At 55.6% G+C, this 56976-nt stretch carries 53 protein-coding genes (1 of these 53 running past the window's edge); 18 read left to right on the forward strand and 35 right to left on the reverse strand.

Annotation, left to right across the window (positions count from 1 at the left end; genetic code table 11):
* Positions 1 to 160: 160 nt before the first annotated feature.
* From MWC30_RS00295 to MWC30_RS00350, 12 genes are all read right to left on the reverse strand, one after another.
* Entirely contained in the window at positions 161 to 1144 is a 984-nt protein-coding gene (locus MWC30_RS00295) for a malate dehydrogenase (RefSeq protein ID WP_244082143.1), read from the reverse strand.
* A 45-nt stretch (positions 1145 to 1189) separates the two neighbouring features.
* Positions 1190 to 3163 (reverse strand): pyruvate carboxylase subunit B, encoded by a 1974-nt coding sequence (locus MWC30_RS00300; RefSeq protein WP_244082144.1) that lies wholly within the window; start codon positions 3161 to 3163, stop codon positions 1190 to 1192.
* A gap of 223 nt (positions 3164 to 3386) precedes the next feature.
* Entirely contained in the window at positions 3387 to 3593 is a 207-nt protein-coding gene (locus MWC30_RS00305) for a hypothetical protein (protein WP_244082145.1), read from the reverse strand.
* 51 nt (positions 3594 to 3644) lie between these two features.
* Entirely contained in the window at positions 3645 to 4199 is a 555-nt protein-coding gene (locus MWC30_RS00310; RefSeq protein ID WP_244082146.1) for an HD domain-containing protein, read from the reverse strand.
* A 355-nt stretch (positions 4200 to 4554) separates the two neighbouring features.
* Positions 4555 to 4887, reverse strand: coding sequence for a Rho termination factor N-terminal domain-containing protein (locus MWC30_RS00315; RefSeq protein WP_244082147.1), 333 nt, complete (start codon positions 4885 to 4887; stop codon positions 4555 to 4557).
* The gene (locus tag MWC30_RS00320) at positions 4880 to 5668 is read right to left on the reverse strand and encodes a slipin family protein (RefSeq protein WP_244082148.1); all 789 of its coding nucleotides are present in this window, start codon (positions 5666 to 5668) and stop codon (positions 4880 to 4882) included. Before MWC30_RS00320 ends, MWC30_RS00315 begins: the two co-directional genes overlap by 8 nt.
* A 55-nt stretch (positions 5669 to 5723) precedes the next feature.
* The gene (locus tag MWC30_RS00325) at positions 5724 to 7037 is read right to left on the reverse strand and encodes a nodulation protein NfeD (protein ID WP_244082149.1); all 1314 of its coding nucleotides are present in this window, start codon (positions 7035 to 7037) and stop codon (positions 5724 to 5726) included.
* A 12-nt stretch (positions 7038 to 7049) separates the two neighbouring features.
* Positions 7050 to 7772, reverse strand: coding sequence for a uracil-DNA glycosylase family protein (locus MWC30_RS00330; RefSeq protein ID WP_244082150.1), 723 nt, complete (start codon positions 7770 to 7772; stop codon positions 7050 to 7052).
* Positions 7759 to 8979 (reverse strand): bifunctional phosphopantothenoylcysteine decarboxylase/phosphopantothenate--cysteine ligase CoaBC, encoded by a 1221-nt coding sequence (gene coaBC / locus MWC30_RS00335; protein ID WP_244082151.1) that lies wholly within the window; start codon positions 8977 to 8979, stop codon positions 7759 to 7761. Before coaBC ends, MWC30_RS00330 begins: the two co-directional genes overlap by 14 nt.
* A 41-nt stretch (positions 8980 to 9020) precedes the next feature.
* On the reverse strand, positions 9021 to 9539 hold the full coding sequence (locus MWC30_RS00340; protein ID WP_244082152.1) for a hypothetical protein: 519 nt from the start codon (positions 9537 to 9539) through the stop codon (positions 9021 to 9023).
* 71 nt (positions 9540 to 9610) lie between these two features.
* Entirely contained in the window at positions 9611 to 10243 is a 633-nt protein-coding gene (locus MWC30_RS00345; RefSeq protein ID WP_244082153.1) for an MBL fold metallo-hydrolase, read from the reverse strand.
* 29 nt (positions 10244 to 10272) lie between these two features.
* Positions 10273 to 10797, reverse strand: a complete 525-nt coding sequence (locus MWC30_RS00350) for a nitroreductase family protein (protein ID WP_244082154.1) — start codon at positions 10795 to 10797, stop codon at positions 10273 to 10275.
* A 370-nt stretch (positions 10798 to 11167) separates the two neighbouring features.
* Between MWC30_RS00350 and MWC30_RS00355 the strand changes: the two genes are divergently transcribed.
* From MWC30_RS00355 to mlaD, 4 genes are read left to right on the forward strand one after another with little or no spacing between them, the layout of a single operon-like run.
* The gene (locus tag MWC30_RS00355; RefSeq protein ID WP_244082155.1) at positions 11168 to 11473 is read left to right on the forward strand and encodes an STAS domain-containing protein; all 306 of its coding nucleotides are present in this window, start codon (positions 11168 to 11170) and stop codon (positions 11471 to 11473) included.
* Positions 11474 to 11505: 32 nt separating this feature from the next.
* Positions 11506 to 12330, forward strand: a complete 825-nt coding sequence (locus MWC30_RS00360; RefSeq protein ID WP_244082156.1) for an ABC transporter ATP-binding protein — start codon at positions 11506 to 11508, stop codon at positions 12328 to 12330.
* Between the two features lie 17 nt (positions 12331 to 12347).
* Positions 12348 to 13133, forward strand: coding sequence for an ABC transporter permease (locus MWC30_RS00365; RefSeq protein ID WP_244082157.1), 786 nt, complete (start codon positions 12348 to 12350; stop codon positions 13131 to 13133).
* A gap of 17 nt (positions 13134 to 13150) precedes the next feature.
* Positions 13151 to 13639, forward strand: coding sequence for an outer membrane lipid asymmetry maintenance protein MlaD (gene mlaD, locus MWC30_RS00370; RefSeq protein WP_244082158.1), 489 nt, complete (start codon positions 13151 to 13153; stop codon positions 13637 to 13639).
* 307 nt (positions 13640 to 13946) lie between these two features.
* Here mlaD and MWC30_RS00375 read toward each other — a convergent pair whose 3' ends face one another.
* The 4 genes from MWC30_RS00375 to MWC30_RS00390 all read right to left on the reverse strand — a co-directional run bounded on the left by MWC30_RS00375 (position 13947) and on the right by MWC30_RS00390 (position 16652).
* Entirely contained in the window at positions 13947 to 14207 is a 261-nt protein-coding gene (locus tag MWC30_RS00375) for a hypothetical protein (RefSeq protein ID WP_244082159.1), read from the reverse strand.
* A 382-nt stretch (positions 14208 to 14589) separates the two neighbouring features.
* A complete protein-coding gene (locus tag MWC30_RS00380; RefSeq protein ID WP_244082160.1) occupies positions 14590 to 15543 on the reverse strand; it encodes a L,D-transpeptidase family protein in 954 nt (317 codons plus the stop codon).
* Between the two features lie 131 nt (positions 15544 to 15674).
* Positions 15675 to 16406, reverse strand: a complete 732-nt coding sequence (locus MWC30_RS00385; RefSeq protein WP_244082161.1) for a 5-formyltetrahydrofolate cyclo-ligase — start codon at positions 16404 to 16406, stop codon at positions 15675 to 15677.
* A gap of 78 nt (positions 16407 to 16484) precedes the next feature.
* Positions 16485 to 16652 carry a hypothetical protein gene (locus tag MWC30_RS00390; RefSeq protein ID WP_244082162.1) on the reverse strand — a complete coding sequence of 56 codons (168 nt, stop codon included), beginning with the start codon at positions 16650 to 16652 and terminating at the stop codon, positions 16485 to 16487.
* 248 nt (positions 16653 to 16900) lie between these two features.
* Here MWC30_RS00390 and MWC30_RS00395 point away from each other — a divergent pair, with 248 nt between their 5' ends.
* Positions 16901 to 18034 (forward strand): class II fructose-bisphosphate aldolase, encoded by a 1134-nt coding sequence (locus MWC30_RS00395; RefSeq protein WP_244082163.1) that lies wholly within the window; start codon positions 16901 to 16903, stop codon positions 18032 to 18034.
* Between the two features lie 135 nt (positions 18035 to 18169).
* Here MWC30_RS00395 and MWC30_RS00400 read toward each other — a convergent pair whose 3' ends face one another.
* Complete coding sequence (locus tag MWC30_RS00400) at positions 18170 to 20494, reverse strand: cysteine synthase (RefSeq protein ID WP_244082164.1); 2325 nt, start codon at positions 20492 to 20494, stop codon at positions 18170 to 18172.
* Between the two features lie 269 nt (positions 20495 to 20763).
* On the opposite strand from MWC30_RS00400, the gene MWC30_RS00405 reads away from it, so the two are divergent.
* The 7 genes from MWC30_RS00405 (at position 20764) to MWC30_RS00435 (ending at position 28731) form a co-directional block, all read left to right on the forward strand.
* Positions 20764 to 23508: a PD-(D/E)XK nuclease family protein gene (locus MWC30_RS00405; protein ID WP_244082165.1), complete on the forward strand. Its 2745-nt coding sequence runs from the start codon at positions 20764 to 20766 to the stop codon at positions 23506 to 23508.
* 211 nt (positions 23509 to 23719) lie between these two features.
* Positions 23720 to 24673: a ketopantoate reductase family protein gene (locus MWC30_RS00410; RefSeq protein WP_244082166.1), complete on the forward strand. Its 954-nt coding sequence runs from the start codon at positions 23720 to 23722 to the stop codon at positions 24671 to 24673.
* 17 nt (positions 24674 to 24690) lie between these two features.
* The gene (locus MWC30_RS00415; protein WP_244082167.1) at positions 24691 to 25248 is read left to right on the forward strand and encodes an NUDIX hydrolase; all 558 of its coding nucleotides are present in this window, start codon (positions 24691 to 24693) and stop codon (positions 25246 to 25248) included.
* Positions 25249 to 25616: 368 nt separating this feature from the next.
* On the forward strand, positions 25617 to 25778 hold the full coding sequence (locus tag MWC30_RS00420) for a hypothetical protein (RefSeq protein ID WP_244082168.1): 162 nt from the start codon (positions 25617 to 25619) through the stop codon (positions 25776 to 25778).
* A gap of 256 nt (positions 25779 to 26034) precedes the next feature.
* Positions 26035 to 26241, forward strand: coding sequence for a hypothetical protein (locus MWC30_RS00425; protein ID WP_244082169.1), 207 nt, complete (start codon positions 26035 to 26037; stop codon positions 26239 to 26241).
* Positions 26242 to 26392: 151 nt separating this feature from the next.
* Positions 26393 to 27751, forward strand: a complete 1359-nt coding sequence (locus tag MWC30_RS00430; protein WP_244082170.1) for a phosphomannomutase/phosphoglucomutase — start codon at positions 26393 to 26395, stop codon at positions 27749 to 27751.
* Positions 27748 to 28731 (forward strand): NAD-dependent epimerase/dehydratase family protein, encoded by a 984-nt coding sequence (locus tag MWC30_RS00435; protein WP_244082171.1) that lies wholly within the window; start codon positions 27748 to 27750, stop codon positions 28729 to 28731. The genes MWC30_RS00430 and MWC30_RS00435 overlap by 4 nt, the downstream gene beginning before the upstream one ends.
* Positions 28732 to 28835: 104 nt before the next feature.
* Here the strand turns inward: MWC30_RS00435 and hisF are convergent, their stop codons facing one another.
* Both hisF and hisH read right to left on the reverse strand, forming a co-directional pair.
* Complete coding sequence (gene hisF, locus MWC30_RS00440; protein ID WP_244082172.1) at positions 28836 to 29612, reverse strand: imidazole glycerol phosphate synthase subunit HisF; 777 nt, start codon at positions 29610 to 29612, stop codon at positions 28836 to 28838.
* Positions 29613 to 29644: 32 nt separating this feature from the next.
* A complete protein-coding gene (gene hisH / locus MWC30_RS00445) occupies positions 29645 to 30283 on the reverse strand; it encodes an imidazole glycerol phosphate synthase subunit HisH (protein ID WP_244082173.1) in 639 nt (212 codons plus the stop codon).
* Positions 30284 to 30588: 305 nt separating this feature from the next.
* Between hisH and MWC30_RS00450 the strand changes: the two genes are divergently transcribed.
* Positions 30589 to 33180 carry an HD domain-containing protein gene (locus MWC30_RS00450; RefSeq protein WP_244082174.1) on the forward strand — a complete coding sequence of 864 codons (2592 nt, stop codon included), beginning with the start codon at positions 30589 to 30591 and terminating at the stop codon, positions 33178 to 33180.
* A 137-nt stretch (positions 33181 to 33317) separates the two neighbouring features.
* Positions 33318 to 34094, forward strand: a complete 777-nt coding sequence (locus MWC30_RS00455; protein ID WP_244082175.1) for an enoyl-CoA hydratase — start codon at positions 33318 to 33320, stop codon at positions 34092 to 34094.
* A 102-nt stretch (positions 34095 to 34196) separates the two neighbouring features.
* Here the strand turns inward: MWC30_RS00455 and MWC30_RS00460 are convergent, their stop codons facing one another.
* The 3 genes from MWC30_RS00460 to MWC30_RS00470 all read right to left on the reverse strand — a co-directional run bounded on the left by MWC30_RS00460 (position 34197) and on the right by MWC30_RS00470 (position 37186).
* The gene (locus MWC30_RS00460) at positions 34197 to 35219 is read right to left on the reverse strand and encodes a lytic transglycosylase domain-containing protein (protein WP_244082176.1); all 1023 of its coding nucleotides are present in this window, start codon (positions 35217 to 35219) and stop codon (positions 34197 to 34199) included.
* 73 nt (positions 35220 to 35292) lie between these two features.
* Positions 35293 to 35784, reverse strand: coding sequence for a PTS sugar transporter subunit IIA (locus MWC30_RS00465; protein WP_244082177.1), 492 nt, complete (start codon positions 35782 to 35784; stop codon positions 35293 to 35295).
* A 34-nt stretch (positions 35785 to 35818) separates the two neighbouring features.
* Positions 35819 to 37186, reverse strand: coding sequence for an MATE family efflux transporter (locus MWC30_RS00470; protein WP_244082178.1), 1368 nt, complete (start codon positions 37184 to 37186; stop codon positions 35819 to 35821).
* A gap of 439 nt (positions 37187 to 37625) precedes the next feature.
* Here MWC30_RS00470 and MWC30_RS00475 point away from each other — a divergent pair, with 439 nt between their 5' ends.
* Both MWC30_RS00475 and MWC30_RS00480 read left to right on the forward strand, forming a co-directional pair.
* Complete coding sequence (locus tag MWC30_RS00475; protein ID WP_244082179.1) at positions 37626 to 38258, forward strand: YceI family protein; 633 nt, start codon at positions 37626 to 37628, stop codon at positions 38256 to 38258.
* Between the two features lie 19 nt (positions 38259 to 38277).
* Positions 38278 to 38676: a phage holin family protein gene (locus MWC30_RS00480; RefSeq protein ID WP_244082180.1), complete on the forward strand. Its 399-nt coding sequence runs from the start codon at positions 38278 to 38280 to the stop codon at positions 38674 to 38676.
* 23 nt (positions 38677 to 38699) lie between these two features.
* Here the strand turns inward: MWC30_RS00480 and xth are convergent, their stop codons facing one another.
* On the reverse strand, positions 38700 to 39500 hold the full coding sequence (gene xth / locus MWC30_RS00485) for an exodeoxyribonuclease III (RefSeq protein ID WP_244082181.1): 801 nt from the start codon (positions 39498 to 39500) through the stop codon (positions 38700 to 38702).
* 80 nt (positions 39501 to 39580) lie between these two features.
* On the reverse strand, positions 39581 to 42220 hold the full coding sequence (locus MWC30_RS00490; RefSeq protein ID WP_244082182.1) for a response regulator: 2640 nt from the start codon (positions 42218 to 42220) through the stop codon (positions 39581 to 39583).
* Between the two features lie 411 nt (positions 42221 to 42631).
* Here MWC30_RS00490 and MWC30_RS00495 point away from each other — a divergent pair, with 411 nt between their 5' ends.
* Positions 42632 to 43297 carry an MBL fold metallo-hydrolase gene (locus MWC30_RS00495; protein ID WP_244082183.1) on the forward strand — a complete coding sequence of 222 codons (666 nt, stop codon included), beginning with the start codon at positions 42632 to 42634 and terminating at the stop codon, positions 43295 to 43297.
* A 127-nt stretch (positions 43298 to 43424) separates the two neighbouring features.
* On the opposite strand, the gene MWC30_RS00500 is transcribed toward MWC30_RS00495, so the two are convergent.
* The 11 genes from MWC30_RS00500 to trxA form a co-directional block, all read right to left on the reverse strand.
* Positions 43425 to 43844, reverse strand: coding sequence for a hypothetical protein (locus MWC30_RS00500; protein WP_244082184.1), 420 nt, complete (start codon positions 43842 to 43844; stop codon positions 43425 to 43427).
* A 229-nt stretch (positions 43845 to 44073) separates the two neighbouring features.
* On the reverse strand, positions 44074 to 44229 hold the full coding sequence (locus MWC30_RS00505; RefSeq protein WP_244082185.1) for a hypothetical protein: 156 nt from the start codon (positions 44227 to 44229) through the stop codon (positions 44074 to 44076).
* A 622-nt stretch (positions 44230 to 44851) separates the two neighbouring features.
* Entirely contained in the window at positions 44852 to 45268 is a 417-nt protein-coding gene (locus tag MWC30_RS00510) for a hypothetical protein (protein WP_244082186.1), read from the reverse strand.
* Positions 45269 to 45779: 511 nt separating this feature from the next.
* Entirely contained in the window at positions 45780 to 48359 is a 2580-nt protein-coding gene (locus tag MWC30_RS00515; protein ID WP_244082187.1) for a DNA internalization-related competence protein ComEC/Rec2, read from the reverse strand.
* A 6-nt stretch (positions 48360 to 48365) separates the two neighbouring features.
* Positions 48366 to 49616 (reverse strand): UDP-N-acetylglucosamine 1-carboxyvinyltransferase, encoded by a 1251-nt coding sequence (gene murA / locus MWC30_RS00520; RefSeq protein ID WP_244082188.1) that lies wholly within the window; start codon positions 49614 to 49616, stop codon positions 48366 to 48368.
* Between the two features lie 4 nt (positions 49617 to 49620).
* The gene (prmC, locus tag MWC30_RS00525; RefSeq protein WP_244082189.1) at positions 49621 to 50526 is read right to left on the reverse strand and encodes a peptide chain release factor N(5)-glutamine methyltransferase; all 906 of its coding nucleotides are present in this window, start codon (positions 50524 to 50526) and stop codon (positions 49621 to 49623) included.
* Between the two features lie 83 nt (positions 50527 to 50609).
* Complete coding sequence (gene prfA / locus MWC30_RS00530) at positions 50610 to 51677, reverse strand: peptide chain release factor 1 (protein WP_306423188.1); 1068 nt, start codon at positions 51675 to 51677, stop codon at positions 50610 to 50612.
* A gap of 217 nt (positions 51678 to 51894) precedes the next feature.
* Positions 51895 to 52107 (reverse strand): 50S ribosomal protein L31, encoded by a 213-nt coding sequence (gene rpmE, locus MWC30_RS00535; protein ID WP_244082191.1) that lies wholly within the window; start codon positions 52105 to 52107, stop codon positions 51895 to 51897.
* A gap of 108 nt (positions 52108 to 52215) precedes the next feature.
* Positions 52216 to 53463, reverse strand: coding sequence for a transcription termination factor Rho (gene rho, locus MWC30_RS00540; RefSeq protein ID WP_244082342.1), 1248 nt, complete (start codon positions 53461 to 53463; stop codon positions 52216 to 52218).
* 419 nt (positions 53464 to 53882) lie between these two features.
* Positions 53883 to 54656: an outer membrane protein assembly factor BamD gene (locus MWC30_RS00545; protein ID WP_244082192.1), complete on the reverse strand. Its 774-nt coding sequence runs from the start codon at positions 54654 to 54656 to the stop codon at positions 53883 to 53885.
* Between the two features lie 500 nt (positions 54657 to 55156).
* The gene (gene trxA, locus MWC30_RS00550; RefSeq protein ID WP_244082193.1) at positions 55157 to 55489 is read right to left on the reverse strand and encodes a thioredoxin; all 333 of its coding nucleotides are present in this window, start codon (positions 55487 to 55489) and stop codon (positions 55157 to 55159) included.
* Between the two features lie 334 nt (positions 55490 to 55823).
* Here trxA and radA point away from each other — a divergent pair, with 334 nt between their 5' ends.
* Positions 55824 to 56976, forward strand: the 5' portion of a protein-coding gene (gene radA / locus MWC30_RS00555) for a DNA repair protein RadA (protein WP_244082194.1). It continues 203 nt past the right edge of the window; only the first 1153 of its 1356 coding nucleotides appear in the window; the start codon lies at positions 55824 to 55826; the stop codon falls past the right edge of the window.

Here is a 56976-nt window from a genome sequence, read left to right on the forward strand (position 1 = left end):
GCCAAGTGAGTCACCCAGTGTCTCGATACTAAAGTGCCAGCAATAAAAAAGGCGGCAGGAAGCCGCCTTTTTTATTGCTGGCCGTCAAACGTCCATCGGATGGTTATGAGCCGCAAAACGGGCACCTCATCCTGTACGCCTCACGGACAGGATGGGGAGGTTAGAGCATGCTTTTCACCGCAGCCTGCTCCGCCAGGAGCTCATTGAGCGTATTATCCATCTTTTCCCGAGAAAATGCATCGATCTCGAGGCCTTTCACACGTTCATACTTGCCGGGCGTGCAGATGACGGGAACCCCATACATGATCCCCTCGGGGATTCCATAGGAACCGTCCGAGCAAATGCTCATGGTGACCCATTTGCCGTCGGTGCCGAGGGCCCAGTCTCTCATGTGGCAGATGGCTGCGTTGGCTGCGGATGCCGCGGACGAAAGGCCGCGCGCCTCGATGACGGCGGCGCCGCGCTTGCCGATCATGGGAATGTACTCATTGCGATACCACGCCTCATCCACCAGCCGGGAAGCGGGCTGCCCGTCGATGGTGGCAAAGCGGATATCGGGATACATGGTGGGGGAATGGTTTCCCCAAACCACCATTTTTTCCACGGATTGAAGAGGCTTGCCGGTCTTCAGGGCCAGCTGGGATACCGCACGGTTGTGGTCCAGGCGCATCATGGACGTGAAATTTTCACGCGGCAGATCGGGGGCGGAGTTCATGGCGATGTAAGCGTTCGTGTTGGCCGGGTTGCCCACCACGATGACACGAACGTCTCGGGAGGCGACTTCATTCAACACTCTGCCCTGAGCGATGAAAATCTTGGCGTTCTCAGCCAGGAGCTCACTCCGCTCCATGCCCGGTCCACGCGGTCTTGAACCCACGAGCAGTGCGTAATCGGCATCCTTGAAAGCCACCTTGGGGTCACCGGTGCCGATCATGTCCACCAGCAGGGGAAATGCACAGTCCTCCAGCTCCATCATGCAGCCCTTGAGGGCCTGTAAGGGCTTTTCCAGGGGCAGTTCCAACATCTGTAGAATGATGGGCTGATCCTTGCCCAGCATTTCACCACTGGCAATACGATACAGCAGGGCGTAGCCGATTTGACCGGCAGCGCCTGTGACGGCAACTCGAACGGGGGATTTGGCCATTTTCGTTACTCCTCTTAAGGATCCTGCCTGACGTTGAACGATGCCTCAGCCGATGATGGCAAGCACGTCGTCTTTCTGGACGCTGTCGCCATCTTTGTAGTTGATTTTCTTTACAGTCCCCCCGCAGGGTGCAGGAATGGAATTTTCCATCTTCATGGCTTCGAGTATCAGGACCACATCGCCTTCACTGACAGTGGCGCCTTCGGATACTTCGTAACGAATGATCATGCCGGGCATGGGGGCGGCAACCGCCGTGCCTGCGGCAGCGGGAGCCGGCGCTGCGGCGGGAGCTGCAGCGGGTGCCGGGGCAGGTGCCGCAGCCGCGGGTGCAGGCGGCGCTGCGACCGGAGCTGCAGGTGTAATGGAGGTGATGGTGGGAGCTGCACCGCCGATTTGTTCCACTTCAACCTGGAAATATTCCCCATCCACGAAAACATTGAACTTACGCACACCGGGTCCTTTGGCGGGAGCCGTTTTCTCGGACTTTTCCACGAGCAGCCCGGCTTTGGCTTTCTTGATCAACTCTTGCTCACTCATTACATCCTCCATGCTCTTTGGTTTCACTTCATCGGGGATTTCTTCCAATCCATACTTCCACTTGAGGAACCGTTTGCCGGTGGTGGGGTAGATGGCGTAGATCAATACGTCGTCAAGGTCCTTGGCCAAACCTTCCACATCTTTTTCGGCCTTGGGCAGCTCAGGATCCAGATAGTCGGCAGGGCGGCCGGTGATGGGAGTCTCGCCCCGCGGATAACCCTTGAGAGCCTTCTTTTGCACTTCGGGATCGATGGGGACGGCGGTCTTCCCGTACAGCCCGTAGCAGAGATCCTTCACCTGTGCCGTGGTCATTTTGTAGCGCTCGTTGGGAGTGTCGAACAGAACATTGTTGACCGTCTGGATGCCCACGATCTGGCTGGTAGGAGTAACCAGGGGAACCTGCCCCAGTTCGCGGCGTACGATGGGAAGCTGTCTGAACACTTCGTCAAGCTTGTCGGATGCGTTCATGTCGCGCAGCTGGTTGACCAGGTTGGAAAGCATGCCGCCAGGGGTCTGGTGCAGCAGCACGTTGATGTCGATGATGGACATTCTGTCATCCAGAAGATGACGATACTTGGGGGAGATCTTCTCGAAGTAATCGCTGCATTTGGCGAGTTGCTTCAGATCAAAGCCCGTGTCCCTGTTGGTGCCGCGCAACGTTGCCACGAGGGGCTCGACTCCGGGGTGGGACGTGCGATATGCCCAGGGGGACAGGCAGGTGTCGACAATATCGACCCCCGCTTCAATCGCCTTCATGAGTGACATATCCGCCATACCCGACGTAAAGTGGCTGTGCAGGTGAATGGGGACCTTGACGGTCTCTTTCAAGGCTTTGATCAGGACGTATGCGTCGTAGGGGTTGATGAGACCGGCCATGTCTTTGATGCAGATGGTATCGGCCCCCATGTTCTCCAGATCTTTGGCCTTCTGGACGTAATAATCCAGATTGTACACGGGACCGCCCATGCGGGATTCCGTCAGGGAGTAGCACATACAGCCCTGAAAGTGCTTGTTGCACTTCTTGATGACCTTGACGGCGGTTTCGAAGTTGCGGTAGTCGTTGAGGGCGTCGAAAACGCGGAAGATGTCCATTCCGTTGACGGCGGCTCGTTCCACAAAGGCTTCGGCCACATCGTCGGGGTAATTGCGGTATCCCACAAGGTTCTGACCGCGTAAGAGCATGGAGAACGGTGTATTTTTAATGACGGTTTTGAGTTTTCGAAGAGATTCCCACGGGTCTTCACCGAGAAACCGGTGCATGGTGTCGAAGGTTGCTCCACCCCAGACTTCCATGGAGTAAAAGCCGACCTTGTCCATCTCTTCGGCGATGGCCATAAAGTCTTCGTTCCTACCGCGCGTGGCAAAGAGTGACTGGTGGCCGTCCCGGAAGGTCAGATCCTGAATTTTCAGGGGATGGGTGACCGGAACTTTTTCATCATCAAGTTGCCCCGAAGTAAGCACGCCATGCTGAACTTTGTCCATCCTTACATCTCCTTTTTCCGTTGGAAATTTTGTACCAAACCCACTCCAGAGCCAGGTTCCGTATCTTCAATCCATGAATAGAATTTGAATGCCTTCGAAGCTCATCCGGATCATCAGGCCGTTGGGAACGAGATTATCCCCTGAACCGTTAAGAAATCATCCCTTCAATGCACTGAGTCTCTCAGCCTTGCCTGGAACACTGCGGGCAGGGCTCATGAGGTTTTCACCGAGCCAGCCGCAACTGCCAGGCCCGCCTCAGGTCCATGGAAGCAGCTCGGCCTGCCATCGTCCAGGGACTGAAGGACTGGACGGGTGGATGAGGGATCTGCTGCTGTTGAAGAGACATCATTGCAAGTGCAGCTTCATCGTCCTGGATGTATGCATTGACTGCAGCCGCAACGGCGGCTGCCACGGTTTTCTTGATTGGCATATCTTCTCCTCCTCAGGTACCACTGCCGTCGCCATCCACCCGCCGCTTCATTCAAAGGCCCATGGAATCGCTGATGGTATTCATTGCGGTAAGACTCAGCTCGATAAAATCCATCAATGGGATATCTATTTGCTCACACAGAGTGATATGGTCGCGATGGACATTTCTTGCAAAATCCTTGCTCTTCATGCGCTTACGCACGGACTTGGGATTCAAGCTCCTGAGCTGCCTGTCGGGGTGCACAAGGGCTGCTGCAACAATCAACCCCGTGATGGTTTCAGCGCAAGTCAAGGCATAGTCAAACGCCGTCTTCCGTTCCAGACCGAGGCTCTCGGCATTATGCCTCAGGATGGCGTCGAGAGCATCCTGGGGCAGTTCGAAACCTGCCAGTATTTCAACCGTTTTGCGGCCATGCTCCTCGGGATTGTCGCGGGTGTATTCGAAGTCGAGGTCATGCAGCAATCCGGTGATTCCCCACAATTCTGCATCCTGGTTCATCCGAAGGGCTAAACTGCGCATGATGGCTTCGGTAGCCAGGCTGTGTTTTTTTAAAGTTTCTGTTTGGATATGATCGTCTAAAAGCTGCAGTGCATCGTTTCTTGTCATGGGGTGGTCCATGGAATGAACAGGCGGTCTCTTGTGTGACCCTCGGTCTAAGCTCGCTTTGTATGAAGGATTCCCGGCCATTTCAAAAATGCCTGATACAAGATGCCGGCTGCTGGATCAGGCCGGGGGCACCCGCTTCATCATCGCGCATCCGGTATCGCGCATCCAGCATTTCCAAACAGGCGACGCCCATTAAGGCAACTCCTATGCAATAACCCCCCAAAGGGTAGCTTGCCTTGTAGGAGCGGCTTCCAGCCGCGACCAAGCGCATGGTGGCTTCACCGATGTCGCGGCTGGAAGCCGCTCCTACAGTTTTGGTACCCTATTATTTGTGAGCTGCCTAAGTCCTGCGGGACTAGGCTACGGCCCGGCGGGTTTTCTTCTTCAGGTTGCTGATTTTTCGGCGGAGCGCATCGACCCTTTTGGGGTTTCCGGCGGCCTTGGCCTGAACTCTCTTCTCTTTGAGCTCTCGGATTTTGGCTTTCATCTGGCGCACATCCACGTCCGTCTTTTTGGACTTCTCATCCACGATGCCCTTGACTTCTTTGATGGCCGCAATGAGCTCGTTCTTGTTCATGGCATGAACGCCGTGAATGACCTCCAAAGTGAGGGCGAGCTCACGAAGCTCCTTGGCGGTCATTCGATCTAAAGGCTTTTCCTTGGCAACTTTCTCTTTCTTCTTACCCATTACTTCGCTCCTTTGTTGAATTCTGCTGAGACGCCTCAGCCAGTGTGGCAAATGGCTTAAAAAGATCGATGGGAACAGGGAAAATAGTCGTGGAATTGTTTTCCGCCGCTATTTCTCTGAGGGTCTGCAGGTAGCGCAGCTGAATGGCCACGGGATTTTCCTGCAGAATATGAGCCGCATCGGACAGTTTGGCGGCGGCCTGGTATTCCCCTTCGGCGCCGATGACCTTGGCCCGTCGCTCACGCTCGGCTTCGGCCTGCTTGGCCATGGCCCGCTGCATCTCCTGAGGCAGGTCGATGTATTTGAGCTCCACCACCGTCACCTTGATTCCCCAGGGATCTGTGTGCCGATCGAGAATCTCCTGAATGTGTGCATTGATCTTGTCCCGCTCGGAGAGCAGGTCATCCAGCTCCGCCTGACCACAGACACTGCGCAGCGTCGTCTGGGCGAGCTGACTTGTGGCATAGAGATAATTCTCGACGGTGATGATGGCCTTCACGGGATCGATCACCCTGAAATAAATGACGGCGTTGACCTTGACCGAAACGTTATCGCGCGTGATCACGTCCTGGGAAGGAACATCCGTTGCGACAAGGCGCAGACTGACCTTCTGCATGCGGTCGATGAGGGGGATCAAAAGGATCAAGCCGGGCCCTTTGGCATCGATGATTCGCCCGAGGCGGAAAATCACGCCTCTTTCGTATTCATTGAGTACACGTATGGCATTGGCCAAAAACATGATCCCCAGTGTGACGATGGCAACAATCGCGTAAAAAGGCATTTTCCCCCCTTAAGTCTTTTCGCCTTGATTGCCCAAAGCAAAGCAACAATTCGCCCTATCTAACACTGATCCTCTTGACTTTCAACTTTAAATTAACCACCGATACCACAACGATTTTTTCCCCTGCAGGGATGTCTTCATCGCTGAAGGCATTCCACAATTCCCCGCTGACGAAGACTTTACCCTCGGGGCAAATCGGCTGGATGACTTCCCCCACCTGTCCCTCCAGGGCCTCGACGCCTGTCTGAGGTCTGGACTGTTGTGCGCGAAAGGCCAGAGCCGCCACCCCCGCAAAAAAGGCGGAGACGGTCAGGACCGTCGGAATCCACACCGAGAGGGCAAGGCTGCCGGAGAGGTCGGGAGTGCGGAACAGCATCAGGGTCCCCAGCACCAGGCACACGATCCCCGCCACGCTGAGCATTCCATAGGAGACCACCTTGATTTCCAGGATGAAAAAGACGACGGCAAGGAGGATGAAAAGAAATCCCGCGTAGTTGACGGGTAAGGTTTGCATGGCGTACAGAGCAAGCACCAGGGCAATGCCTCCGATGACTCCGGGAAGAACGGCGCCAGGTTGGGAGACCTCAAAATACAGACCCGCCAGTCCGATCATGAGCAGGATGTAAGCGATATTGGGATTGCTGATGGTACGCAGAATTTTGTGCTGCCATCCTGCATGAAGGGTCCGCTGCTCCAGTGCCGCCGTGCGGAGCGTTTTCACCGATCCGTGCTTATGGATTTCCCACCCATCCAGCTTGCGGATGAGGTCGGGTATGTCCTCGGCCACCAGGTCGATGACATTTTCCTTGAACGCCTCTTCCGCCGTTATGGATACACTCCTGCGGACAGCATCCTGCAGCCATTCTTCATTCCGGCCTTTCTCCGCGGCAATGCTGCGGGCAAGGGCCAGCATGTCGTTCACCACCTTTTCATTCATGGCGCCTGGAACGTCTTCGCCCGTCGAGCTGACGGGATGGGCTGCCCCGATGTTGCTCCCGGGGGTCATGGCCGCCACGTCCGCTGCAGCGGTCACGAAAACCCCTGCCGATGCCGCCTGTGCCCCGCGTGGATAGACATAAACCACGATGGGAAGGGGGGCGTTCATGATGGATTGCACGATACCCCGCATGGACGTCATGAGTCCTCCGGGAGTATCGAGGAGCATGACGAGGCATTCGGCGTTTTCTTCCCGGGAGCGTTCGATGGCGTATTGAATGAAGTCCTCGACGCCGGGGTTGATGGTGTCTTTGATCTCGACAATGTTGAGATGCGCCGCTTCCAAAGAGGCGGCAGGGCAGGGCAGGAAGGGCAGCAGGAGCAGCAGAGCCAGTGCTGAGGTCTTGAACATTTTGAACCGGAGGAGAGGCATGTGGCGATCCTTTCATGTGGGATGAAGGATTCGATGTACGAGCAGCAGATCCTGCCAGGTGCCGCTCTTTTGAGACGGGTTGCGCAGAAGATATGCCGGGTGAAAGGTCACTATGAGAGGAATCCCCCGCCACGAATGCACTTTTCCCCTCAAGCGGGAAACAGCGCTGCCGGTCCCGAGAAGCGTCTGGGCGGCGCAGGCGCCGAGAGCACAAATGACCCTCGGCTGCAGCGCTGCCAGCTGCTGCAGGAGGAAAGGGGAACAGGTTTGGATCTCATCCGCTTCGGGGGTGCGATTGTCGGGAGGACGGCATTTGACCACGTTGCAGATGTACACCTGATCACGCTCCAAACCGATGGACCGTATCATTTTGTCCAGAAGCTTCCCTGCCCGTCCCACGAAGGGGCGGCCCAGGCGGTCTTCATCAAAGCCCGGCCCCTCCCCCACGAAAACCAGCCCCGGGGCGGCGGAGCCCTCTCCGAAAACCAGGTGGGTGCGTCCCTGATGCAGGCGGCACCGCCGGCAGTCTCCCAGCTCCCTGCGAATGGCGTCGAGCGAAAGTCTTTCGGATGCCCCGGTGCAGACAGTCTCTCCAGCAGCCGGGGTGGGGGCGCACCCCGCACGAAAGCGGGTGGGCCATCCCTCGATGCCCTTCATGTGGAGACTCGAAAGGATCCATTTCAGCTGGTGCAGCTCCTGCGCCAATGCTGACGGAATGTCGTCAGAATGCTTCATGCCCGGCCGCTGTCATCAAGTGCTCCACCCGATCCAGGATCTGTTCCGCCACCTCTTCCTTGCTCATGAAAGGCAGATCTTCCCGCATCCCCTCCCGAGTGTAGATTCGCACTTGATTCGTGTCGACGCCAAATCCTGAACCGGCCTGGGTCAGGTTGTTAGCCACGATGAAATCAAGGTTCTTGCGGGCAAGCTTTTCCGTCGCATTCTGATCCAGATTTTCCGTTTCGGCCGCAAACCCCACCAGAATGGGAAATCGCGCTGAAGATTTGGCTCGGCCCAGTGCCCGAAGAATATCCGGGTTCTTCTGGAGCCGCACGGTCATTTCACTTTCTTCCTTCTTGATCTTTTGAGGGGCCACCTGCTCGGGGCGGTAGTCCCCCACCGCGGCGGCCATGATGACGGCATCCATGTCCTGAGCCAGTTTCAAGATGGCGTCCTGCATTTCCAGGGCTGTCGTGACGCGATGGAAATGGACCCCCGCCGGAGCCGGGAGAGAGGTGGGGCCTGAGACGAGGTGCACCTCGGCCGAACGCCTCGCCGCCACCGCCGCCAGGGCATACCCCATCCTCCCGCTGGAAGGATTGGCAATGTAGCGGACGGGGTCGAAGGGCTCCCAGGTGGGACCGGCACTGACAAGGATGCGCTTTCCCTTCAGGCTCGGGAGGGTCAAAAGTCTTTGAACGGTTTCCACAATGAGAGGAAGGTCCGCCAGGCGGCCGGCCCCCTCCTCTTTACACGCCAGATAGCCTGTTCCGGGCTCCAGGACATGGACGCCGATATCTCTCAGGGTATTGAGGTTCCTCACCGTGAGGGGATGCTCGTACATTTTCACGTTCATGGCGGGGCAGACGAGCACCGGCGCCGTGGTGGCAAGGAGCACCGTCGTGAGGTAATCGTCCGCGATGCCGGCGGCCATTTTGGCGATGACATTGGCGGTGGCGGGAGCCACGACCACCAGGTGAGCCGCCCGTGCCACATGGATGTGCCCGATTTCCGATTCCAGATCCAGGTTGAAAATGTCCGTGCAGACAGGCTGCCCGGAGAGTACCTGCAGGGTCAGGGGCGTGATGAATTGCTGGGCTCCGGCCGTCATGACCACCTGCACACTCGCTCCCAGCTTTCCGAAGCAGCGCACCAGCTCCGCAGCCTTATAGGCGGCGATACCTCCCGTCACTCCCAGGAGAATGGCTTTTCCGTTCAACATGTATTGGCCCTCAGTTCCTTGGACTGTCGATTCTCCTGCTTCTAAATCTGCCCATTGGCGGGAGCGACATAAATTTCCACGTAGCTGTAGTACAGCTTCTCATAAATGTTGATGACGCACGTCTTGTCGGGCTTATCGAAAATGAGGACCGACCGGCGGTAGCGAAATCCACCCTTGGGGTGCCAGTTTTCCCGGGGCATGGCCATCTGAAAGAAATTGATGAGGGAGCCCAAATCCACTCTGCCCCTCAGTGTGAGGAGCCCTGCTTTGAACTGGCCCGACTGGAAGACATAGGATTCGTCCGCCAGAAGGGTCAGTTCATTGGGGATGGGAATGTCCTGAAAATCGTAAAACATGGGGCGGGGCGAGGTTGAACTGGAAGAAGAGGTTGAACTGGACGGAGACCCTGAACTAGACGGGAGACTGGATTGCTGGGTGACGGGATTGGGAGGAGACGATTTCTGTCCCCACCCCATATTGGCGCAGCCTGGGAGAGCCAAAAGAAAAGACAGTACCAGGATGGCTCCCGTCGAGGCATATGAATGCTTCCTATGTTTCATTCCCTGTTCCTCCCTGTTCGAATCTCGGTGCATTGCACGGAAAAGCCCATTCCGTCCCCACTGACCGAGCACTAAGTGAAAAAAGGATTTGTATTCTTCTCGATGCGGACAGTGGTTCGCGGCCCATGCCCCGGATAGACGACGGTGTTCTCGTCGAGAGTAAAAATCTTTTCACGTACGGACTGAATCAATTGATCGTATGATCCTCCAGGAAAATCCGTCCTGCCGATGGAGCCGGCAAAAAGGGTGTCGCCTACGAAAATGACTCCGGCATCGGCAAAGAGCAGAGACACATGGCCGGGGGTGTGGCCGGGCGTTTCGAGCACTTTGAACCGGATAGCCCCGAACGTCAGCTCGTCTCCTTCCTGGATGGGCTGGTCGATTTTGATCTTGGGGAGGTCTTCAGCCGAGCGCAAGACGGCCGCCATGCCCACCATGGGGTGCTGAAGGAGAGGCTCATCCTTCGGATGCATGTAAATTTGTCCCCCCATTTTTGCTTTCAGCGACCAGGCATCCATGACATGATCATAGTGAGCATGCGTGTTGATGATGGCTGCCAGGCTCAAGCCGCGCCCCTGGATGCGCTGAGCGATACGGTCGCCGTCGCCGCCCGGGTCGATGACCACCGCGAGACCCGAAGCTTCATCGCCGAGAAGATAGCAGTTGGTCTGCAACATGCCCACTGTGAAGTGCTCCAAAATCATACAGTATCCTTTCCAGAACTGAGAGGGTCTTATTTGTCCAGTACGATGAGCTCCTCCACCGGCCGACGGTGAGAGCTCTGATTACGGTGGGCCGGTTCACCGACGATGACGATGGCCATCAATTCGAGCCGTTCGGGCAAACCCAGGAGCTCGACGACCTTTTCCTTGTTTTTGAGGATTTCCCCCACCCAGGTGGCCCCGAGCCCTTGAGTGTGCAACGCGAGCAGAAGATTCTCTATGCAGGCTCCAATGGCCTGGCAGTCTTTAACGTAATCGTAGGAGCTTTCCTTGTCCATAAACACAGCCACCAGGAGGGCGGCACCGCGGAGGCTGCTCGCGTAACGCGTGAGGCCGGCGAGGTCGTCCTTCAGCTTCGGGTCCGAGATGAGGGCGAACCGCCATGGTTGATTGTTGAGACCGGAAGGTGCCCACGATGCTGCCCTCACGGCTTCCATCACTCGCTTTCGGTCCACAGGGGCATCTGTAAATTGTCGAACACTCCGTCTTTCAAAAATGGCAGTCAATACAGGCGATTGCTCCGATTGTGAAGACATGGCGACTCCTTTTGCTCAAGATCGATTGACACAATGTCGGGTGAAAGGTATTGATCTTTCTATTTGCATCGTAATGCCCAAACTCTATATAAGATCGAAAGACTCAAAAACAAAAACGAACGTACCACTATAGTGGCATTATAAGTGCACGGTCAAGCTGCGATCTCGGCGGTTGACTGCGAAATTCCTTTTGACCGGAGCAAAACCGTGTTACGAGAGGATGAAAACCCGGTTTTTGCGGCAGGGCGCGATCCTGGCTCCAGCTCCATAGCCGAATTTTCAGCATCCGGGATTTTCTCATGAAACAGGCCCCTGCGCGAAATCTTTCGGGCTTCCCCAGGAAGCCCCCTTAACCCCTGGAGGCAATACAGTGCCACTCAGATTCTACCAAACTGAACCGCATCAAGCACTCGTCAAGCTGGAAGGAAATTTCGATTCCGATACCGCTCCTGAAATCCGCAAGAGCCTCATCAAGATTGTCAAGAACAAGGGGTCCGAATCGTTGAAAATTGATTTTTCTGAGGTGCCCAACCTTGGGACGGCAGGTGTTGCGGTGCTTGTGGAAGTCCTTCGGGCCATGACTCGCAAGGGCGGGGCGCTCGAATTGGTGGGACTGAATGACAACGCACGGCAGATGATCCGCCTGGCGCGCCTGGGTGAAATATTTCAAACGTAGAAACAAGGCTACAGGGAATGTCTTCTCATAACATGATCGAAATTCGAGGGCTCGACAGCCACTACAAAGGGCGGCAGGTCCTCTTCAATATCGGCTTCGCCATCCCACACAAGAAGGTCACCGTCATCATGGGGCGGAGCGGGTGTGGAAAAACCACACTGCTGCGTCACCTCATTGGTCTGAAGCCGTCCGAATCCGGCCGAGTTTTCGTGGAAGGACAGGACATGGGGTCTTTCGACGAAAAGGGGATGGCAAATTACCGACGGCGCATCGGCGTGCTTTTTCAAAGCGGCGCGCTTTTCAACTCATTGACAGTGAGCCAGAACATCGCCGTTCCCCTGAAGGTCCATACCCGACTGTCCGACGAGACAATCCGTATCATGTCCCTCATCAAGCTCCATCTCGTGGGGTTGGCTGATTTTCTGGATTACATGCCCTCCCAGCTCAGTGGAGGCATGCGCAAGAGGGCCGGTCTCGCGCGGGCTCTCGCCATGGATCCTGAAATCCTCTTTGTGGACGAGCCTTCTTCGGGTTTGGACCCCATCACGGCAGCCGGCCTGGACGATTTGATTCTCGAGCTGCGCGAGACACTGGGAATGACCATTATTGTCGTAACGCACGAACTGGAAAGCGCCGTCAAAATCGCGGATCAGATGGTGGTCATGGATCGGGGGAATCTCCTTGCTGTTGGCACCCCGGATGAGATTCGAAGCTCGCAGGATGAGACGGTGCTGAGGTTTCTCAGGAGAGAAGCAGAAGAGCAGCAGGTCAATACGGAATCTTACCTGTCCCGTCTTCTTGGCCGGCAGTACAAGGCTGGGGAAAATTCAACCCGTCGGCAGGGGGGAGTGCGATGAGGGCGAGGAGAGGCTGAATGATATATTTGGTGCGAAAATTGGGGGCGATAGCGCTGGATCTGATCGAGGGTCTGGGCCGCATGGGGATGTTCTTTTTCAGGGTGATCCGTGGAGTTGGACGTCCTCCCGGTAAATATTTGTCGACCCTCAAGCAGGTACAGTTCATCGGGACAAAGTCCTTTTTTGTCATAGGGTTCACGGCCGCATTTACGGGCATGGTCCTGGGCCTTCAGGGCTACTATACCTTGTCGAAATTTGGGTCGGAAGGCTTGCTGGGATCCGCCGTGGGCCTGAGTCTCATTCGTGAATTGGGGCCGGTGCTCACAGCCTTGATGGTCACGGGGCGTGCAGGCTCGGCCATGTGTGCCGAAATTGGTATCATGAGGATTGAAGAGCAGATCGATGCCCTGGAATGCATGGCTGTCGATCCGCATTCCTACCTCATTACTCCCAAACTCATCGCCGGGCTCATCGCGCTGCCCCTTCTCACGGCATTTTGCGACGTTCTCGGGATTTTCGGAGGATATCTCATCGGTGTTCAGCTTCTGGGGGTGAGTGGAGGAGCTTTCATGGATGGTCTCACATCGAGTGTCGTGTGGGACGACGTTTACATGGGAATCGTCAAGTCCTTTTGCTTCGCGGTCCTCATGATCTGGATCTGTACGTACAAAGGGTATTATGCCGGGTTGGACGAGGGAAATTTCGGGCCGGAGGAAGTGAGCTGGGCCACGACCCAGGCTGTGGTGTATGCGTCGATTTCCATTCTGGTGAGTGATTACATAATCACATCGATTTTACTATGATTTTGAGGACGGAAGTCATGGATCGAAAAGGGTTGGAGCTGAGTGTGGGGGTTTTTCTGCTGATTGGTCTTCTCTGTCTGGCATACCTTTCCATCAGGTTGGGCGATCTGCAGCTGTTCGGGGGGGCGGATTACCGTGTGGAAGCCGTATTTTCCAACGTAGCCGGCCTGAAGGAAAAGGCGGCGGTCACCATGGCGGGGGTCAATATCGGCCAGGTGGAAAGAATTGGACTGCAGGACGGACGGGCTCGAGTCGAAATGCGCATCAATAATGGAGTCAAGCTCGAACAGGACGTCATTGCAAGCATCAAGACCATGGGTATCATCGGGGACAAGTATATCTCCATCAGCCCCGGGGCAGATGATGAATACATCCCCTCCGGCGGAGCCATACAAGACACTCAGCCTCCCCTGGATATCGAAAACCTCCTGGGCAAGTTTGTCTTCGGATCGGTAGATAACAATAAATCCTCCGGCCAGAAGGAGTCAGGCGGGGACAAGAAGTAAAATAAAATTGAAGGACAGGAGATCGCGTCCATTGGTAACTGTCTGAAAACTCCTTTGCTCGTCATTCCGGCAGTCTCTAAGCCGGAATCGAGCCGAGCGAAAAACCTGGATTCCGGCTAGAGACTGCCGGAATGACGAAACAAGGTGCATGCTTAGGGTGATTGACTCATTTTTCAGTCTGCTCTCAGGAAAGATGGCCGAGGAGGGAGGGGTTCTCACAGTTGCGGAAAAGAGACCAGAAACAAAGAGGCCGGCTGAAAGATATTCAGCCGGCCTCTTTGTTTCTAAAATAAGCTTGAAAGTAAAATTACTTCTTCATGTGCTTCATGAAAATGGATTCTGCTTTGTCGGCAGCGGCTTCGGCCCTGCGAGCAGCAGCTTCGGCTTTTTGTGCAGCGGCTTCAGCAGCCCTGGCACTGGCGGAGCACTGTTGTTCGATAGCTTGTGCCTTATCCATGGCGGTCGCGCACATTTCCGTGCACTTCTTCGCGTCCTTGGAGCATGCACAACCGGAAACCATGGTGAAAGCCAAAGCCACTACACACAGAATCGCTAATATTCTCTTCATCACTCTCTCCTCCTCAAATAGAAAATAACTTAACTTCAATCAACAACTTAGCCTCTTTTTAAACTATTTGTCTCAGACAATCCTCCTCTGAATCAGTGCCCCTCTCACCCCCTCTCGTTTCAAATATGATTGCGTACCGACTATCCTTGTGGTCCCAAGTGAACGCGCTCTGCCATAAAACATATGAGCACGCTACTCCACAAAGCTTATAAAATCAAGAGATTTTTTGAACAATGAAGGACGGGAGGCTGCTAAGCAATCGCCCCCACGGAGTAAAACCCACCCTATGAAGGAGGATGCGGGCGCTTCCTGTCCTTCCGTGCCGCTTCAAGGCGCTCCAGCATGGGAGATCCATGAGGACAGCAGGCCGGCAGCCTGAAGGCTAATCCTTTGAAAATTCAACCAGTTTTGGGGACCTGTTCCCGGTGGAAATTCGAGTGACGTTGGTGGGCACGCCGTTTTGCAGCATAATGGCCATATGGAACTTGTTCATGTCCACTTGATCAGCCAGCGGATGTTTGGACAGCTTGTCGGTAGCGTATTGTTCGAGGTCAGGGATCTTCCGGTAGACATCTGGATGTACTTCCACGTAGATCTGACCATCCTTCTGTCCGATTTTCACCGGTTCATAAATGATTTCAAGCTTTGTGCCCACGGGAACCTGGGGGTAGAGGATGCGGATATGCTCGGGGTAACAGCGGATGCATCCATGGCTCACCAATCGCCCGACGCCCCATGGCATTGCTGTGCCGTGGATGCCATAAGCTCCTGCGGAAAACTTCATGACAAATTCCCCGAGAGGGTTTTCCGGACCGGGCGGCATGGATGCCATGCCGTATTTGGCCTGAAGGGACAGGGGGATGTACCAGGTGGGATTGGGTCGTTTCTCCGTAATGCTAAAGGTTCCCAAGGGTGTTTCCCAGCCCTCGTCGCCGATGCCGATGGGGTTCGTTTGAACGGTGGATGTGGCTTTGTCGAAGAAGTACAGCCTCAGCTCCGCCACATTGATGACAAGCTGCTCATGTTGTGTGGGGGGCAGTACCCAGAAGGTGGGAACGGTGATGCGCTTGCCGTTGGGGGGGACCCAGGCGTCCATGCGCGGATAGAGCAGTTCCACTTCATTGTACCCCAGTCCGTTGCGCCTCGCGATGTCGAGTAGGGTATCCTTGTCGTGGATGGTATACCAGCTGGGAGATCCTATGACGGTCAGGTCCTGGATGCGGTAGGGATAGCGTTTGATCGTAGCGGAAAATTCCTCTTCGGCGGAGGATGGCGCAGGAAGGACAAACGATACCGTGGACATGAAAAGAAGCAGGAGCAATGTGCGAATCTTCATGGGTGATGTTTCCCGTTTCTAAATTAAGCAAAAACGACAGTGGAGATGAAAAAAGTGTGCGGTACAATAGATATTTCCGACCTGCAGAGCAAGGAATTTCTGCTGAGCCCTGTCCAAACGATTCGATTTCTTCACTGTGGGGCGTCGGAAAGGGCCTGCTGCTGTCGGCTGAGGTAGAATAATGCCTCATTCCTGCGCACCTGCTTTCGATCCAACGCTTCCCAGATGATCCCGCATCGGGGCAGGTGGGTGCAGCCGGTTCGGAGCACCTGGTGCGGGGTTACGATGCAATGAACCCCTACGTCTGTCGGTCCAGCGGGCACGGATGGAAGAATTTGCTCGTCATCCACCAGTGCAATGACCTGAGGTGCAGCAGCCAGCCACCCCAGAGTTGACAGAATGGCGCATTGCAAATCCAGGTGGCCGTCTCCGTCTCCCAGCCGCGTTCCGTCCGCACCTATAAATAGCGCTTCACAAATGAGCAAGTCAATGGGGGGCACCAGGGATTCCTGGTAGGACAATTTCGTGCCGAAGGGATTCCGGAGTAGAGGACGAACGGCCATAGGTCGTTTCGGCGGAGAAACAGTGACGGGATCAATGAGAACGAAGCCTTTCTGAAGCCCGGGGGTGGGCAGGACCAGCTTCTTGCGGTCTGCCAAAACGTTCAACCCCGCCTGGCGAACGCTTGGGTGCAGGGAGACCAATACCATGGAAGCGTCGCGATATTCAGGGATGCTTCGAAGCCTCTCCGCAGTCCTCCCGGCATCGTTTGCGGACAGAAACGGCAGCCTGCTGTCATAAATTTTATCCATGCTCTGTCGGAAACGCGTCTTTTCATCCGAGACACTCGATTCTCTGTTCACCTGATCGATTTCCTCCTTCGGCAGTCCCCAGTTTTCGCTCGCAGGCAATTCGCCAGACTTCCCCAATCCAGTGAGGATTCAGGAGCCACAGGCTTCATCATTTGCGTTGTCTTGAAGATCTATCTTAACCGAAGCGACCCGGATGGCAAAATCGATGGAGCCAAACGGAATAAAATCTGCTGAACAAACACCACTTGGGGCGCAGGTGGACCTGGTATTCCATTCTTTTGTTTCTTGAACTTTCATGGCGAATAACCTATATGATGAAATATTAAGGTATCTTTGACTTTCTGAGAGGAGCACTCCTGCCCTGGGCCAGGTTGAATCCCACGGCGGCAGAACCATTACAAAATGCCGCAGCACAGTCAGGATTATAAACTTCGGCCAAAGGTTGATGCCTGTGACAGTGTTGGGGCCCCTGGGCATTCAACCGGATGCGTACAGGGGGTTCCTTTCCATTTGTATCCATTCAATGACTAACGTGAGGTGATAAGATGTCGAAGCAAAAAATGGAATTGCGTCCCGAAAATGTCAAGCAGCGTTTCCCCAGCAGTCTGGTGCCGCTGGTCAATGGCAAAGCGCTCATCGCCGCTGCCAAGAAGCACAATGCCATGATCATGGCGACGAACATCCGGTGCCGTTTGCCTGTCGCCGGCATCGTTCTGGCTTCAATGGCCGCCAAGGCCCCGGTCATGTATGAGATTGCCAAATCCGAGATGAGCTACACCGAGTTTTCCCCCCAGAGTTTTGTGGATTTCATTGTCGCTGAAAACGAGCGCCTGGGAAACACGGATGTCCCTTTCGCCATCCACGCGGATCATCTGACGGTCAAAAAAATGGAGGATGTGGAAGGCGTCAGGAGTCTCATGGCTCAGCAGCTGGAAGCGGGTTTTACCTCGTTTGCCATCGATGCCTCCCACATGGAAAATGAAAAAAATCTTGCGGCCACGGTGGACCTGGCCCGGCCCATCATCCAGGCAGGGCTGAACCTGGAAGTGGAACTGGGGGAAATCGGCGCCAAGAGCGGCAATGCCGAAGGCTTCACTCAGCCCGAAGAAGCGAAATGGTTTGTGGGAGAGCTCGACAAGCAGGGAATTCGGCCCAACCTCCTTGCCATCAACAACGGCTCCATCCACGGCACCTATTTCGGGACAGCCCATGAAGGCATCCAGCTCGATCTGACGCGCAGGATCTGGGATGCAATCCAGCCCTGGGGGGTGGATATCGCTCAGCACGGGATCACCGGAACCTCCCTGGACAAGATTTCTTCATTCATCGAGTACGGGATTCGCAAAGGCAACGTGGGGACCTTCTGGCAAAACATCGCATTTGGTCTGGCCATGAACCAAAACGGGAATGCCGTCACCACGGAAAAGCGCGAATACATCAAACGCCCATACCGTGGAATTTCTGATGCCCTGTGGCAGGAGATGTGGGCCTGGGCCGTCGAAACGGGCAATACGGGCGGTGAGATCAAGAAGGCCAACAAGCCGTTTGCCGCTCAATTCAACGCCCTGCCCATGGCTTGCAAGGAGCGCACTACAGCCCAGACCTACGAAGAAGCCATTCGGCTTTTCGAGGCCACCCATTCCATTGGCCTGGCGGACAGTGTGTGGGAAATGCTGTAACAGCGTAAGCCTCTCTCCTGCAGGCACCTGACCCCATCTCTGGTACTCGCTTGAAAAGGAGGCTCCCTTTCCCGTCACTCATCCGGCGGGGAAGGGAGCCTCTTGTTGTTTCCCCCTCTGCGAGGGGAACCGCTGCTATTTTCTTTCCATGCGCTCCCACTGAGTACCCGTGGGGGTATCGAGGATCTGGATTCCCCTTTCCAGGAGCTCTTCTCTCAGAGCGTCGGCCTTCGCCCAGTTGCGCTCCTTTCTCGCTGCTTCGCGCTCCAGCATGAGTTTTTTCTCTTCCTCGCCCAAGGGCTTCAGGTCTTCATCCAGGACGCCGAGGATGACGTTCAGGTTTTGAAAGACATCCAGAATTTGTTTACGCTGGGGCTCGGTAAACAGGGACTGATCCAGGATGGGGTTCATCTGGCGGATAAAGGAAAAAATGCCGGCCAGGGCGTTGGGTAGATTCAAGTCATCCGCCAGGGCATCAGAAAAATTGTGCTCGAGGGCGTACACCATCTCTGAGATCAGTTTGTGCTCCTCGACGCCGCTCTGAGCGTGCCGGACGCGGCGAATGAATTCTTTCAGGCGGTGGTAGCCGCGAACGGCATTTTCGAGGTTTTCCTCGTTGGCGTGTATGGGCTTGCGGTAATGGGTGCTCAGCAGCCAGTAGCGGATCTCGAGGGGAGTAACCCCCCGGGCCGTGAGCTCTCGGAGGGAAAGCGTTTCATCGATGCCGTTTTGAACCTTTTCGTCCTTGTTGGACCACATGCGCTCCGTCACCATCCACACATTGGCAAAGGATTTTCCCGTCAAGGACTCGCCGATTTCCTTCACGTTTTCCAGGTGTGGAAACAGGAAATCCACACTGCTCACCTGGATATCGATGGGAGCGCCCAGATCGTGGAGCGCTACAGCGACGCTGGCGATATGCCAGGTGGGGAGCACGTTGCCCCAGTCCGTTTTCATGCACATGCCCCGTTTCAGCTCGGCCAGGGTGGCACGCTTGAGCAGGGCAAAATCCCGCGGGTTCAGCTTTTCATAGGCGTCCAGGTCCACCGTGGATCCCAGGCGGATCTTTTTCAGATTGACGCGCGAGAGCGCGCCGTAGTCCTTGCTCTTGGAAAGATCGAAGTAGACGGAGCGGAGCTTGTCGTACGCCAGGCCTTTTTCCATCAGGGATCGAGTCAGGTCCGCAATGGTGTCCACATGCTCCGAGGATCGCGGATAGCGGTAGGCGCGTTGTACCCTGAGGGTGTCGAGATCCGTCAGGAACTGGTCCACCTGCTTCTGAGTATAGGCCGCCAGCTCCATGTTGGCGGCCAGGGCTCCCTGAATGGTGCGGCTGTCCAGGTCCGGAACCAGCATCACCTGGTGGACGGAAAACCCCTTGGAGAGCAGGAACCGCATCAGGAGATCGGCCAGAACAAATCTTCGGGATTCCTGGAGGGTGAGGAGTTGATCCAGGGGCGGTCCGGTGACGAGCAGCCTTATTTTCCCTTCCTGAACGGGTTTGAAATCCACCTTTTTCCTGTCGAGGAGATTGTAAAACCGAAAATCGGGCTCCAGCAGCGTGGTGAAGAGGTTCGTGCTGAGATAGCGGTCTCCTCCGTCGGGCAGGATCGTGACGATGATTCCCTCCGACGACTCGGCGGCAATCTGGACGGCAGCAGCCATGGCAGCGCCGGAGCTCATGCCGACGAAAATCCCCTCCTCCCTGGCCAGCCGCCGGGCCATTTCAAAGGCTTCCTCATCCTTGACGGGCACGATGCGGTCCAGGGCGTGACGGTCAAAGATCCCAGGTACGTAAGACTCCTTCATATTTTTCAGCCCCTGGACCTTGTGACCCGGGTAGGGCTCCACGCCAATGACCTGGATGTCCGGGTTGCGTTCCTTCATGGCCTCCAGGATGCCCATGGCTGTTCCTGTCGTGCCCAGGGTGACCACTACCTTGTTGACCTTTCCGTCGGTTTGGTCGTAGATTTCCGGTCCGGTCCCGAAGCGGTGGGCGGCAGGGTTGGCGGGGTTGTTGAACTGGTCGGGCATGAAATAGCGCTCGGGGTTTTCTCTCACCAGGTTGTAGACTTCTTCGATGGCGCCGTCTGTCCCCATTGCCCCGGGAGTCAGGAGCAATTGGGCTCCAAGGGCTTTGAGGATTTTCTGTCGTTCCATGCTGGCTGTTTCGGGCATGGCGAGCATGATGCGATAGCCCTTGACGGCTGCCACCATGGTGAGCCCTATACCGGTGTTGCCACTGGTGGCCTCTATGATGATTTTATCGGGGGTCAACAGCCCTTCGCGCTCTGCGCTTTCGATCAAATAGAGCGCCGTACGGTCCTTGATGGACCCCCCGGGATTCTTCGCCTCCAGCTTGGCGTAGAGGGTCACCCTCGGATTGGGGTTCAGACGGTTGATGCGGATCAGCGGAGTATTGCCGATACATTCCAAAATGTTGGAAAAAACATTTTTCATGGTCGTTAGTTTTCCCGTAAACGCCCTGTATGAGCGTCCTGGAGGGTCCAGAGAATGTCAAAGCTTTCTGTGAGATGCGTATCTCTTGCGGCCGGCTGATCGCATGAAGCTCGGGCCGGTCTCCGGCACTTTTTATATAGGCAGTCTCTTGAATCTTTGTCAAAATGTTTCCTCCAATTCACGGAGGCCTTCCTTCCCTGTTGGAGGGTGGGGCATCCTCCCTTTGCGATCCATGACCGCCGTTTTCTTTTTCTCGGAATGACCACGGTATGAATAATCTCGAATTCCAACAAAATCTCCTGGACCTGGCAGAAAAGGGCTTTCTCCTTTTGACGGAAAGTGAACGCTTTGCCCACCAGCTGCTCTGGCGATTCAGGAAAGAGTGCCGTCTGGGAGGAAGGATGGGGTGGGAAACGCCGGCCATCACCACCCTGAATCAATGGATGGAGCGGCTCTGGATGGAGTTATGGCCCGATACCTGGCCGGCTTCGCAGTACAAGCGCTGGCATATTCTGCAGCAATGCATCGAAGCCATCCCACCGCCGAACCCCCTGCAGAGGGATATCCCGCTCATTCTTGCCCTGGACGAGAGCTTTGAGCACTGTCTGAGGTATGGACTGGACCCTGGTGAGGGCGATCCGGCAAACGGGCTGGTGGAATGGCGCCGCACCCTCTGGAATTCCTTTCATGAACTGCTCGCCCGGGATGGACTGTTCCATCCGGCGGCATTGCCTCAGAAGCTTCATGCCGTGCTCTCCCGCTTTCCTGAAGGGATTCCCACGAAGCTTGCTGCCGTGGGCTTCGAGTTTGCCGGGTTTTGGGAGAAGAAGCTTTTTGATCTCCTTCATGCAGGATCCTGCTGCAGGGTTTTGCCTCTCCCCCCGGGAGAGGGGGCCGTTGAGGCGCACATCTATGCAGATCCTGAGCAGGAGCTTTATGCGCTCATGGAGATGCTGGTTGCCGACAGCCGGTGCTATCCGCTCCACGAGCTTGCCGTGGTGGTGCTGGATTCCATGGCGTACGCCCCTCCATTGGCCCAATTCCTCCAGGATATCCTGGGGGCGCCCCTTGCGGGGGGGCAGAGCGCCTACAACCTGCTTCCTGACAGGTCCCTGCTTCAACAGCCGCTTTTTCAAGCGGCTCTACTCCCCCTCCAGTTTGCCGATGCCGGCCAGCCTCGTTCCTTGTTTTTCAGCCTTCTGCGCTCACCTTATTATGAACGCCTGGCCCGGTGGAATCGCGTTTCCAGCCAGTGGGATTGGGTGTGGAGAGAGGCGGGAATCGAGAAGGGCCTGGATGCTCTGGCTGCTGCCATTGAACCTTCTCAGAAGGCCATTCTCCCCCAGGACGGAAAGGCGTTCATGGACCGATTGTCCGGGTTCCTGGGGAGTCGGCCTCGCCGGGCAGTCCATTGGCTGCAGGATATGAAGCAATTTTGGGAGATCTGCGGCTTTCCGGTCCTTGCCAACGAAAGAGACGAGATGGCTTGGCAAAGGCTTTGCCAGTTGATTTCCACCCTGGAAGCGGAACTGGGCAGCTGTGCAATGGAGAGGGTGGAGCTGAAAGCCTGGCTGGAGGCTGCCGCGCGGAGGATCGTGATCCAGGAGACGGGATATGAAGACGCGGGAATTCAGATCATCGGGAGTCTGGAAGCGCGCGGACTGGCTTTCCAGCGTCTCTTCGTTCCCGGGGTCGTGGCCGGCGCTCTGCCGCAGCCGGCCCGCACGCTTCCCTTCCTGAGCATTGGGGAGCGCGCCGCAGTGCAGGGGGGAACCGTGGAGAGCCAGTTTGAATTCGGACGACACCTCTTCAGTGCTTTCCATGCCGTGGCGCCCGGTCTTATCCTGAGCCGCCCCATGATGAGTGCCAGTGGCGAGCCCCGGCTGCCGTCCCCCTTTTGGCCGGAGAACCAGGGAGAGAGCAGTCTTCCCGTGATTCCCTGGCGTCATGCGTTGCCGGCGCTGCAGCGTGCGCAATGGGTGCGGGACGGGATTCGCGGGATGGCAGGGCCCAGTCGGGGGGATGGCGGCATTCCCCTGTCTCCGTCCAATCTGCAAGAGGACGTTGTGGAGGGGCAGAGCCCCCAGCCTGGTTCCCCCGAGGTGAAGCCGGATTTTCTCCATGCGCCGGATCGTTTTCAGGCTCACACGGTGGTTATGCCATCCCAAATCTCTGTCAGTGAGCTGGAAATCCTTCTGGCCTGCTCCAGTCGCTTTTTTTTCCAGTGCCTCCTGGGTTTGAAACCGCTGCCCCTCGCTGAGATGGGGGTGGTTCCCTCTGAGCGTGGAGAGAAGGTACACCGGTTGCTCGCCTCCTTTGCAAGAGGTGTGCAGAGGGAAAGCTCTCGAAAGGAAGTCTCGCTCGAAGACCTGTCCCATCGGCTCCGGGAAGCTGTCCTGGCTCAAATCGCACCTCCGGGCTCCCATCCTCTCTGGAATGTGGAAGCCAGGAGGCTTCTGGGGACGGAGAGCGATGAAGGGGGACTCCTTTCTCAATGGCTCCAGGAAGAATGGAAGCAACTGCAGGCAGGATGGCGCTGGGCGGGAGTGGAATTGGATTTTTCCGGTCTGCGGTTGGGCAGGGCCTCCATTACTCTGAAGGGACGTCTGGATCGTCTGGATGTTCATGGAGAGGAAGGACTCATCTGCTGGGACTACAAGACCGGAAGGGTTCCATCCGCGAGGGAGGTTTGCGAAACCCTCGTTGCACCGCAGCTACCCGCCTATCTTCTGGCCCTGCGGCAGGGGTTGGTGCGGGAGGCTTTGAAGCTGGAGGGCCTGCCCCTGGCGGCGGGGTATATCGACCTGCGCTCTGTGCGCTATTTGCGGCATTTTCTGTGCCTTAAGGCCTCGATGGATGAATTGATCGGCTTCCTGGAACGATGGGAGGAACATGCGGCGGCAGCTCTCGATCTGGTGTCCAGGGGGGATCTGGCGCCATGCTGGATGCGAACCGACTGTTCATCCCCGTGCGCCTTCCAGTGTCTTTGCGGCAAGGCCCTGTGCGGGGCCTGAGGCTTTCCCCCGGGGGCTGCCCAACGGCTCGTGGTGGAACGGCTGGTGAAACAAGGCCGCCCACGGACGAGAGCCCGGCAGATGCCCCTTTTTCCCCGCCATACTTTAATTTGACGTGAAGGTGTCGTGACGGTATAAAGGTCGGAGTTTCTGCCTGTCTTGTAGCATTTGTTTGGCAATTGAAACTAATAACATGCGGGAGGAGCAGTCCATGAAAATCGGGGTCATGGGTACGGGAGGTGTTGGGGGATATTTTGGGGGTCTCCTGGTCCGAGCAGGTTTCGATACTCATTTTGTCGCCCGTGGCAAGCATCTTCGTACCATTCAGGAGGAAGGCCTGCAGGTGATTTCCGACCAGGGGAATTTTCGGGTACGAATTCACGCCACTGCGGAGCCCGATGAAATTGGTCCCGTGGATCTGCTCCTCTTTTGTGTCAAATCCTATGATACGAAGGATGCCGCGCGATTGGTCTCCGCGATGGTCGAAGAAGAAACCGTCATCATGAGCCTCCAGAACGGCATCGACAACATTGAAAAGCTCATCGAGCGCTACGGTGACGATCGAGTGATTGGCGGAACTTCTTTCATTGAAGCGTCGTTGGCCTCACCCGGCATGATTGCCCAGACGGGAAAACCGGGCCGCATCGCTTTCGGTGAGCTTTCCGGCGAGCGGACGGATCGGACTGAAGCCATTTTGCGTGTTTTCCAGGAGGCGGGCATCGATGCGGAGCTCAGCCCGGACATTTCGCGGGTGCTGTGGTCGAAGTTTCTCTTCATCTGTGGAGTCCATGGTGTCTGCACCGTTTCCCGGTCTCCTCTCGGGATGGCCCTGAGCTTCCCCGAAACCCGCGAGCTCCTGGAAGGGGTCATGCGAGAGGTGGAAGTCCTGGCGCGTGCCCGTGGGATCGCCATGGCCGAGGGGGTCGTCGAGGATTCCATTGCCCTTGCGGAATCCTACAACAAGAAATTCAAGCCTTCCATGCTCAGGGATCTCGAATGGCGACGATCCATGGAAATCGAAGCTCTCAACGGAAAAGTCGTGGCCCTGGGAAAACAAACCGGAGTGCCGACGCCCCTGAACCAGGCCATAGCTGCCTGCCTGAAATTAGAGAATCATAAGATCTTGAATCCACTGTGGGCCTGCCAACTTGACGATTTTGCTTGAGTCTCTGTGAGTGTCCAATGGCATTTCGTTTTTGTCCTCACTGCGGCTCCGCCCTGCAACGGGGGGAGCATGGGGATAGCACCGGCTTGTATTGCCCCGCCTGCAGGAGACTGCATCACAGAAATCCTACGGTGGGAGTAGCGGTCATCGTCTTGGAGGAAGGAAAGCTCCTGCTGGTTCAAAGGCTTGGAACTTATGAAGGACTCTGGTGTATTCCCTGCGGTCATGTGGAGTGGGATGAGGATGTGCGGGACGCAGCGCGCCGGGAGTTGCTGGAGGAAACAGGGCTGGTGGTGGCTCTCGGGCCGGTCTTTGCCGTGCATTCCAACTTTCACGACGTGAGGCGTCAAACCGTTGGAATCTGGTTCTGGGGGAAGCGAATGGCCGGGGACGTTTCAGCCGGTTCCGACGCTGCCGCTGCCGCTTTCTTCCCTCTTCACGGATTGCCCGCATTGGCCTTTCCCACTGACCGACTGGTATGCAGGGATCTGCAGAATGGTTTGAAAGAGGCGGCAGGAGGGAACCGCCTGCCCCAGACTCCAGACTCGGATGGATGCTGGACACGTCTCCCCTGAACACAGCCCCTCCTGGTTTTTGCCAGATCCCGATCTTTCAGATCTCCGAGTGCCTCTTTCAACAAGAAATCGCTTGACTCTCCCTTTGTCCCATATTAAAAAAGACAAGTTGTTGTTCCGGCCGTTGTACGGCATTGTGTTGCATCATTTAGAACGAAAGAGAAGATCAGAAGTAATGGACGACCCTGGCCCTAGTCACGAGCGTTGCTTGAAAACTGAAGGAAGCTTTTTGAGGCGTGGGATTCTTTCGCCGCCGGGGGAGGTGTGATCACCCTCCTTTAATTGCGGCGAATAGATGTTCTGAGTTGGAATCCCGGGCCTTGGCCCGGTTTTTTTTTTGCCGCAGCAATGAGAAGGAGGTGATTCCTATGAAGCTAGTGCTCATTCGTGGACGGAATCGAATGGAAGCCCGCAAGAAAACTCTGGATTTCTGGTTTGCCCATCGGGATCAATTCAACTGCACCATGCAGGATTTCCTTAGAAAATGTTCGACGGATCCGACGGGCAAAATCATCATGTACAAGGGGTAGATTTATGGACAGCGACGATCCGAGTCCCAGTTGCCGGCAACTGAGCACTCAAGGCTGAAAGTGACACACTTTCAGCCTTTCTGGTTTTTAACCCCTGACACACTCTGCTTTTACCTCCTCCCGACCTTGCCTGCCTCTTGATATCCATTGACTTTGACATTGACCGTCCTCAAAAACCCTGGTATTCGTTCTTCCAAATTCAATATCGCTTTGTCAAGGAATTCTATTTCCTGGAGTCATACATCGGAGGATGCCAATGCTGGAATTCGGACAGTTTTTGTGTGTCGAGCTCAGTCGCAGTGTAGCCAGTATGTTGCCCTGGGATATCCCGTGGTATGATCCAAGTCACAGGGTGTTTTTCGCGGCACTCTACAGTGCATTGGGCGTCATCGGGTTTGGAATCCTGGCAGCGGTTTTCCTGACGATCAAGCGCCTGAACAAAGGCGACGATGTACATCATTGACCTGAAACTTTTGCTCCATTTCCGCCGATAATTCCCATATGACCGTGTAATCCAATGGTTGTTGGCCCTATGCTTTCAGGCGATGGGCTTTGTTTTGGGCTTACCTCTCGCAAAATCGTCGAGCCGTGCCGTAATTCAGGGAGAAATATTTTTGGATCGAAACGTCTTTCGGGAATACGATATTCGTGGTTTGGTGGACAAAGAAATCCGGGATGCGGATGTGGTCCTGGTGGGCAAGACCTTTGGCACCTATATGGCCAGACAGCAAAAGAAGTATGTGGTGGTGGGGAGGGACTGCCGGCTCAGTTCCGAGCATTACCGCGATCTCCTCTTTGAAGGATTGGCGGCCACCGGCATGGATGTGGTGGATATCGGCGTGTGTCCGACACCCGTCTTTTATTTTGCCCTGAGGCATCTGGACCGCCAGGGGGGCATCATGATCACCGCCAGCCACAACCCTCCGGAATACAATGGCTTCAAGGTCTGCAACGGCTACGATACGATTTCCGGTGCAGAGATCCAAAAGCTTCGTAAGCTGATGGAAGCAGGAGATTTTGTCTCAGGCAGCAGCCACATCGAACCCTGCGATATCCTGAATCCCTACATTGATTTTGTCGTGGGGAATATTCATCTCGCCCGCAAGCTGCGTGTGGGTGTGGACGCCGGCAACGCCACCGCGGGACCGGTCGCCCTGGCAATTCTGGAAAGGCTGGGGTGCGAGGTCTATCCGCTTTACTGTGACATGGACGGCACCTTCCCCAACCACGAGCCCGACCCGACAGTCCTCGAGAATCTGAAGGACCTGTGCGCCCTTGTCCGGCGAGAGCAGCTGGATATTGGAGTGGCCTACGACGGCGACAGCGATCGAGTCGGTGTCGTGGACCATCGCGGAGAGCCGGTTTTCGGCGACAAGCTCCTCATCATTTTTGCCCGTGAAATCCTCTCGCGGCGACCGGGAACGACCTTTGTCAGTGAAGTGAAGTGTTCCAGGACGCTTTACGAAGAAATCGAAAGGCTCGGGGGTAAAGCCATCATGTCCAGGACGGGACACTCCCTCATGAAAGCCAGGATGAAGGAGGTGGATGCCGTTTTGGCGGGAGAAATGAGCGGGCACATGTTCTTCAAAGACCGCTTTTTCGGATTTGACGACGGCATTTACGCTTCCTGCCGCCTTCTCGAAATTCTGGCTCAATCGGGTAAAACGGTACCAGAGCTACTGGACGGGATCCCTGAAACTTACACGACGCCTGAAATCAGGGTGGAATGTCCGGACGACCTCAAGTTTGAAGTGGTGGAAAAGGCCAAGGCTTACTTCAAGGAACAGGGCTACCAGATCATCGAAGTGGATGGAGCGCGAATTGTCTTCAGCGACGGCTGGGGCCTGGTGCGGGCATCCAATACCCAGCCGGTACTGGTGCTGCGCTATGAGGCGGACACTCCGGAACGCCTCGAGGAAATAAGGCATTTGGTGGAAGATGCCGTTGAAAGAGCGAAAAAGAACATCTCATGAAAGAGCATCAGGAAAAGCGGGGGTGTGTGGTCACAGGGGTGGCGGGATTTGTGGGCAGCCATCTGGCCGAACGGTTGCTCTCCCTGGGCCATGAGGTGGTCGGGGTGGACAACTTCTTCTCGGGTCATCCTGAAAATATGGCATCCTTCAGGGATCACCCCGCTTTCAATTTCTACGAGAAGTCCATAGCTGAACAGAACCTCCTGGAAGATCTCACCGAAAAGCATCCGAGTTTGAATTGTTGCTTCCACCTGGCGGCCATCGTGAGTGTTCCTTATTCCATGGACCATGAAGACGAAACCATGGAGCTCAATTTCACGGCGACCGTGAGACTCCTCCAAAGCGCGGAAAAGCTCCAGTTCAAGAGGTTTGTCTTTGCAGGGTCGGCCGCCGAATATGGAAATGACCAGCGGCTGCCGCTTCAGGAAGCTTATGCGGACGAAAACACTGCACACGCCAGCCCTTATGGTCGGGCCAAGTTTCTGGGCTCTCAGAAGGTGGCTTCAAGTCCTCTGGGTGTAGCACTTCGTTTTTTCAACATTTATGGGCCGAGGCAGGACCCCCGCAGCCCATACAGCGGCGTCATTTCCAGGTTCCTCGATATGGCCCTGGCCGAAGAGAGGTTGACGGTTTTTGGAGATGGCCTTCAGGCCCGCGACTTTGTCTACATTTCGGACGTGGTGGACGCTTACCTGCTGGCGGGGGGGCTGCAGGATTCATCCTTCGAAGTGTGCCATGGCATCTACAACATTGGAACGGGCAGGAGCACTACCATTCTTGAACTGGCGGAAATCATCAAAGCCCTGACAGGCAATGGGAATGCTCCGCGCTTTTTGCCGGAGCGTCCCGGGGACATTCGGTTCTCCCTGGCATCGGTGGAGGCCTTTTCCAAGGCCGCCGGGTGGCGCGCCGGGACATCCCTCCGGGATGGGCTGCGGGCTACCCTGCAATGGTATCGGGAGCATCGGCCTGAAGAATGATCCTGCCCTCATGCTCTCTCGTGGGGATTGGCTGCAAAGCCCTGTTTTGACGACCCTCCACCGGGCTTTCGAGGAGGGGCGTCCCGGGTGAATGCCGCTGGCCATCAAGTTTTCCGGACTTTCACGCCGCTTGTTTCCAGGAATTTCTTGATTTCTCGAATGGTGTAGGTTCCATAGTGAACCATGGAGGCGATGAGGGCCGCGTCGGCACAGCCTTCCGTCAGCACGTGGAGAAGATCTTCCGGAGTGCCGGCTCCTCCCGAGGCGATGACGGGAATGTGCACCTGTGTCGAAATGAGCCGCGTGAGCTGCAGCTCGTAACCCGACCGGGTTCCGTCGGCGTCAATGGAATTGAGGCATATTTCTCCGGCGCCCAGCCGCTGCGCTTCCCTGGCCCACCATAGGGCATCCAGTCCCATATGCCGGCGGCCCCCATCGATGACGATTTCATAGCCTGACGGGATCTGTTCCGACGGGGGAACCTGTTTCACGTCCATACCCAAAACGATGCACTGACTCCCGAACGCTTCGGCCCCCTGCCGGATGATGTCGGGATGGAGCACCGCCGCCGAATTGACACTCACTTTCTCGGCGCCCGCCAGCAGGACTTCACGCATGTCCTGCAGCGTGCGGATGCCTCCACCGACGGAAAACGGGATGAAGATGGTCTCGGCCACGCGCCTCACGACGTCCAGCATGATGGGCCGACGATCGCTCGATGCCGTGATATCGTAAAAGACAATTTCATCGGCGCCTTCCTCGTAATAAAAGCGACCCATTTCCACGGGATCCCCGATGTCCATGTTGTCCTTGAATTTGATCCCCTTTGTGGTGCGTCCATCCCGAACGTCGAGACAGGGAATGATGCGTTTGCTGAGCATGTGCTCTCCTTTACGGGGTTGCCGTGAAGACGTTACCGGGAAAACGTTCCGTTCCAACGGCAGAAGTTCTTGAGCAACTGCAGTCCCGGAGGGCCGCTTTTTTCCGGGTGGAACTGGACGGCGACCAGATTGCCCTGTGCCACCGCCGAGGCAAAAGTGATTCCATATTCGGTCGTCCCGGCCATGTGCCGCGAATCGCCCGGATCGGGGTAGTAGCTGTGGACGAAATAGAATTCACTCGCGGCGGGGATCTTTTCGAAGACGGGATGGTCTCGAGTGAAAGCGACGGCGTTCCATCCCATGTGGGGAATCTTGAGGGATTCTCCCCCTGTCGTACGCATGTCCGAAGGGAAACGCCTGACTCGACCGGGAATGATTCCCAGGCAGGGGGTGTCGTTTTCCTCGCTGTAATCCAGAAGGACCTGGAGGCCGACACAGATTCCCAGGACAGGCACTCCTGCGTCCAATCGTTCGCGAAGCACCTCATCGAGCCCCAGCTCCCGAAGATTTTCCATGGACTTCCCCGCTGCCCCGACCCCTGGAAAGATGATCCGTTCCGCACGCTGAATCTCCTCGTGGGAATGGGTGATTCGAGAGGGAAATCCAATGTAATTCAAGGCTCTGGCCACACTGGTGAGGTTTCCGGCCCGGTAGTCCAAAATGGCGATCACACATGACTCCTTTCACTAACAGGTTGCACGGGATTTGAGATAAGATGTGTACATACCTATTATTTTCTTTAGGGTCAAGGGAATGGTCCGGTGCTTCCCTGCAGAGACGATAAGATTCCATGGATGATCCGTCATTTCCCGAGGAAGCCTTGCGCCACGGGAAGACAAGGTTTACGATTGCTTTGAAAATGATCAGAAGCTTGTTTTATCATTCCCGGGAAAAAGCTCTGGGGATCGAGTCCCGGTGTTGCCGGGTGGGATGCCACACAGGATGAAACCCTCCGAAACAGAGAAAGAGTGACAAAATGCAGAATATTTCCGAATCACTTCGCAAGCAACGGCACCAAATCATGGCGGAAAGCGGAGAGGACCTCCTGAGCCGTCATACCAGTCTTCTGGAAGTTGCCGTCATTTCACTGTACAACCGCCTCGTGAACAAACTCAATCTGGATGCCGAGCAATTCCGCTCCAGCGCCGCCATATCAGCCCTGGGGGCGTTTGGTCGGGGATTGATCGGACCCAGCCAGCCCATTCCCATCCTCCTCCTGAAAGCGGAGTCTTCTCCGTGGAAGGAAAGCTGGTTGAGTGAAATCGTATCTCCTCTGTCGGAAGCGGGCTGGACGGTTGCTCTGGAGCAGGGAACCATGGAGGAGCTCCTGGAGCGGGCTCGGACGGATTTTTCCTTTCTGTTGCAGCTCCTGGACAGCCGCCATATTTCGGGAAACAGGCTCCTCGTGGAGCAGCTGGAGGAAGCGCTGGAGGGCCTGTTGGATGGCCGCCGCGATGAGCTTCTGGAGCGAGTCCACGGGTCCGTTCTGGACAGACAAAAGCGCCTGGAAGATCCGGCCACCTGGCTTGAACCGGATTTGGAAGGAAACCCCGGCGGGCTCGCGGAAATTGCATCCATCAGGGCTGCCTGCCGCATCACTTCGAATATTCGGAACCTGGAGGATGCCATCTTCCGCGGGTACTTGAATCGCCAGGAAGTGGATTTCCTGCAGCAGGCGGAAAAGGGCTTCGGGCGTCTTGTGAGCCTCATCGGGAATCTCCCCGGCAAGACTCCTGCCACCACCTCAACCACTCTCCATTTCGACGAACAGGAAATGCTCACCGAGCGGCTTGGCTATGCATCGCTGGCGGGCTTCCTGCCTGTGGAGGCCTTCATGCAGAAGGTTTTTCAACTGTTTCATGGGGTGGAATGCATCGCACGGGAATTTTGGGAGCGCTTGTACGAAGGACGGCAAAAGGGAGGAGAGGACAGCGTTGCCCGGCTCCTGGAAGACGGTCTTATCGAGCGCCAGGGAAGGATTCTTGTTCAGACGGACCGCTATCCCGCAACGGCCGGACACATGGTGCACCTCTTCAATCTGGCTGCAAAGCACAAACTCCAGTTCGCCAATGTGGCGCGGCAATGGATCTTGCATCATCGCAACGTGCTGGATACGGCCTCGGGAGACCCCATGGTGCGCGAAGAGCTCCTGGATCTCATTCGGAGAGATTCTCCCGATCTGGTGGTCTTGAAAAAGTTCTACGACCAGGGATTCCTCAGCTCTCTCATTCCAGAGCTGGGAGCCGTGCATGGATTGGTGCAGCATGACGCCTTCCACCTCTACCCGGTCCACGAGCATCACCTGCGCTGCCTTCGCGCGCTCAAGAAGCTCATGGCCGGTGAATATGCAGAGGCTGAGCCCGAACTGACGCAGATTGCTCAGGGCATTTCCGATCCAACCCTGCTTTTCCTGGCCGCCCTGCTGCACGACATCGGAAAGAGCTCCGGGCGGGGCCATGCCCTGCGCGGAGGAGAAATGATTCCCGTTATTGCTCAGCGACTGGGCCTGCAGCCCGAGGAGTCGGACCTTCTGCAATTTCTGGTGGCCCAGCATCTGCTCCTCATGGACAGCGCCTCCCTGAGGGATCTGGCAGACGAAGAAATGCTGGCCCATTGCGCCCTCACCATTGCAAGCCCCCAACAGCTGGATTTACTGGTCCTGCTGAGTTTTGCCGACATGATGTCCACAGGGCCCAAGGCCCAGGAAAAGTGGAGAAATACGCCTGTTCTTGGGCTGTATGATCTCATCCATCACCTCCTCGAGAAGGGGGAGCCGAGCCCTCGGGCCATTGCCGAGCGCATCGAAAGGATGAAGGTGCAGGTGGGGGAGGAATTGGCGGATCTCGTGGGTGCTGCAGAATTGGAGAATTACTTCACCCAGTTGTCTCCCCGCTATGTCCTCTCCATGGTCCCCGAGGCCATTGCCAGCCACCTGCGGCTGGGATGGCAGCTGCAGGCCGGCGAAGCGTCTTTTGTGTGGGAGGTTTCTTCGCGCGATGGAGCCGCTCAGCTTACCCTCATGAGCCACGAGCAGCCAGGGCTGCTGACGAGGACGTCCGGGATCTTGACCCTGTACGATGTCAACATTACGGGTGCCCAGGTTTTCACCATGAACAACAACGTCGTGCTCCTCATCTTTCAGTGCCGTCTGCCGGAGGGGAGCGCCGCAGCATTCCCGTGGGAGAACGTCAAAGAAGATATAAAGCGTTCCATGCGGGGGAAAATGGCCCTGGATTATCGCATTGCGGCTCATGCAGCGACCCGGGTGGAGCCCGCCGCACCCGGACGTTCAGCTCCCAGCCAGATCCTCATCGACAACGAATCTTCAGCAATCTATACCATTCTCGAAGTCTATACGGCAGACCGGGTGGGGTTGCTTTACACCATCAACCGCACCCTGTATGAACTGCAGATCAAAACATATGTTGCTAAAATTACCACAAAAATAGATCAGGCTGCAGATGTTTTCTACATTCGGACGCACCAGGGGGAAAAGGTAAAAGATCCGGAACAGATAGAGGAGCTCAAGAATGCGCTTCGTTTCTGGCTGGATGGAAGGACCGTTTGAGAGCGGCAGTCCGGTGGGGGCGGGGTTGAATCGCTGCGCGACAGATGCATTGGCGAGACAGGGTTCTCCCACTGCATCAGAGCGAAAGTCATCACCGGTGGTTCCGAGCTTGATGTGGAGAAAAGGAGAGCGCTTACATGGATGCTGTGCTTTTGAAAAAAGAAGGCCCCGTCGGTTTGTTGACGTTGAATCGCCCTGAGAAACGAAATGCTCTGTCTCTGGAGGTCCTGTCGGAGATGCTCGTGCGGTTGGATGAGGTGGCTCAGGACCCGGAGATGCGTATCGTGGTTTTGCGAGGGGAAGGACCGGTATTCAGTGCCGGGCACGATATCAGGGAAATGAGATCGCATCACGAGGATCTGCCTTACCTGCGTCGGATTTTTGCCACGTGCAACCAGATGATGCTCCGCCTGCAGGGGCTTCCTCAACCCGTCATCGCCCAGGTACAGGGGATCGCCACGGCAGCCGGCTGTCAGCTCGTGGCGGCCTGCGATCTCGCCATTGCGGAGTCCGGAGCGCGTTTTGCAACTCCGGGTGTCAAGATCGGCCTTTTTTGTACCACTCCCATGGTGCCTCTGGTGCGAGTCATCGGCCGACGGCGCGCCATGGACATGTTGTTGAGCGGACGTTTCATTTCGGCTGAGGAGGCAGAGCGTTTCGGTTTGGTCAACCGTATCGTCCCTGCGGAACGGCTGGCCGAAGAGACCATGAAATGGGCCTCGGAACTGGCCCAATCCAGTGCTTTTACTCTTGCTCTCGGCAAAAGAGCCTTCTATGAACAGATCGACCTGAGCGAGGGCTCTGCCTATGCCTATGCCAAAGAGGTCATTGCGATGAATTGTCTGTCGGATGACGCGGAGGAAGGGATGAGCGCTTTCATGGAAAAGCGATCGCCGCAGTGGAAAAACCGCTGACCGTACTCATAGGTTGAAGATGTTTTGACCAGCCGGTCCCCATCACCGCGTGGATGGTGGGGACTGGCCCGGGAGCAGAGGAGTAGTCCGCCGACAGCCGGCTCAAAAGGGTAAATTCTTCTGGAATGACGCTCCCTTACCTGCAGGCAATTTGAGCTCCTGGGTGCCCGCCGGAATATCGTCGGCTCTGAATGCAGGATTGAGCTCTTTAAACTCCCGATAGGATATGCCCGCCGCTGCTGCTGCTCTCTGGATGGAGACGGGACTGGTGAAGTTGACGGTGACACGGTCGACACGCAGTTCCTGGTAGCCGGCTCCCTTGGGCAGATGGTACCCGTATCGGGAGGGGTCACTCAAAACGGCTTTGACAGCCAGGATGCGGAAAACATACCGTTCTGTCTCCAGGGGAAGCTTGAGCAGATAGTAATTGTTGACCCCCTGGGTCCGCATTTCATCCATAATCCGCTTGTCGCCGCAGTTGTAGGTGGCAATCGCCAGAGCCCAGTCCTTATAGCGCTTGTAAAGGTCATTCAAAAGCTTGAATGCCGCTTCCGTGGACCGTTCAAAGTCGAAGCGCGTGTCACAGCTCCCCTGCTGGTCAAGCCCGTAGGAAGCCCCCGTGCTCGGCATGAACTGCCATGGACCGGCTGCGCCCTTGGGAGAACAGACGTTGGGCTGCAGATCGCTTTCCACGATGGCCACATACTTCAGATCCTCTGGGAGCCCGTAGGCGTGCAAGCGCTCTTCAATCCAGGGAAAGTAGCGCTCCATGCGCTTCAGCCAAAGGTAGACCTGGGCATGGTTGTAAACGACCAGGGTGAATTCCTTGTCAAAACGCTCCCATGCGTCGGCAACGTCCAGTGGAACGGGCTCGCCGCACAGGGTCATTCTTTCCGGGGGCGAGTAGTAGGGGACCATGATGGGAGAATCGCTCTGCCGAAGGTACCTTCCCGAATCCGGGGACGGAGTCCGTGCTGGTGCCACTCGCTCGCTCGGTGTAGTCATTGTGGGCTGTGCTGCGGAGGGAGGAGGGGGAGATGGCGTGGGAGTCGATGAACAACCTGCCAGCAGGATCAACCCAATCAACGCCGATAAAAGCGTCCACAGCTTATTTTTCCGTTTCATGATGCTCTTCCTCGCCTCTTCTTTTTTTTCGGGGGCTCCAATGGAAATGAAAATGGGAAACTGATGGGCAACGTCAATCCCCTGACGACTTGGCTCCATGCAAAATCATTTCTTCTTCCATGTTCTTGATCGCGCTGCGAAGGCTCTCGGAATTCTCTGCTTCTCTCATGATTTCCATGAACCTGGAATGATGACAGAGGCGGGAAAGAGCAGCCAGCACTTGCAGATGAAGGGACGTAGCATTCTGAGGGACCACCATGGCCAGGACGATATCCACCGGCAGCCCGTCCAGGGCCTGGAACTCGATGGGGTCTGCAAGTCGAATGAGAAGAATGGCCGCATCCGTGGCTTCTGTGCTGGTGGCATGGGGGATCCCGATGCCGTTGCCGATGCCCGTGCTCATGACCTCTTCTCGCATGCGCAGGTTTTCGTAAAGGTAATTCTCTTGTGAAACCGCACCGCTGCGGGCAAAGGCCTCCACCGCAAAGCGGAGCACCGCGTCTTTGTCCACGAGGCGAGCATCCAAAAAGATACACTCAGGCTGAAGGCGTTCCCATATTTTCATAACGATCCCAAAATAACAGGGTTCGAAGTAAACGTCAAACCAGCTGATCGCGGGATATCTTGGAGTTATTCCTGATGATTTTGTGAGCATAAAAGTAGGTGACGGCTGTGGCGCTCCACGTGACCGCAAATATCCCCCACCAGATCCCCAGGATTCCCGAATTGAGCCAGTAGATCAAGATGTAGAAGACAATGCTCGGAGCGGCAATCTGGCGGTACAGTCCGATCCAGATGGCGAACATGGGCCTTTTTATCCCCTGCAGGGCCGCCACATGAATGTACAGGACGGAATAGGCATAAAGCACGAAAGAGGCGACCTGCAAATAGCTTTGCCCCATTTGTCGGACCAGGGGGTCGCCGGTAAAAAAATCCATCAGGTTCCCCGCGAAAGTGAAGACACAGACCCCGCCCACCAGCATCACGACTGCGCCATACTGCAACGCTGTCTTGATGGTTTCATGGATGCGGTCATTGCGTCGGGCTCCATTGTTTTGCGCAACGATGGTCAGGGTAGCGATATTCAGCCCGATGGTGGGCAGGAGAGCGATCTGCTCGATGCGCGTGGCAATGCCATAGGCTGCAACAGCTTCTTTTCCGAATTTGCTGATGAACCAGGTGATGACAAAAATTCCTATCCCGACGGTCAGCGTGTTGCTGCCGGCCGGCAATCCCTGTCGGACGATCTCCCCGAGGGCTTTCCCGTCCGGCAGAAATTCACGCCAGGTCATTCCCCGGAGAAATCCGGATTCCAGTACCTTGGCTCCCAGGTAGATGCACCCCATCCCCTGGATGACCACGGTTGCGAGAGCAATTCCCGCTGTCCCCATGGAGGGGACTCCCAGTCCGCCATAGATGAACCACGGGTCGAGTACGACATTCATGCAGAATCCAAAGATGAGAAAATTCCGGTAGGGCTTGGTGTTCCCATTTGCATTCAAAATTGCATTGAGCATAAAAATCTGCATGAAAAAGAGCGCCCCCCAGAAGATGACGTTCATGTAGCTCAGGCAGATCTCCAGGTAGGCATCTGAAGCCCCAAGCAGGGAGAACAGGAAAGGGGAGATGAGTATGCCGACGGGCGTGAGCAAGGCGGACAGGATGACTCCGCAGGTGAGGCCCTGGACGGCAAAGACTTTCGCGCCGTGGGGGTTGTCCTCTCCCAAGGCCGTCGCGATGAGAGCCGTTGCTCCCGTGGCCATGCCGCTTCCCAGGGCGATGATGACAAAAAAAACCGGGAAGGACAGAGAAAGCGCCGCTAGAACTTGGGTGGAGATGAGCCCGCCAAAGTAGGTGTCGACGACATTGTACATCGTGTTGAAAAAGAACCCTATGCTGGCAGGCAAAGCGATTTTACGGATGAGGGTGGGAATGGGGGCTTGAGTGAGCGATTGTCCAGTGTCCATAGGTCCTTTCGGTCCATTCTGATTGTAATGCCATGAAGATCTGCCCGGCGCCCGTTTGAGGGCGTAGACCCCGGAGCCTGGCCGGCCTTGGAGCTGCTGCTCGTAACATGGGAATAGCTGGTCGTGGAGGCATAACAACTATCGAGAATGGTGTCAATTGAAGGCTAAGGGTGGGAGCTGATCAGCCGAGGGACGAAACCGGCATGGAACCGTGCGGAAACGGTTACATGCCGGGGGCGGAGGGAGATGGGACGGGAGGCTCCCTTCATGTTCGACGCCGTGGGGAAGCCGTGGGCCGCCCAGGGAGGATCGACTCCACGTTTCCATTCAACCCTGCGGCAGTGAGGACGGCTGTTTGACTTTCTTGATGACATGATTATTTTTAGCCTCTAATTTATAAATGATATTTCATTAGGTTAGCAATGATCAGGAGGGAGTCGTGAAAATCAACAAACGTTTCATAACGATCGCGTTGTTTGTCGGCTGGGTGGGGCTGGCGTTTTCCGTCAATGCCCATGCGGGTGTGGAAACCTATCAGATCGATAAGGATCACAGTTTCGCCAATTGGCGGATTCGGCATGTCGTTGCATATGTTTCCGGGAGCTTTTACGATGTGAAGGGGAACATTGTCATCGATCCCGAAAATCTGTCCGCCACCAGGGTGAATGCCTCCATCAATCTGTTCAGCCTCAGCACCGGCAATACCCAGAGGGATGTTCATCTTCTTTCCGGTGACTTTTTCGATGCGCTCAAATTTAAAGAGATGCATTTCGCCAGTACTGGCGTGAAATCCGCAAGCAAGGATTCCGGAATCCTGCTGGGGCAACTGACTCTTCGTGGCGTGACGCGCCCCGTAGAGCTCCCGTTCAAGGTGCTCGGATTCGGAGCGGATCCATGGGGAGGGTATCGGGCGGGTTTTATGGCTAATACGACGCTCAAGCGGAGTGATTTTGACATAGCCTGGGGACTGGAGCTGCCGAATGGTGGACCTGTGGGGGATGAGGTCCAGGTGGAGCTCCTCATAGAGGGCGTGAAGCTCGGCCCCGATGGAAATCCAGTCCAAGTGAAGTGATTTTGCCGGGAGGGCAGCTATGAATCTTGTTTGGTTGATCCGATGGCTGGTGCTGACGCTGGCTATTCTCTGTGCCGCGTATCTTTTGGACGGCATTCATGTGAAGGGTGTTTTTTCAGCGCTCCTGGGAGCAGCCGCACTGGGTATTCTCAACGCTTTCTTGCGGCCGTTCCTTGTTCTTCTCACACTTCCCGTCAACGTTCTTACCCTGGGACTGTTCACATTGATCATCAATGCCTTTCTGCTCAAAGTGGCATCTGTTCTCATGCCCGGGTTTCAGGTGGAAGGGATCTGGTCGGCCATTCTGGGGGCCTTGATCATCAGTTTTGTAAATGGCTTCATGAGTGTTTTCACCACGGATCGCAGGTCGATGCATTATATCGACTTGAAATATAAAGAAGGCAATCGCTGGGAATGACGATGACTTCTCTGAAGCTTTTGTCATTCGCCCGATCGAAGGTGCGACAGATTGAAAACCGCCCAAACCGGGGTGTGATCACTTGGCTTGTCCAATCCTCGTGGCTGAGTGTCCACTGAGCAGTCGACAGAGGCTTTCGCCAAGGGCGCGGTCACCCATATGTGGTCCAGCCGCCAGCCCAGATTCCGCTTGAAGCTCATGGGCAGTCGGTAGTCCCAGAATGTGAACTGCTTTTCAAAAGGGTGGTGTTTCCTGTAGAGGTCTACCAAGCCCCAGGCTTTGACGTGCTCCAGTGCTGTCCGTTCATCAGGGTGGAATCCCACCTCTCCCTCCATGCGCTGAGGATCGAAAACGTCCATGGCTGCTGGTGCCACATTGATGTCTCCAGCCCAAACAAGGGGGGAATCCGGTTGGAATTTCTCCTGGAGCCATCGTTTCAGTCGGGCCAGAAAAGCCAGCTTGAACTGGAAGGCGGGATGGTCAGGGGACCTCCCCTGGGGAACATAGGTATTGACGACCCAGACGCCATCGACTTTTGCGGCCATAAAGCGGGCCTCCTCCTCCGAATCTTCCCCATCGAGCCGGTAGAGAATCTCCTCCGGCTGGGTCCTGCAGGCAATGGCCACTCCGTTGAAGGATTTTTGCCCTCTCAAACTCACGACATAACCGGCTTCCTGAAAAGCAGCCAAGGGAAAATTTTTCTCCTGGGATTTGATCTCCTGCATGCAGAGGACATGGGGCTCATGGTCCTTCAGCCACTGAAGAACAATGGGCAGACGCGCCCGGATTCCGTTGACGTTGAAGGTGGCGAATTTCCATTCCATAATCAATTTCCTCTACAGTCTCCCCTCCCAGGAGAGCCCCGCCGCGGCGCTTCAAGGCAAGCCCCTGTCTCGAGGCTCCTTCAGTGGAGCTCCGTTGGGCTGTCCAGCACCTCGCGCGTCACCTGCAGCATCTGGGTCATTTGGTAAGGCTTGCTGATGAACCCGCGCGCTCCAAGCTGGAAGAGCTCATCCGTCGAACCGTCGGGAGAATAGCCGCTGATGACCACGACTTTCACATCGGGGTTGATGGTCCGCAGTTCCTTGAGACATTCCGTGCCGCTGATTCCGGGCATGATAAGGTCGAGGAGCACCAGGTCAATGGATTTCCAATGACTTCGATACATATCAAGAGCGACCTGTCCGTTTTCAGCCATCAAAATGGAGTATCCAAATTTGGTCAGGATCTGATTTCCCAGATCCCTGATGTAGTCCTCATCATCAACGAGCAGAATCGTCTCGGAACCCTTTTTCATGGCCTTGACGGGACCGGTTTCGGCTTCATCCTTCGTTTCCGCTTCGTCAATGGTCGGCAGATAAATCTCAAAGGTGGTTCCCTCGCCGGGCTGACTTTCGCAGGAAATATAGCCTCCGTGACTGCTGACGATACCGTAAACCATGGAGAGGCCAAGCCCCGTTCCCTTGCCGATGCCTTTACTGCTGAAAAAAGGCTCAAAGATGCGTGCGAGTGTCGCCGAGTCCATCCCGTGTCCCGTGTCCGACACCTGGAGCATGACATAGCTGCCGGGGGTGGCTCCCATGTGAGATTTGCAATAGGATTCATCCAGGAAAACGTTCTTGGTGCATATGAGGAGCTTACCGCCCGAAGGCATGGCATCCCGGGCATTGACGGCCAGGTTCATGAGCAATTGCTCGATTTGGGCTGGATCGGCATTGACGGAATGCAAGTCTCCGGCAAGATGCAGCTCGATGCCGATCATCTTTGGGATGGTCCGATCCAGAAGCTTGCGCAATTGAACGATCTCCTGGTTCAAATCCATGGGGCGGAGCTTGCTCTCGATCTTTCGGCTGAAGGTCAGCAACTGTCGGGTGAGATCTGCACCGCGCTGAGCGGCACCGAAAATTTCTTGGAGGTAGGGATGATGGGCTCCATCGGACTCCTGGTCCATGAGGAGCAGTTCCGAGTATCCTTGAATGGCCTGGAGCAGATTGTTGAAGTCGTGGGCAATGCCCCCCGCCAGGGTGCCCACCGCTTCCATTTTGTGAGCGTGGAGCAGTTGGGCCTCCAGGTTCTTCTGGGGGGTGATGTCCCGTATAAAATGGAGTGTGGCCGTCTTTTTTTCCCATGTGTGAAGGATGGCGTTGACCTCAAACCAGAGCTGCTCTCGCTTCTTGTTTCTGGCCCTGTAGATATGCGTTCCGGACGGCTCGTCTCCCCGCAACGTTCTCAAAAGCCTTTCCATGGCTGCCGTTCTCTCGTCCGGGTGCAGCAGGTCCATAAACGACATGCTCGTCAATTCCTGGGGCGTATACCCCGTAATGGTCGACAGGTGGGGATTGGGGAACTTGATGAAGCCGTCCTGGTGGATAAAGATCCCTTCGTTGGTATTTTCCATCAGGAGGCGGTATTTTTGTTCGGACTCCATCAGTGCGGATTGTGCCTTCCTGCGCTCGCCGATTTCCTTTTGGAGTTGCACATTTTTCCCCTCGACATCCTGCTTGCTCTTGGCTGTCTCTTCCAGTCGTGCTCGGAGGATGAGGTTGTGCGTGTTGATCCTCCAGGCCAGAGCGGTCCCCGCCAGGACAATCAATGACAGGATGCCCATGGCGACGGGAAGGCGCCACGGGGCCGTAATGCCGAATATTTCCGCCGCGGGGGAGAGCACTACCAGGGAGAAAGGAGTCCCTTTGATGGGAACTCTTCCCATGATGAGCTCCTCATCGCTTCCCTGTCTGGAAGAGGGTTTCAGGCGGTAAATCTTGCCTGCCGGCAGGTCAATGATCTCCCCCACCTTGTATTGGTTAAGAGTCTGCTGGACATCCGAGGGGAGATTGAGGCTGCCATAGTTGGACACGATGTAAATGGTTCGCCTGCTCGTGCTGTTTGTTTCCTTCACGAGATGCTTGTATACGGGTTGTGCCGAAACCCACGCGACAATTTGACCTTGGTAGCTCTGTTTGTAGTAGTAGGCGATGGACAGCAGTACGTCCTGATTTTGTTTGTCCGGGTCCACGAGAATGGTCGCATCTGAAAGCTCCGGTGCGAGGAGGCGCGAGAGGTCATGCTCATCCTTCAATTTCGATTCCTGGGATGAGACTCCCGACAGCAACTGCCCGTCTGTATTGATGAAAGCGATCTCTTTGTATATTTTTTCCTTGTCCAGGGTCTTGTCGTTCAGGATGCGGCTGAACGCCTCCGACACACTGTAAAGAGACGCCTGGAGTCCGTATTCCATGGACATGCCCAGTGCTTTGCTGTGAAAGAAAGAAAAAATACTTCGGTTTTCTTGCAAATCCCTCAAATCGTTTTTGCGTTCGTAGTAAAAATAACTCACCGCAAGGGAGCGCTTCTCCATGTCCTGTTTCAGTTGATCAAGGGCAGCCTCCTGCAGTTGCATCTGCGAAAGATAATTGGCGAAGAGCAGAAACCCGATATATCCCAGCAGGATGATGCTGGCGATCGCGGCAGTGATGTTCCAATTGTTCCTCGGAAATATGGGGATTCCCTTGGGGGGGGGATCGCAGACCGCTTGGGGAGGCATCTTCGACACCTGTGTCTGTCTGGAAAAACCGGGGTAAAATTTAAATAAAGTGGGATAGAATTTCATAACAATGCCACCGGATCTACCATGCTGGCTACCCTGTGCAGAGAAAAGATGAAAGAGGTATCTCGAGAGGGATGAAGCCTTCCGGATACCATATCTCATCATCCACCAAACTCAAACAACTTTGTCTAGAGAAATGTGCCCTGGAAGCGGCGGAGATGATTTTCGCCATCAAATCGACCTTTAGTGAGCATATAGTGAGTATGGATTTCTTGACGCTTATTTCGGCTTTTGTCGTGCTCAGCATTAACCTTTTCATTAAAAAAATAAAAACCATGTCCACAAAATGCGAAGTAAAATGGAATCTCAGCCGTTTGCAAATGTGAGAAGATGGAGGAGACTGCAAAGATGAAAATAACGAACGAAATTTACCAGGTAGGGGGAGGAGAATACAGTGCTCCTCAGGATGCGGCCGTTTACCTGATCTGCTTTAATGACCATGCAGCCCTGGTCGATGCCGGATGCGGCTACGGTCAGAACCGGATTCTGAACAACATTCGAAAGTGTGGAATCTCCCCTGAAGCCATCGAGTATCTGCTGATTACCCACTGTCATTTTGACCACACCGGCGGGATCAAGGCGTTGAAAGAAATCCTTGGTTTCAAGACCGTAGCCCACGAGCTGGATGCGCCCTTTCTTGAAAGAGGGGATCCCCATGTGACAGCGGCTTCCTGGTATGGGTCCCCCATGGAATCGTTTCCCGTCGACATAAAAGTTTCGGGCTCTCGGCAGGAGATTCCTCTGGGTGGGAGAGAGATACTGGCCCTCCACACCCCGGGTCACTCTCCCGGCTCCATGGTCTATGTGACGGAATCTCAGGGGAATAACGTCGTCTTTGCTCAGGATGTCCATGGCCCCCTTCACCCCGATTTGCTTTCTCAGCGGGAGGATTATCTGCACTCCCTGGAGATTCTGTTGAATCTGCAGGCCGACATCCTGTGCGAAGGCCACTACGGGGTGGTGAGAGGAAAGAAGAAAGTCTCTACATTCATACGACAATTTATGAATGCGTGAGGGCATGTGGGAAATCTGATCCATGCGCTTCTCCACGCGGAGGGCGGGGTCGATAAAAGTTCGCAAGCCCTGGTGCTCCTCCCTTGCCGGAATGAGACGTTCCTGTCGTCGAGTCTTGTGCTTTGCATCACATTTCTTCCTCTCCGACCGGGGGGCAAGGCAGGATCCGATAGTCTGGATCGTTGGCGTACCGGTAACCGGGCAGTCCCTCCTCGTGCGGAAAAGGGGTGCGGTTGATGACGTCCTCCGGGAGTTGCGTGGCGTCATCGAAAACATGAAAAGCGAAATGGAGCAAATTGAGTCTTTCGTCGTATCTTTTCTCCAGGAGGTAAAAATAGAGGGCTCGAACGGTTTCTTCGTTTGTCAGCATACCCTTTTGTAATTTCCTTTGAAGGAAAAGCTCTACAAATTCCGGAGTGGGATGGATGAGCGATGCAGTAAAGGCATCGCACCCCGTCTGACAGTCCTCATCGCCTGGGTGGAAATCTTCGAATTCCTGAAGCAACCGTCTCCAGTCGATGGACGGAGTGAGATCTTTCGTTGCCACGATTTATCCTCTTTGAAGGTGGTGTCAAGGTGTGGAAAAGAACCGCTTCCAGTATACCAGAGTCATGGGCTGATGGCATGGCCGAACGTCTTTGCGGCCGAATACGGATTGGAAAATAAAAAACGTCAGGCCGGAGCCTGACGTTCAAAAGTTCGAAACTCATTACCATTCAAATCAATCAGCCTTTTATCATTGCTCTTGAGCCTCGATGTCCGGCCGGGTCTGCTGCCTATTCCTTCAGCTGAGACAGACGGTCGATGCCTGCCAGGATCAAGAATCCTGCTATGAACAGGGCACTGCATCCAGGTAATGGACTTTCGCCAATAATGTGGAAGCCCATGAAGCCTACCGAAAGGCCAAAAAGAATTTGTAATGAAGTCATCATATCAAGCTCCTTGTTGAGTTGAGCTATCTTATCAGCAATTCATATGCCAATGGCTCAGGAGTCGTGTGTGGCCGCAGCGACAGGCCGCGCCAGATGCCCCCATGCCCAGCAAAGAAGGATGTGATGATATTTCATTAAAATAGCTTATTATGGTGATTTCTCTTGGAGTAAGAGACCTTTTCAGCCGTTGGCCGAGGGCTGTTGAACTCGTGGCGACTCCAAAGCGGACCTTCTGCCATTGCTGCCGCGATGAAGAATCTCAGGATTCTCCAGATGCTTTCGGGGTAATGCCGGTCAGGACGCATTGACGGGAGAACATTTTCGCAGCTTTATGCGTATCAGGGGATATTGATGGAACGAATCGGGGGAGGGAGCCCGGGAAGGGCTTTCAGGATGGTCTACAAAAACGTGCGCAATGGTTTACAAATTTGTCGGTCCGCCGTGAGGCAGACAATCGGCAGCAAACACACTGCCTCGCTCAAACCTCCAGGGAAAGATGGGGCCGTGTCTTCTGCATTGTTTTCGGGGCAACGGTCAAATCCGGATCGAAAGCATGCGTAAGAATTGAATTGAAATCTTTTTATATTTGGGGAGATCTTTCCGTGTGGCGCGCATCAATCGCTCAGTCCACCACGGGAATCAGAACTCCCTGTGTCACTCCAAAGCGCATGCAGTCTCGTCTTGAGGGCAGGAGGAAGTCAATCTTGTTCTTGTGCTTTTTGGGCATGAGGTCCTGGAATTCCACCAGGTGGCTTTTTCCATTGACCACGAGATAGAATCGGTCGCCAAATTCGTAATTTCTCGCCAGATCGGGACTCAATGCAACCACCTTCCGGTAGTGCTCCGGCCTGATACGCATGGAAGAAGCGGTACGGCCGGGTGTGGCGTCGGTACACCTGGGACTGTTGGTGTAGGCGCTCACCGTCACTCGATGCAGGTCTGAATTGTCTTGATTGGTGGAAGGATACGCGGCGATGGGGAGTTGACAGAACATAGTGGCCAGGCAATAAATGGATAACATTCCGATATTTTTCGTCATTCTTTCTTCCTTTGTACACGGGTTGGTAAAGGAAAGGGGAGGACTGTAACACCTTCCGCTTTCCGTGTTGTGAGACAGATTTTTTCCTTGAACCACTCTGTCATCACGGATCTCGCTTGTCCAATGAACACACTGACCTCAGGAAATGACCGTTGCCTCGATCTCGGGGGTATGGAGATTTGCACAAACCTTGCCAGAACTCCACACGAAGCGCTTCCGAAGCTTCCCCCCTTCCTGTGCCCGGATGGGCGCAGCCTTGAAACGAAAAAAACACTGAGTTTGCTGCAGCAATAATCAATGATTAAATTGGTTTTATTGTTACTTCACCTCGCATTCTCTAGTATCTTCTATAGACAATGTTTATCCAAGCTATCGGCTTTATTAATTACTTAATAACGTTGACAAATCACAATCCGGGGCCACCCTATAGCATTTTCCGGTCGAAAGCAAGCCGTGAAGTTCAATATTTCAAAAATAAGAAACTTCAATTGTAAAATTAGTATCTTACGGCCTATTGATCCTGCTGGGGTGTGCTCGGCAAGATTATCCACTCGTAACCGTCCGAGATCGCCTGAAGGGCTCCCTCCAGGTCCGTTCGGTGGAATGGGATGTGGAGCGTGCGGCACTTTTCCAAGGCCGCCGCAGCCGGAAAACCGAAGCCATTCTGGTAACCGCACGAAAAGATAACCGCCCTGGGCTTGACCCGTTCGAAAAGGAGATTGCTGTTGGAATGGCGGCTTCCGTGATGGGGGGAGATGAGGAGCACCTTTAAGCCCTCGGGGACAGGGTTGTCAAAAAGCAGACGTTCCACCGAAGCATCGATATCCCCTGGAAGAATGACCCGCGTGTTCCCATGATCAATCTGCAGGACGAGAGAGGCATTGTTGAGATTGGCTCCATCCGATCCCTTCTGAATGTAAGAAGGAGTCGGATGGAGCAAGCGGACCTTGCACCCCCCGATGTCGTGCTCTCCCTGGATTTGATCCAGGCGTTTCACAGGAATGGCGCGTTTTGATGCCAAATCGGCAAATTCATGACCATTGCTCGTGCCGTCCTGAATGCCGCTTTCCCAGTATTCACCCACTGTGAACTGCGAAAGAATGAAGCGCAGTCCGTTTTTATGGTCGGGGTGATCATGGGAGAGGATCACGTAGTCAATTTTTTCCAAGCCCAAATGCCAGAGAAATGGTGCCAGGACGGATTTCCCCACGTCGAAGGAGTCGTCGAGAAAGCCACCCCCATCTACGAGCATGGATTGGCCGTTGGGAAACTGGAGGAGTGTCGACGTCCCCTGGCCCACATCGATGACATGGACCGTCAACTGCCGATTGCTTCCAGGTGCCGTGAATGCGTGCTTCAGGAAACTCGCGGAACAAAGCAGGAATGCCACGGCTGAGAGGGCTGCCGCCTTCCGTAGCCATCCCCAATGGGTTAACAGGATGGCAAGGACAACATAGAAGATCGTTATGGAGAGTAGGGAAACAGTTCCCACCCAGAAATAAGCCCACGAAAGGCTGCTGAACCAGAGAATGATCTTCTGAGACAACTCTAGAAAAAATCCCCCCGTCACCAGGAAAAGATGAGCGAGATTTTCATTCAGCGCCAAAAGAGCGACTCCCGCCAAACCCGTGGGAAGAACCAGGAATCCCACCAGGGGAACGAGCACTATATTGGACAGGAGCCCTGCCGGGGAAATGCCGTAAAAGTGATAAGCACAAAGGGGCAGAACCATGATGTTCGCGGCCAGGGAAACCGAAAACGCCTCCGTAAACGGGCTCAGGAGCCTGCCCATGGGATGTGCCAGGGCGGATTTCAAAAGGGGGATGCTGTTTTGAACGCGTTGGAATCGGGGATAAAGAATGAACATGCCCAGCATGGCGGCAAAGGACAGCTGAAAGGAGATCTGCCACAGGCTGTTGGGCGCCATGAGTAAAATGACGAAGGCTGCTGCGGCAAGGGATGTCATGGCGTCGTTCGATCGGTAAAGGCAGACCGCCGCGAAAAGGAGCAGAAGCATGAGCCCCGATCTCCAGGTGGGAAGCGCAAGGCCGCTGATGAGGGCGTACAGCAAGGCCGCACACAATGCTCCCCAGAGAGCGATGTGCCGGTCGCTGTATCGCATGAGCCATGTGGGATACAGATAGCGGACCAGGCGGGAAATGAGCCAGAGGACGCTCATGCCGACCAGGCTCAGGTGCAGCCCCGAGATGGAAAGAAGGTGCGTCACGCCCGCTCTGTTCAGATGGTCGTTCCATGCCGCCGAGAGGGTGCCCCGGTAGCCCAGAAGGAGCGCTGCATAAAAATTGGCGGTGTCCGGCTGCAGCTTCTCCGTCAAATACACGTACGCTCTCTGACGAAAGGTCTCGAGACGGTTTGCCACGGAGTGGAGGACCGACAGGGGAAAGAGCCTTTGGGAGGGGGGGAGCCTGATGATCCAGCGTTCGTCGGGTAGATAGGCCCTTCCAAAAAAGCCTCTTTCAGCCTGCTGCCTTGCATAGGGGTAGGCTCCAGGGTTTTGAAAATCCCGGAAGGGTTTGAGAGACAGCTGCACCAGGATCCGATCACCCGGCAGCCAGGTGGAAAGGGTGTGCGGCTCCATCTTCAGGGTGAGAATCACGCCGCAATCGATCTCTATACTCTTGCCTTGCCAAAAGCCCTTCACCAGGGTCACGGGGAGGCGCGCTTTGTCAGGATAAAATTCAGGGGGAGATCGGACTTCTGCCAGGTAGAGCGTTTGCGGGCGATCGAAAAATGGAGCGATCGTCTGAGGATTGGGCAGAACAGGTGAAGACAAAGCCGCAGACCATGCCCCCAGCACTGCAAAAAACAGGGGCGGCAGCAGGACGCAATGGCAGGACAGGCGGTTGATCCGTCCAGCCGCCAGGAGGGCGGCAAGGAGTGCACACAGGCAAGCGGCAAAAGCAGTGTTGGAAAGCGGAAGGGGACACAGGCGCTCCAGAAGCATCCCCCCCACAAAGGCAAGCGTCAGAACGATGAGGGGGCGGGTTGTCCGGAACAAAAGAGCGCTCTTCTGGTGAGCCGGAGAATCCTCGGGGCTGCACACCGGGGATTCCGAAGTATTTCGGCTCAATTCAGGTCATTCCTTTTCTCGCCGGATTCTGGCCCCCACGGCAGCAAGCTTTTTCTCCATGGCTTCGTATCCACGGTCCAGATGATAGATGCGGTTGACTTCCGTAATTCCCTCAGCTGCCAGCGCCCCCAGCACCAGACACGCTGAGGCGCGGAGGTCGGTGGCCATGACCGGTGCCCCCGAGAGCTTTTTCACTCCTCGCACGACGGCCGTGCGCCCGTCCAGTTCGATGTCCGCTCCCAACCGTTTCAGTTCCAGGACGTGCATGAAGCGGTTTTCAAAGATCTGTTCGATGATGACGCTTACGCCGTTGCCCAGGGTCATCAAGGACATGAACTGGGCCTGCATATCCGTGGGGAAAGCGGGATAGGGTGAAGTCTTGACGTCGACACTTTGCAGGGGGCCGTTGCTGCTCACGAGGAGGGAGTCCTGCTCTGGGGTGATGGACAGTCCCGCCGCTTCCAATTTTCGAATCACGGCTTCCAGGTGTGTCGGCTGACAGGCATTGAGCTTGAGACGCCCTCCGGTGATTCCTGCAGCAACCAGGTAAGTGCCGGCCTCGATACGATCGGGGATGACGCGGATCCTGCCGGGTGAAAGCTCCTCAACTCCCTCTATGGTGATGACATCGGTTCCGTCACCTTCGATGCGGGCGCCCATCAGCCGCAGGTATTCCGCCAGTGCCACGACTTCCGGCTCGCGGGCTGCGTTCTTCAGGGTCGTGATTCCGTCGGCCAGTGCTGCGGCCATCATGAGGTTCTCCGTTCCCGTGACGGTCACCTGGTCAAAGCTGATGGAAGCACCCTTGAGCCGATTGGCTCGGGCAAGGACGTACCCATGCTGGAGCTCGACTTCCACCCCCATCCGTTCCAACCCCATGAGATGCAAATCAATGGGGCGGGCGCCGATAGCACAGCCTCCTGGCAGGGACACGCGGGCACGCTGATAGCGGGCCAGCATGGGACCGAGCACCAGGACGGAAGCCCGCATGGTCTTCACCAGATCGTAGGGTGCTTCCAACGTATGGATATCGCTCGTATCAATGTGCAGAAGATCGTTGTGCTCGCAGGCTGCTCCCATGTGCGTGAGCAACTTCTGCATGGTGCGAATGTCGCGGAGCTTGGGGGCATTTTCAAAGGTATGCTTTCCCGCAGCCAGCAGTGCTGCGGCCATGAGGGGCAGGGTGGCATTCTTCGCCCCGCTGATGGTCACCTCTCCCTCCAGGGGGATCCCCCCTTCAATCACCAGTTTGTCCATATTCTCACCTGTGGGATTTACGAAGCTTTAAGACTCTCAAAACTCCGGAATAATCTTCGATAAAAGCATGATCTTCAACTTGAGGATTCCCCTCCAGTTCCTCAGCCAGGAGGGATGCCTGGCCCTGCCCGATTTCCATCAGCAGATAGCCTCCTGCCTTGAGGTACGACGGCATGTCGCCAAGGATGCGACGAATCACCCGCAACCCCTCGCTTCCTCCTCCTTTGAGAGCGGTTTCCGGCTCGTACCGTGAAACCTCAGGGGCGATCCCGGAGAATTCTGTGTCGCCGATATAAGGGGGGTTGCTGACCATGAGATCGAAATGGGGCGATGGGGTCAGCCCGCTGAAAAGATCCATGGCGACCATAGCGATGCGATGGCCCACTCCGTGGCGGATTGCATTGCGCCCGGCGATTTCCAGAGCGGCCGGCGAGCTGTCTATGGCGACAATTGCCAGGTTGGGGCATTCATGGGCCAGGGCGACGGCGATGGCGCCGGACCCCGTTCCCAGATCCAGGACGCGAGCCGACGCTGTCCCGAGGATTTCGGCGGCCAGTTGCACCAGCAGCTCGGTTTCCGGGCGAGGAATCAGGACCGACGGTGTGACTTCAAAGTCCAGAGACCAGAATTCCTGTTTCTGCGTAATATATTGCGTCGGTTCCCGGGCAGCTCTACGCCGCACCACCTCGCGGAATTTCGCCAGCTCGTCCCCTGTCAGGGGCTGGTCGTGGCGCAGGTAGAGTTGAATACGTTCCAGTCCCAGGACATGCGCCAGCAGGACTTCGGCATTGGCCCGGGCCTGCTCGATTTCATGCCGCTGGAAGTATCCCGTTGTCCATTGGAGGACTTTCAGGATGGTCCAGGGAGCCTCCGTCCCGGCTTCTTTTGAGTGTGCGTGCGGCTGGGCCATGAATTTCAAATATCGGGAGTGATGAAAGGAAGGCTTGAAAGTCGTTGGGAGAGGGCTCGACTCTCGCCGATCTTCAGCACCGCCTACTCCTCGCTCTTGAGAGCCTCAGCTTGAAAAGAGGTGATCAAGGGATCAATGACTTCGTCAATGGCACCCCCCAAAATACTTTCGAGCTTGTAGAGGGTGAGATTGATGCGGTGGTCCGTCACGCGGTTCTGCGGAAAGTTGTATGTGCGAATTCGTTCACTGCGGTCGCCGGTCCCCACCTGGCTCTTCCGTTCCTGGGCGATCTGGGCGTCCTGCTCGCTCTGGCGCTGATCCAGGAGACGTGCGCGGAGCACTTTCAGGGCCTTGGCTTTGTTCTTGTGCTGGGATTTTTCGTCCTGGCAGGTGACCACCAGTCCTGTCGGAAGGTGCGTGATGCGGATGGCGGAATCCGTCGTGTTGACGCTCTGGCCGCCGGGCCCCGACGAGCGGAAGACATCCACGCGAATGTCATTGGGGTCGATGAAGACGTCCACTTCCTCGGCTTCGGGCAGCACCGCGACCGTCACTGCCGACGTATGGATCCTTCCCTGGCTTTCCGTGGCGGGCACGCGCTGTACACGGTGGACACCCCGTTCATACTTCAATCGGCTGAAAGCGCCTTTTCCATTGATGGCTGCCGTGATTTCCTTCAGCCCACCGATCCCCGTGGGATGGGTGTCCATGATGTCCACTTTCCAGCCTCGGAGCTCTGCATAACGCGAATACATACGAAAAAGATCGGCCACGAAGAGGGCTGCTTCTTCCCCGCCCGTACCGGCACGGATCTCCAAAATGACGTTCTTGTCATCGTTGGGGTCCTTGGGGGAGAGCATCATTCGGAGGGCGGACTCGGTATCTTCCTGATCCTTTTTGAGCTGGAGAATCTCATCACGGATGAGCTCCCTCATTTCCGGGTCTTCCTCCTGCTCCAGCAGTTCCTGGCTCTCCAGGATCTGTTGCTTGATATCCTTGTAGCGCTGATAGGCCTCCACGATGGGTGCAATCTCTGAATGCTCCTTGACAACCTTCTGATATTCCTTCTGGTTTGCCAGCAGATCCGGATTGCTGAGGTCCGATTCCAGGTTGCGAAACTTTTCGGCGACGCTTTCCAAACGGTCAAACATCATTCTCTTTGCCTGTCAGGTGCTTACCACACATCGGAAACCCTCCAAACGCACGAAGCATCCATGGGTTTTACGCCGCAGGTCCATGTCTCTCCCGGCAAGGGATCCCCCCAGCGTCGCACCTCCCCCTGCTGAAGGGGGAAATGCAATGCGGAGTTGCCCGGCAGGTTCGAAGCATTTCCTTCCCAAACGCTCAGAGGACCAAATGCAGCGGCCCTCAGCTCTTGGTCTGGAATTTTTCGTATTTTTTGCGGAAGCGTTCGATGCGGCCAGCGGAGTCCACCAATTTCTGTTTTCCTGTATAAAAAGGATGGCACTTGGAACAAATTTCCACGCGGATGTCCTGCTTGGTCGAGCCCGTAGGAATTTCGTTACCGCAGGCGCACCGGATAACGGTCTGATGGTAAGTCGGGTGTATATCTTCTTTCATGGGTGTGTTTCCTCCTTATGTATGGGTGGTGGCAACCTCTTCGAAATTCTCTATTATAGACAAACGGACCTTATTTTCAAGCACTTTTAAGTCTTCCCATGCACCCCATCACCGATTCATGGAAGAGAGGAAATCGGCGTTGTCCTTGCTGCCCTGCATTTTGTCCAGGAGAAATTCCATGGCATCGATGGGGTTGAGGGGAGACAAGAGCTTCCGCAGGATCCAGATGCGGTTGAGATCATCCGGCTGCAGCAGCAGTTCTTCCTTCCGCGTTCCCGACTTGTTGATGTCGATGGCAGGGAAGATGCGGCGGTCGGCGAGCTTGCGATCCAGGACGATTTCCATGTTGCCGGTCCCTTTGAACTCTTCAAAGATGACGTCGTCCATGCGGCTTCCCGTGTCCGTCAGAGCGGTGGCGATGATGGTGAGACTCCCTCCCTGTTCGACATTGCGGGCGGCTCCAAAAAACCGTTTGGGCCGATGGAGGGCGTTGGAGTCGAGACCTCCCGAGAGGATCTTGCCGCTGGGTGGAACGACCGTATTGTAGGCGCGGGCGAGTCGGGTGATGCTGTCCAGCAGGATCACCACGTCGCGCTTGTGCTCCACGAGACGCTTGGCCTTTTCGATGACCATTTCGGCCACCTGCACATGGCGCTGAGGCGGTTCGTCGAAGGTGGAGCTGACGACTTCAGCCCGCACGTTGCGCTGCATGTCCGTCACTTCCTCCGGCCGCTCATCGATGAGCAGCACGATGAGGTAGGCGTCCCGGTGGTTGATGGTGATGGCGTTGGCGATATTCTGGAGCAGCATGGTTTTACCCGTGCGGGGTTGAGCCACGATGAGGCCGCGCTGCCCGAATCCGATGGGGGTCAGCAGGTCCATGACCCGCGTGGACAGATTGTCGGGCTGGTTCTCCAGCTTGACTCTCCGGTCCGGGTACAGGGGGGTGAGGTTGTCAAAAAGGATCTTGTCCCGGGCGACATCGGGGTCTTCAAAATTGACGGCTTCCACCTTCAGAAGAGCAAAATAACGTTCGTTGTCCTTGGGGGGGCGGATTTGTCCGGAGATACTGTCGCCGGTGCGCAGGTTGAATCGGCGGATTTGGGAGGGTGAGACGTAAATATCATCCGGCCCGGGCAGATAGTTGTAGCTCTGGCTTCTCAAAAAGCCGAAGCCGTCGGGCAGGATTTCCAGCACCCCTTCCCCGTAAATCAGGCCGCTCATCTGCGCCTGCGCCTGAAGGAGAGCAAAAATAAGCTCCTGCTTGCGCATGGAGCTGGCTCCCTCGATATTGAAGCCTCTGGCGATGCTCATGAGCTCCCGAATATTCTTGCTCTTGAGCTCCACCAGATTCATCTCGTTGCGCTGCTCCCTGCCTTCGCGATCTCCTGCCGATTTCTCGGGAACGTCGTTGATGTCTTGGTTCGGTTCACCCATGTTCTCTCTTCTCCGTCTACTATAGTTTGCTTTTTCCAATTCCGACATGCGTTCTCTGTCTTCAGTCCTGTTGAAATGCGGTGGTTGGGAGATCCCTGATCAAATGAGCCGGTTTTGCCGGAGGCCAGTCGGCATTCTGCCGTCGTTCCAATTTCTTAAAAAGATAATGGGATTTCAACGAAGTAGCGCAGGTCCAGGCGGTGAGACCGGGCTCGCTGATTGGTAGCTGTTGGTTCCTCTACCTGGTCCGTGGTGCCATCGGTTCCAGAGGCGGGTCGGAGTGCTCCATGCTTCAAGTGAATCTCAACAGCATCACTCTATATGCAGTCGAGATTTCATTAAAATCCCATACGAGTCCAAATACTGGGTTTCTTCTTCCCTTTGGCGATCTCTTCCCGACATTGAGCCAGCATCCTGCCGATCTCCTCTTCGTAGCCCAATTCCCTGGCAGCCTCGGGATAGGTCCGGTTGATCAGGTCCAGTCGGTCCTTGGCTGACGGGTACTCCTCTAATCGGAAATAAAATTGTGCAACTTGAAATTCATATGCCGCCATGCGCTTCTGGCACTCGAAGAGCTGCTTTTTTCCTCTCTGTGCATATTCGGATTCAGGATAGGTCTGAATGAGTCTCTGAAACGCCTCCATGGCCAGGCGCGTTTCCTCCTGATCACGATCTACCGTGCTGAAAGAGAGGAAATGACACATTCCGATCTGGTAAAGGACATAGGGGACAACTTCGTTTCGGGGATGCAGGCGGGCGAATTCTTCATACGCGATGGCCGCGTTGGAGTAGTCTTTGTTGTAAAAATGAGCATCACCCAGCTTGAGCTCAGCCAGGATGGCGTACTTGCTGTATGGATAGTGCTCTTTCAGTTTTTGAAAGGACTTGAGAGCGTCGTCGTAGTCCTTGTCGCGCATCTGCTGCATGCCGTCCATGGCGAGTTGCTCAGCGCTCTTTTCTATGGTGGAGGATTTGCCTTTTCCGAAAAGATCTCCAAAATAATACTGGGTCAAGGACGTGTTGCATCCGCTCGTCAGCAACAGCACAGCCATGAGCAAGCAATGGGGAAAGAAGCGGAAACGCTTTTGGGGTTGGCAAGATGAAAAAAGCATGAGGTTTCCTCAAAGAAAACGAGTAGTGGTCCTGTAATGCATACCCTGTCCCTTAATGGGACAGGGATGGCTTCTAATGCTCGTGTGGATTGTTCCCGTTAAGCAGGGCTACTCCCGAATTCATGGCATGCGGCAGGAATTTTTGGCAACCGCCCGAAGGCATTGTGATCGTCGGAGTGATCAAAAAGTTCGTTCCAGTTCTTCCCTAGGGCAACAGGGGGCTCTCAGGCGCCGGCCTCCCGGACACACCGGGGGCGGGCTCGAGAGTCCGGATCTTCCATCAGGAAAAGCCGTCCGGCAGAGCTGACCGGAGGCCCCGTCAGCTGCAAGCCTCGACGGTTTTCTCCATCGTCTTACTCCATCGTGAACATTGCACTTTTGCACTGTTTGGAAGAAAAACGCAGGATGTGTTTGATGGGGGTGAACCTGTGACTGGACTCCATGGGAAATTCCATGCAGGGCGCCTTGATGACATGGGGAAGATGTTCACATCCGAACTTCTAGACGACTGTTTTATCGATGGCTGCCATAATCTGTGATTTTGCTACCGCTCCGGTAATCTGCTCGCTCACGTTCCCGCCCTTGAAAATGATGAGGGTCGGAATAGCACGGATGCCATATTTGGAAGGTGTTTTGGGGTTGTCATCGACATTGCATTTGGCGATCTTCAATTTGCCCTCATATTCACCGGAAAGCTCTTCAACCACGGGAGCGATGGCTCGGCAGGGACCACACCACGGGGCCCAGAAGTCCACCAGAACGGGCAAATCGGATTTCAGCACTTCTTCGTCAAAATTATTGTCACTGATTTCAATGATATTCTTACCGGCCATTGGAAAAACTCCTCCCCATTAAGAGAAATACCTGGTGCTTCAGATCAGCCAAAATGAGAGCAAGGCTACTTCCGAATGCTCAGAGAAGGACTATAAACCAATCTTTTCGGTTTTGTCAATCGAACATTCAGGTTGAGAGGGGCTGCCCGTTGCCTGCAGTCAGGTGGAGAGCGGTGCAAAGAGGTATACCTTCAAACAGGGACATGGTATGGAAACAGGAAAGGACAGCCCTGTGGATGTGAGAGGCCGCGACGATGGACCATGGCGCGCATCCCCTACGTTTTCCCTGAAGTGTCTGCTGCTTTTAAATTTGAACTTCTGAATCGAGGATCCGATGGCCGATCGCAAGACAGTTTTTCGATGCCAGCAATGTGGCTATGTCAGCCCCAAATGGCTGGGGCGCTGCCCCGACTGTAAAAGTTGGGAAAGCCTTGTGGAAGAAGTCAGTTACAAGTCTTCTGAAAAAGAGCTTGCGACGGGAAATCCCCAGAATCGACCGGTTGCCCTGGCGGATATCCCAGCTGAAACGGAGCCCCGGCTGCTGAGCGGCATCGGTGAGTGGGATCGGGTCCTGGGAGGCGGCCTCATTGCGGGATCTCTCGTACTGCTGGCCGGTGATCCGGGAATAGGAAAGTCGACCCTGCTCCTCCAGGTCCTGGCGCGCCTGTCCCAGGAAAAACGGGTGCTCTATGCCTCCGGCGAAGAGAGCCCCCAGCAGTTGAAGGTGCGGGCCCTCCGCCTGGGTGTCGAATCCCCCAACCTTTTTGTCTATTCTGAAACCTCCCTCGAGGCGGTTCTGGATGCCGTAGCTCAGAAGCCGCCCCATATCCTCGTGGTGGACTCCATTCAGACGGTCCACACGCGGGCGTTGGAGGTGGCTCCCGGATCGGTCAGCCAGGTGAGGGAATGTGCCTCGCGATTGATGCGAGCGGCCAAGGAGACGGGAGTCAGCATTTTTGTCGTGGGGCATGTCACCAAGGAGGGATCCATCGCAGGCCCCCGAGCACTGGAGCATCTGGTGGACACGGTGCTGTACCTGGAGGGAGACCGGACACACACCTTCCGGCTCCTGCGCGCTGTCAAGAACCGGTATGGCTCCACCAATGAAGTCGGGGTGTTCGAAATGAAGGAGGTCGGCCTGGAGCAGGTTCCCAATCCGTCCAAGCTGCTCCTGGCGGAACGCCCCAAGGGGGTTTCCGGATCGGTGGTGGCCTGTGCCGTGGAAGGCACGCGCCCCCTCCTGGTGGAGCTGCAGGCCCTCGTGAGCGCCACCAGCTGGCTGCAGCCCCGGCGCACAAGCATGGGAGTCGACAGCAATCGCCTCTCACTGCTTCTGGCCGTGCTGGAGAAAAAGCTCGGGCTCAATTTTGCTCAGCAGGATGTTTTCGTCAATGTGGCGGGCGGAGTCCGCCTCGTGGAACCGGCAACGGATCTGGCCATGACGACGGCGCTCCTCAGCACCTATCTGGACCGGCCCCTGCCGCCCG

The organism is Desulforhabdus sp. TSK, from assembly GCF_022836495.1.
Taxonomy (GTDB): Bacteria; Desulfobacterota; Syntrophobacteria; order Syntrophobacterales; family Syntrophobacteraceae; genus Desulforhabdus.

What these genes read in the sequence shown, in the direction of transcription:
- prfA (WP_306423188.1), bottom strand. Translation starts at nt 51,677, where the DNA reads ATGTTTGACCGTTTGGAAAGCGTCGCCGAAAAGTTTCGCAACCTGGAA.
- trxA (WP_244082193.1), bottom strand. Translation starts at nt 55,489, where the DNA reads ATGGCCGGTAAGAATATCATTGAAATCAGTGACAATAATTTTGACGAA.
- MWC30_RS00395 (WP_244082163.1), top strand. Translation starts at nt 16,901, where the DNA reads ATGTCGAAGCAAAAAATGGAATTGCGTCCCGAAAATGTCAAGCAGCGT.
- MWC30_RS00435 (WP_244082171.1), top strand. Translation starts at nt 27,748, where the DNA reads ATGAAAGAGCATCAGGAAAAGCGGGGGTGTGTGGTCACAGGGGTGGCG.
- coaBC (WP_244082151.1), bottom strand. Translation starts at nt 8,979, where the DNA reads ATGTTGAACGGAAAAGCCATTCTCCTGGGAGTGACGGGAGGTATCGCC.
- MWC30_RS00460 (WP_244082176.1), bottom strand. Translation starts at nt 35,219, where the DNA reads ATGAAACGGAAAAATAAGCTGTGGACGCTTTTATCGGCGTTGATTGGG.
- rho (WP_244082342.1), bottom strand. Translation starts at nt 53,463, where the DNA reads ATGAATCTGGTGGAGCTCAAGAGCAAGAATATTCGGGAGCTCATGAGC.
- MWC30_RS00320 (WP_244082148.1), bottom strand. Translation starts at nt 5,668, where the DNA reads ATGCCTTTTTACGCGATTGTTGCCATCGTCACACTGGGGATCATGTTT.
- MWC30_RS00545 (WP_244082192.1), bottom strand. Translation starts at nt 54,656, where the DNA reads ATGCTTTTTTCATCTTGCCAACCCCAAAAGCGTTTCCGCTTCTTTCCC.
- MWC30_RS00465 (WP_244082177.1), bottom strand. Translation starts at nt 35,784, where the DNA reads ATGAAAATATGGGAACGCCTTCAGCCTGAGTGTATCTTTTTGGATGCT.
- rpmE (WP_244082191.1), bottom strand. Translation starts at nt 52,107, where the DNA reads ATGAAAGAAGATATACACCCGACTTACCATCAGACCGTTATCCGGTGC.
- hisF (WP_244082172.1), bottom strand. Translation starts at nt 29,612, where the DNA reads ATGCTCAGCAAACGCATCATTCCCTGTCTCGACGTTCGGGATGGACGC.
- MWC30_RS00345 (WP_244082153.1), bottom strand. Translation starts at nt 10,243, where the DNA reads ATGATTTTGGAGCACTTCACAGTGGGCATGTTGCAGACCAACTGCTAT.
- MWC30_RS00480 (WP_244082180.1), top strand. Translation starts at nt 38,278, where the DNA reads ATGAATCTTGTTTGGTTGATCCGATGGCTGGTGCTGACGCTGGCTATT.
- MWC30_RS00470 (WP_244082178.1), bottom strand. Translation starts at nt 37,186, where the DNA reads ATGGACACTGGACAATCGCTCACTCAAGCCCCCATTCCCACCCTCATC.
- MWC30_RS00340 (WP_244082152.1), bottom strand. Translation starts at nt 9,539, where the DNA reads ATGAAACATAGGAAGCATTCATATGCCTCGACGGGAGCCATCCTGGTA.
- MWC30_RS00400 (WP_244082164.1), bottom strand. Translation starts at nt 20,494, where the DNA reads ATGAAAAATGTTTTTTCCAACATTTTGGAATGTATCGGCAATACTCCG.
- MWC30_RS00325 (WP_244082149.1), bottom strand. Translation starts at nt 7,037, where the DNA reads ATGCCTCTCCTCCGGTTCAAAATGTTCAAGACCTCAGCACTGGCTCTG.
- mlaD (WP_244082158.1), top strand. Translation starts at nt 13,151, where the DNA reads ATGGATCGAAAAGGGTTGGAGCTGAGTGTGGGGGTTTTTCTGCTGATT.
- MWC30_RS00300 (WP_244082144.1), bottom strand. Translation starts at nt 3,163, where the DNA reads ATGGACAAAGTTCAGCATGGCGTGCTTACTTCGGGGCAACTTGATGAT.
- MWC30_RS00330 (WP_244082150.1), bottom strand. Translation starts at nt 7,772, where the DNA reads ATGAAGCATTCTGACGACATTCCGTCAGCATTGGCGCAGGAGCTGCAC.
- MWC30_RS00450 (WP_244082174.1), top strand. Translation starts at nt 30,589, where the DNA reads ATGCAGAATATTTCCGAATCACTTCGCAAGCAACGGCACCAAATCATG.
- MWC30_RS00365 (WP_244082157.1), top strand. Translation starts at nt 12,348, where the DNA reads ATGATATATTTGGTGCGAAAATTGGGGGCGATAGCGCTGGATCTGATC.
- MWC30_RS00455 (WP_244082175.1), top strand. Translation starts at nt 33,318, where the DNA reads ATGGATGCTGTGCTTTTGAAAAAAGAAGGCCCCGTCGGTTTGTTGACG.
- prmC (WP_244082189.1), bottom strand. Translation starts at nt 50,526, where the DNA reads ATGGCCCAGCCGCACGCACACTCAAAAGAAGCCGGGACGGAGGCTCCC.
- MWC30_RS00380 (WP_244082160.1), bottom strand. Translation starts at nt 15,543, where the DNA reads ATGAAGATTCGCACATTGCTCCTGCTTCTTTTCATGTCCACGGTATCG.
- xth (WP_244082181.1), bottom strand. Translation starts at nt 39,500, where the DNA reads ATGGAATGGAAATTCGCCACCTTCAACGTCAACGGAATCCGGGCGCGT.
- MWC30_RS00390 (WP_244082162.1), bottom strand. Translation starts at nt 16,652, where the DNA reads ATGAAAGTTCAAGAAACAAAAGAATGGAATACCAGGTCCACCTGCGCC.
- MWC30_RS00305 (WP_244082145.1), bottom strand. Translation starts at nt 3,593, where the DNA reads ATGCCAATCAAGAAAACCGTGGCAGCCGCCGTTGCGGCTGCAGTCAAT.
- MWC30_RS00425 (WP_244082169.1), top strand. Translation starts at nt 26,035, where the DNA reads ATGCTGGAATTCGGACAGTTTTTGTGTGTCGAGCTCAGTCGCAGTGTA.
- MWC30_RS00360 (WP_244082156.1), top strand. Translation starts at nt 11,506, where the DNA reads ATGATCGAAATTCGAGGGCTCGACAGCCACTACAAAGGGCGGCAGGTC.
- MWC30_RS00295 (WP_244082143.1), bottom strand. Translation starts at nt 1,144, where the DNA reads ATGGCCAAATCCCCCGTTCGAGTTGCCGTCACAGGCGCTGCCGGTCAA.
- MWC30_RS00510 (WP_244082186.1), bottom strand. Translation starts at nt 45,268, where the DNA reads ATGACGAAAAATATCGGAATGTTATCCATTTATTGCCTGGCCACTATG.
- MWC30_RS00315 (WP_244082147.1), bottom strand. Translation starts at nt 4,887, where the DNA reads ATGGGTAAGAAGAAAGAGAAAGTTGCCAAGGAAAAGCCTTTAGATCGA.
- MWC30_RS00415 (WP_244082167.1), top strand. Translation starts at nt 24,691, where the DNA reads ATGGCATTTCGTTTTTGTCCTCACTGCGGCTCCGCCCTGCAACGGGGG.
- MWC30_RS00375 (WP_244082159.1), bottom strand. Translation starts at nt 14,207, where the DNA reads ATGAAGAGAATATTAGCGATTCTGTGTGTAGTGGCTTTGGCTTTCACC.
- MWC30_RS00490 (WP_244082182.1), bottom strand. Translation starts at nt 42,220, where the DNA reads ATGCCTCCCCAAGCGGTCTGCGATCCCCCCCCCAAGGGAATCCCCATA.
- MWC30_RS00495 (WP_244082183.1), top strand. Translation starts at nt 42,632, where the DNA reads ATGAAAATAACGAACGAAATTTACCAGGTAGGGGGAGGAGAATACAGT.
- MWC30_RS00505 (WP_244082185.1), bottom strand. Translation starts at nt 44,229, where the DNA reads ATGATGACTTCATTACAAATTCTTTTTGGCCTTTCGGTAGGCTTCATG.
- MWC30_RS00405 (WP_244082165.1), top strand. Translation starts at nt 20,764, where the DNA reads ATGAATAATCTCGAATTCCAACAAAATCTCCTGGACCTGGCAGAAAAG.
- MWC30_RS00420 (WP_244082168.1), top strand. Translation starts at nt 25,617, where the DNA reads ATGAAGCTAGTGCTCATTCGTGGACGGAATCGAATGGAAGCCCGCAAG.
- MWC30_RS00350 (WP_244082154.1), bottom strand. Translation starts at nt 10,797, where the DNA reads ATGTCTTCACAATCGGAGCAATCGCCTGTATTGACTGCCATTTTTGAA.
- MWC30_RS00410 (WP_244082166.1), top strand. Translation starts at nt 23,720, where the DNA reads ATGAAAATCGGGGTCATGGGTACGGGAGGTGTTGGGGGATATTTTGGG.
- murA (WP_244082188.1), bottom strand. Translation starts at nt 49,616, where the DNA reads ATGGACAAACTGGTGATTGAAGGGGGGATCCCCCTGGAGGGAGAGGTG.
- MWC30_RS00310 (WP_244082146.1), bottom strand. Translation starts at nt 4,199, where the DNA reads ATGACAAGAAACGATGCACTGCAGCTTTTAGACGATCATATCCAAACA.